The sequence below is a fragment of the Candidatus Nanopelagicales bacterium genome (assembly GCA_041393815.1).
In the GTDB taxonomy this organism is placed as follows: domain Bacteria; phylum Actinomycetota; class Actinomycetes; order S36-B12; family JAWKJK01; genus JAWKJK01.
This window is the reverse complement of sequence record JAWKJK010000003.1, coordinates 112211-168678: the sequence shown is the minus strand read 5'-3', so window position 1 is coordinate 168678 and position 56468 is coordinate 112211. Positions and strand designations below refer to the sequence as shown.

58 protein-coding genes and 1 tRNA gene (2 of these 59 running past the window's edge) are annotated in these 56468 nt (G+C 72.6%); 32 read left to right on the top strand and 27 right to left on the bottom strand.

What is annotated here, in order from left to right; translation table 11 throughout:
- The 4 genes from R2737_10435 to R2737_10420 form a co-directional block, all read right to left on the bottom strand.
- A protein-coding gene (locus R2737_10435) for an HNH endonuclease signature motif containing protein (protein ID MEZ5116673.1) crosses the window boundary here: on the bottom strand, positions 1–539 show its 5' portion. The gene continues 91 nt to the left of window position 1, outside the view; only the first 539 of its 630 coding nucleotides appear in the window; it begins with the start codon at positions 537–539; its stop codon lies off the left edge, out of view.
- Between the two features lie 1135 nt (positions 540–1674).
- Positions 1675–2487 (bottom strand): SCO1664 family protein, encoded by an 813-nt coding sequence (locus R2737_10430; GenBank protein ID MEZ5116672.1) that lies wholly within the window; start codon positions 2485–2487, stop codon positions 1675–1677.
- A 27-nt stretch (positions 2488–2514) separates the two neighbouring features.
- The gene (locus R2737_10425) at positions 2515–3075 is read right to left on the bottom strand and encodes a DUF3090 domain-containing protein (protein MEZ5116671.1); all 561 of its coding nucleotides are present in this window, start codon (positions 3073–3075) and stop codon (positions 2515–2517) included.
- A 19-nt stretch (positions 3076–3094) separates the two neighbouring features.
- Entirely contained in the window at positions 3095–3799 is a 705-nt protein-coding gene (locus R2737_10420) for an MSMEG_4193 family putative phosphomutase (protein ID MEZ5116670.1), read from the bottom strand.
- Positions 3800–3837: 38 nt separating this feature from the next.
- On the opposite strand from R2737_10420, the gene R2737_10415 reads away from it, so the two are divergent.
- On the top strand, positions 3838–4857 hold the full coding sequence (locus tag R2737_10415) for a magnesium and cobalt transport protein CorA (GenBank protein ID MEZ5116669.1): 1020 nt from the start codon (positions 3838–3840) through the stop codon (positions 4855–4857).
- A gap of 11 nt (positions 4858–4868) precedes the next feature.
- Here R2737_10415 and R2737_10410 read toward each other — a convergent pair whose 3' ends face one another.
- From R2737_10410 to R2737_10400, 3 genes are read right to left on the bottom strand one after another with little or no spacing between them, the layout of a single operon-like run.
- Positions 4869–5171, bottom strand: a complete 303-nt coding sequence (locus R2737_10410; GenBank protein ID MEZ5116668.1) for a thioredoxin family protein — start codon at positions 5169–5171, stop codon at positions 4869–4871.
- A gap of 58 nt (positions 5172–5229) precedes the next feature.
- Positions 5230–6105, bottom strand: coding sequence for an undecaprenyl-diphosphate phosphatase (locus tag R2737_10405; GenBank protein MEZ5116667.1), 876 nt, complete (start codon positions 6103–6105; stop codon positions 5230–5232).
- Positions 6102–7151, bottom strand: a complete 1050-nt coding sequence (locus tag R2737_10400) for an LLM class F420-dependent oxidoreductase (protein MEZ5116666.1) — start codon at positions 7149–7151, stop codon at positions 6102–6104. The genes R2737_10405 and R2737_10400 overlap by 4 nt, the downstream gene beginning before the upstream one ends.
- Positions 7152–7267: 116 nt before the next feature.
- Between R2737_10400 and R2737_10395 the strand changes: the two genes are divergently transcribed.
- The 3 genes from R2737_10395 (at position 7268) to R2737_10385 (ending at position 9628) form a co-directional block, all read left to right on the top strand.
- On the top strand, positions 7268–8254 hold the full coding sequence (locus R2737_10395) for an aldo/keto reductase (GenBank protein MEZ5116665.1): 987 nt from the start codon (positions 7268–7270) through the stop codon (positions 8252–8254).
- Between the two features lie 62 nt (positions 8255–8316).
- Positions 8317–9363: a hypothetical protein gene (locus tag R2737_10390; GenBank protein MEZ5116664.1), complete on the top strand. Its 1047-nt coding sequence runs from the start codon at positions 8317–8319 to the stop codon at positions 9361–9363.
- Between the two features lie 10 nt (positions 9364–9373).
- Positions 9374–9628: a DUF5703 family protein gene (locus R2737_10385; GenBank protein ID MEZ5116663.1), complete on the top strand. Its 255-nt coding sequence runs from the start codon at positions 9374–9376 to the stop codon at positions 9626–9628.
- Positions 9629–9967: 339 nt separating this feature from the next.
- Here the strand turns inward: R2737_10385 and R2737_10380 are convergent, their stop codons facing one another.
- A complete protein-coding gene (locus R2737_10380; protein ID MEZ5116662.1) occupies positions 9968–11308 on the bottom strand; it encodes a M20/M25/M40 family metallo-hydrolase in 1341 nt (446 codons plus the stop codon).
- A gap of 129 nt (positions 11309–11437) precedes the next feature.
- On the opposite strand from R2737_10380, the gene R2737_10375 reads away from it, so the two are divergent.
- Positions 11438–11524, top strand: a tRNA-Leu gene (locus R2737_10375).
- A gap of 58 nt (positions 11525–11582) precedes the next feature.
- Here R2737_10375 and R2737_10370 read toward each other — a convergent pair.
- Together R2737_10370 and R2737_10365 are read right to left on the bottom strand one after the other, a co-directional pair.
- Positions 11583–12776 carry a site-specific integrase gene (locus tag R2737_10370; protein ID MEZ5116661.1) on the bottom strand — a complete coding sequence of 398 codons (1194 nt, stop codon included), beginning with the start codon at positions 12774–12776 and terminating at the stop codon, positions 11583–11585.
- Complete coding sequence (locus R2737_10365; GenBank protein MEZ5116660.1) at positions 12773–13363, bottom strand: hypothetical protein; 591 nt, start codon at positions 13361–13363, stop codon at positions 12773–12775. Before R2737_10365 ends, R2737_10370 begins: the two co-directional genes overlap by 4 nt.
- Positions 13364–13444: 81 nt before the next feature.
- On the opposite strand from R2737_10365, the gene R2737_10360 reads away from it, so the two are divergent.
- The 9 genes from R2737_10360 (at position 13445) to R2737_10320 (ending at position 19498) form a co-directional block, all read left to right on the top strand.
- The gene (locus R2737_10360; protein MEZ5116659.1) at positions 13445–13681 is read left to right on the top strand and encodes a hypothetical protein; all 237 of its coding nucleotides are present in this window, start codon (positions 13445–13447) and stop codon (positions 13679–13681) included.
- A 76-nt stretch (positions 13682–13757) separates the two neighbouring features.
- Complete coding sequence (locus R2737_10355) at positions 13758–14237, top strand: hypothetical protein (protein ID MEZ5116658.1); 480 nt, start codon at positions 13758–13760, stop codon at positions 14235–14237.
- Positions 14234–15874, top strand: a complete 1641-nt coding sequence (locus R2737_10350; protein MEZ5116657.1) for a hypothetical protein — start codon at positions 14234–14236, stop codon at positions 15872–15874. The genes R2737_10355 and R2737_10350 overlap by 4 nt, the downstream gene beginning before the upstream one ends.
- Positions 15875–15978: 104 nt before the next feature.
- Positions 15979–16836 carry a toprim domain-containing protein gene (locus R2737_10345; protein MEZ5116656.1) on the top strand — a complete coding sequence of 286 codons (858 nt, stop codon included), beginning with the start codon at positions 15979–15981 and terminating at the stop codon, positions 16834–16836.
- Complete coding sequence (locus R2737_10340) at positions 16833–17591, top strand: hypothetical protein (protein MEZ5116655.1); 759 nt, start codon at positions 16833–16835, stop codon at positions 17589–17591. Before R2737_10345 ends, R2737_10340 begins: the two co-directional genes overlap by 4 nt.
- Before the next feature lie 296 nt (positions 17592–17887).
- Positions 17888–18118 carry a hypothetical protein gene (locus tag R2737_10335; GenBank protein ID MEZ5116654.1) on the top strand — a complete coding sequence of 77 codons (231 nt, stop codon included), beginning with the start codon at positions 17888–17890 and terminating at the stop codon, positions 18116–18118.
- A 105-nt stretch (positions 18119–18223) separates the two neighbouring features.
- Entirely contained in the window at positions 18224–18634 is a 411-nt protein-coding gene (locus R2737_10330; protein ID MEZ5116653.1) for a hypothetical protein, read from the top strand.
- Positions 18621–18863 (top strand): hypothetical protein, encoded by a 243-nt coding sequence (locus tag R2737_10325; protein ID MEZ5116652.1) that lies wholly within the window; start codon positions 18621–18623, stop codon positions 18861–18863. The genes R2737_10330 and R2737_10325 overlap by 14 nt, the downstream gene beginning before the upstream one ends.
- Positions 18860–19498 (top strand): hypothetical protein, encoded by a 639-nt coding sequence (locus R2737_10320; GenBank protein MEZ5116651.1) that lies wholly within the window; start codon positions 18860–18862, stop codon positions 19496–19498. Before R2737_10325 ends, R2737_10320 begins: the two co-directional genes overlap by 4 nt.
- Before the next feature lie 133 nt (positions 19499–19631).
- On the opposite strand, the gene R2737_10315 is transcribed toward R2737_10320, so the two are convergent.
- Positions 19632–19922, bottom strand: coding sequence for a hypothetical protein (locus tag R2737_10315; protein MEZ5116650.1), 291 nt, complete (start codon positions 19920–19922; stop codon positions 19632–19634).
- 378 nt (positions 19923–20300) lie between these two features.
- Positions 20301–21947 carry an ABC-F family ATP-binding cassette domain-containing protein gene (locus tag R2737_10310; protein MEZ5116649.1) on the bottom strand — a complete coding sequence of 549 codons (1647 nt, stop codon included), beginning with the start codon at positions 21945–21947 and terminating at the stop codon, positions 20301–20303.
- 125 nt (positions 21948–22072) lie between these two features.
- Here R2737_10310 and R2737_10305 point away from each other — a divergent pair, with 125 nt between their 5' ends.
- Both R2737_10305 and R2737_10300 read left to right on the top strand, forming a co-directional pair.
- A complete protein-coding gene (locus tag R2737_10305) occupies positions 22073–23575 on the top strand; it encodes an APC family permease (GenBank protein MEZ5116648.1) in 1503 nt (500 codons plus the stop codon).
- A complete protein-coding gene (locus R2737_10300) occupies positions 23572–23979 on the top strand; it encodes a universal stress protein (protein MEZ5116647.1) in 408 nt (135 codons plus the stop codon). Before R2737_10305 ends, R2737_10300 begins: the two co-directional genes overlap by 4 nt.
- Positions 23980–24008: 29 nt before the next feature.
- Here the strand turns inward: R2737_10300 and R2737_10295 are convergent, their stop codons facing one another.
- The 5 genes from R2737_10295 to R2737_10275 form a co-directional block, all read right to left on the bottom strand.
- A complete protein-coding gene (locus R2737_10295) occupies positions 24009–24386 on the bottom strand; it encodes a cupin domain-containing protein (protein ID MEZ5116646.1) in 378 nt (125 codons plus the stop codon).
- Positions 24387–24464: 78 nt separating this feature from the next.
- The gene (locus tag R2737_10290; protein ID MEZ5116645.1) at positions 24465–24776 is read right to left on the bottom strand and encodes a hypothetical protein; all 312 of its coding nucleotides are present in this window, start codon (positions 24774–24776) and stop codon (positions 24465–24467) included.
- Between the two features lie 71 nt (positions 24777–24847).
- Entirely contained in the window at positions 24848–25498 is a 651-nt protein-coding gene (locus R2737_10285) for a hypothetical protein (protein ID MEZ5116644.1), read from the bottom strand.
- A 25-nt stretch (positions 25499–25523) separates the two neighbouring features.
- Positions 25524–25700: a hypothetical protein gene (locus R2737_10280; protein ID MEZ5116643.1), complete on the bottom strand. Its 177-nt coding sequence runs from the start codon at positions 25698–25700 to the stop codon at positions 25524–25526.
- Positions 25697–26341, bottom strand: coding sequence for an alpha/beta hydrolase (locus tag R2737_10275; GenBank protein MEZ5116642.1), 645 nt, complete (start codon positions 26339–26341; stop codon positions 25697–25699). Before R2737_10275 ends, R2737_10280 begins: the two co-directional genes overlap by 4 nt.
- A 134-nt stretch (positions 26342–26475) precedes the next feature.
- On the opposite strand from R2737_10275, the gene R2737_10270 reads away from it, so the two are divergent.
- A complete protein-coding gene (locus R2737_10270; protein MEZ5116641.1) occupies positions 26476–26742 on the top strand; it encodes a hypothetical protein in 267 nt (88 codons plus the stop codon).
- Between the two features lie 46 nt (positions 26743–26788).
- Here R2737_10270 and R2737_10265 read toward each other — a convergent pair whose 3' ends face one another.
- Positions 26789–29986, bottom strand: a complete 3198-nt coding sequence (locus tag R2737_10265; GenBank protein MEZ5116640.1) for an EAL domain-containing protein — start codon at positions 29984–29986, stop codon at positions 26789–26791.
- A 6-nt stretch (positions 29987–29992) separates the two neighbouring features.
- Entirely contained in the window at positions 29993–31015 is a 1023-nt protein-coding gene (locus tag R2737_10260; GenBank protein MEZ5116639.1) for an amidohydrolase family protein, read from the bottom strand.
- Positions 31016–31141: 126 nt separating this feature from the next.
- On the opposite strand from R2737_10260, the gene R2737_10255 reads away from it, so the two are divergent.
- From R2737_10255 to R2737_10230, 6 genes are read left to right on the top strand one after another with little or no spacing between them, the layout of a single operon-like run.
- Positions 31142–32635, top strand: coding sequence for a pyridoxal-phosphate dependent enzyme (locus R2737_10255; GenBank protein ID MEZ5116638.1), 1494 nt, complete (start codon positions 31142–31144; stop codon positions 32633–32635).
- Entirely contained in the window at positions 32632–34029 is a 1398-nt protein-coding gene (locus R2737_10250; GenBank protein ID MEZ5116637.1) for a PLP-dependent lyase/thiolase, read from the top strand. Before R2737_10255 ends, R2737_10250 begins: the two co-directional genes overlap by 4 nt.
- Positions 34029–34982 carry an aspartate carbamoyltransferase gene (gene pyrB, locus R2737_10245; protein MEZ5116636.1) on the top strand — a complete coding sequence of 318 codons (954 nt, stop codon included), beginning with the start codon at positions 34029–34031 and terminating at the stop codon, positions 34980–34982. Before R2737_10250 ends, pyrB begins: the two co-directional genes overlap by 1 nt.
- Positions 34983–34991: 9 nt before the next feature.
- Complete coding sequence (locus R2737_10240; GenBank protein MEZ5116635.1) at positions 34992–35969, top strand: ornithine carbamoyltransferase; 978 nt, start codon at positions 34992–34994, stop codon at positions 35967–35969.
- 49 nt (positions 35970–36018) lie between these two features.
- Positions 36019–38619 (top strand): selenium-dependent xanthine dehydrogenase, encoded by a 2601-nt coding sequence (gene xdh, locus R2737_10235; protein MEZ5116634.1) that lies wholly within the window; start codon positions 36019–36021, stop codon positions 38617–38619.
- 27 nt (positions 38620–38646) lie between these two features.
- A complete protein-coding gene (locus R2737_10230) occupies positions 38647–39657 on the top strand; it encodes an LLM class flavin-dependent oxidoreductase (GenBank protein MEZ5116633.1) in 1011 nt (336 codons plus the stop codon).
- A gap of 140 nt (positions 39658–39797) precedes the next feature.
- On the opposite strand, the gene R2737_10225 is transcribed toward R2737_10230, so the two are convergent.
- The gene (locus R2737_10225) at positions 39798–41210 is read right to left on the bottom strand and encodes a DUF6777 domain-containing protein (protein ID MEZ5116632.1); all 1413 of its coding nucleotides are present in this window, start codon (positions 41208–41210) and stop codon (positions 39798–39800) included.
- Between the two features lie 87 nt (positions 41211–41297).
- Entirely contained in the window at positions 41298–42797 is a 1500-nt protein-coding gene (locus R2737_10220) for a hypothetical protein (protein MEZ5116631.1), read from the bottom strand.
- A gap of 300 nt (positions 42798–43097) precedes the next feature.
- Here R2737_10220 and R2737_10215 point away from each other — a divergent pair, with 300 nt between their 5' ends.
- From R2737_10215 to R2737_10205, 3 genes are all read left to right on the top strand, one after another.
- Positions 43098–44105 (top strand): hypothetical protein, encoded by a 1008-nt coding sequence (locus R2737_10215; GenBank protein MEZ5116630.1) that lies wholly within the window; start codon positions 43098–43100, stop codon positions 44103–44105.
- Positions 44106–44229: 124 nt separating this feature from the next.
- Positions 44230–45138 (top strand): hypothetical protein, encoded by a 909-nt coding sequence (locus R2737_10210; protein ID MEZ5116629.1) that lies wholly within the window; start codon positions 44230–44232, stop codon positions 45136–45138.
- Positions 45135–45320: an LPXTG cell wall anchor domain-containing protein gene (locus tag R2737_10205; GenBank protein MEZ5116628.1), complete on the top strand. Its 186-nt coding sequence runs from the start codon at positions 45135–45137 to the stop codon at positions 45318–45320. The genes R2737_10210 and R2737_10205 overlap by 4 nt, the downstream gene beginning before the upstream one ends.
- Positions 45321–45355: 35 nt before the next feature.
- Here R2737_10205 and R2737_10200 read toward each other — a convergent pair whose 3' ends face one another.
- Both R2737_10200 and R2737_10195 read right to left on the bottom strand, forming a co-directional pair.
- Positions 45356–47245 (bottom strand): DUF222 domain-containing protein, encoded by a 1890-nt coding sequence (locus R2737_10200; GenBank protein MEZ5116627.1) that lies wholly within the window; start codon positions 47243–47245, stop codon positions 45356–45358.
- 226 nt (positions 47246–47471) lie between these two features.
- A complete protein-coding gene (locus R2737_10195) occupies positions 47472–47732 on the bottom strand; it encodes a hypothetical protein (GenBank protein MEZ5116626.1) in 261 nt (86 codons plus the stop codon).
- A 93-nt stretch (positions 47733–47825) separates the two neighbouring features.
- Here R2737_10195 and R2737_10190 point away from each other — a divergent pair, with 93 nt between their 5' ends.
- A complete protein-coding gene (locus tag R2737_10190; protein MEZ5116625.1) occupies positions 47826–48461 on the top strand; it encodes a hypothetical protein in 636 nt (211 codons plus the stop codon).
- Positions 48462–48547: 86 nt separating this feature from the next.
- Positions 48548–48949: a hypothetical protein gene (locus tag R2737_10185; protein MEZ5116624.1), complete on the top strand. Its 402-nt coding sequence runs from the start codon at positions 48548–48550 to the stop codon at positions 48947–48949.
- Between the two features lie 78 nt (positions 48950–49027).
- Here the strand turns inward: R2737_10185 and R2737_10180 are convergent, their stop codons facing one another.
- The gene (locus tag R2737_10180) at positions 49028–49780 is read right to left on the bottom strand and encodes a hypothetical protein (GenBank protein ID MEZ5116623.1); all 753 of its coding nucleotides are present in this window, start codon (positions 49778–49780) and stop codon (positions 49028–49030) included.
- Positions 49781–49999: 219 nt separating this feature from the next.
- Here R2737_10180 and R2737_10175 point away from each other — a divergent pair, with 219 nt between their 5' ends.
- Both R2737_10175 and R2737_10170 read left to right on the top strand, forming a co-directional pair.
- Entirely contained in the window at positions 50000–50698 is a 699-nt protein-coding gene (locus tag R2737_10175; GenBank protein ID MEZ5116622.1) for a hypothetical protein, read from the top strand.
- Positions 50695–51420: a hypothetical protein gene (locus tag R2737_10170; GenBank protein ID MEZ5116621.1), complete on the top strand. Its 726-nt coding sequence runs from the start codon at positions 50695–50697 to the stop codon at positions 51418–51420. The genes R2737_10175 and R2737_10170 overlap by 4 nt, the downstream gene beginning before the upstream one ends.
- 16 nt (positions 51421–51436) lie before the next feature.
- Here the strand turns inward: R2737_10170 and R2737_10165 are convergent, their stop codons facing one another.
- Positions 51437–52969, bottom strand: coding sequence for a patatin-like phospholipase family protein (locus R2737_10165; protein ID MEZ5116620.1), 1533 nt, complete (start codon positions 52967–52969; stop codon positions 51437–51439).
- Positions 52970–53179: 210 nt separating this feature from the next.
- Here R2737_10165 and R2737_10160 point away from each other — a divergent pair, with 210 nt between their 5' ends.
- Positions 53180–55579: a peroxidase family protein gene (locus R2737_10160; GenBank protein ID MEZ5116619.1), complete on the top strand. Its 2400-nt coding sequence runs from the start codon at positions 53180–53182 to the stop codon at positions 55577–55579.
- A gap of 10 nt (positions 55580–55589) precedes the next feature.
- A complete protein-coding gene (locus tag R2737_10155; GenBank protein MEZ5116618.1) occupies positions 55590–56114 on the top strand; it encodes a hypothetical protein in 525 nt (174 codons plus the stop codon).
- Here R2737_10155 and R2737_10150 read toward each other — a convergent pair.
- Positions 56090–56323, bottom strand: coding sequence for a DUF2510 domain-containing protein (locus tag R2737_10150; GenBank protein MEZ5116617.1), 234 nt, complete (start codon positions 56321–56323; stop codon positions 56090–56092). The two genes, R2737_10155 and R2737_10150, sit on opposite strands and share 25 nt — an antisense overlap.
- A 31-nt stretch (positions 56324–56354) precedes the next feature.
- Positions 56355–56468, bottom strand: the end of a protein-coding gene (locus tag R2737_10145; protein ID MEZ5116616.1) for an endonuclease V. It continues 600 nt past the right edge of the window; 114 of the gene's 714 nt are visible here — the last part of the coding sequence; its start codon lies beyond the right edge, outside the window; it ends in the stop codon at positions 56355–56357.

The window sequence follows — 56468 nt, the reverse complement described above, 5'->3', positions numbered from 1 at the left end:
GGGGCGCGCGTGAGGCCGGGGGGTCCGGTGTCCCACAGCGGTTGGGGGGGTTGGAGGTAGGTGTGGCCGGTGGGGCTGGTCCAGCGGATCCGCCCGGTGCCGCCGGGGTCGGTGCCTGCCGTCCAGGTGCCGTGGGTCTTGATGCGGTGGTGCCGCCGGCAGGCGGGGTGCAGGTTGGCGGCGGTGGTGTTCGCGCCGTCGAAGTTCGCCACGTGGTCCAGGTCGGTGGCGGTGGAGGGGATGGTGCAGCCGGGGAAGGTGCACACGGTGTCCCGGGCGGTCACGAGCTCGCGGAGCCGGTCGCTGGGCCGGTAGCGGTTGTCGCCGGTGGCGATCAGGCGGCCGTGGTCGGTGAGGAACCGGCGCCAGTTGTCGGCGTCGCCGGCCAGCTGCCGGGCGATGGGGCGGGGACCCAGCCGTAGCCGGGCACCCAGCCGGGCTCGTCGGCCAGCCCGAACAGGGTCGGCGTGTCCACGACGACGACGGCCTGAGACCAGGACCGGCCCGCCCGCCGGCCGGCTCGGCACCGGGTTCGGCATCGGGCTCGGGGCCACCGTGCTCGCGAAGGGAGGCGGCCAGCAGCCTTGCGGACTCGATCACGGCGTCGGCGCGCAGCGCCTCCCGCGAGGTGTCCACGTGCTGCGGACACACCGGGTCATGCGCCTCCTGGCGGCCCTCGCCGGCGCCGCGGGTCTCCCCGGCGTCACGGGCCTCGGGCCGCCCGCCGCTGCGGGCTGCGCCGATCGTGGCGCGGGTGCCGCAGGTGCACCGGCCCAGGATCTGGTCGCGGTCGGCGGGGCTGGCCCCCTTCAGCAGGGTCTGGCGGTGCCGGGCCCAGGCGTCGAACTGGGCGAACGCCCACCGGATCATCGGATGCGGACCGTCGACGGTCAGCCGGGACCGGAAGTCCGCCTCCGCGCCGATGCGGCACGACCGCTCCCTGCGGCGGGACTCGATCCGCGCCGTGGCCGCGGCGGGGTCCCGGCGCAGCGCGGTGCGCCGGACCCGCTGCCGCAGCCGGCCCGGGGTCTCGCCGTCCAGCCGTGACGGCGTCCCGTCCGCGCCGGGCATCGACGCCGCGGCGACCTCGGCGATGACCGCGGCGGCCAGACGAGCCGGGAGGCCGGCGGTCTCGCACTGCACCACCCGCAGATGCGAGAACGACCACACCCCGGCGCCCAGCAGCGCAGCGACCGGGGCACCAGGCCCGGCCAGGAACCGCGCGGTCACCACCCGATCCGTCGCCGCGGACGTGGACAACCGGCAGGCCGCGGCGACCTCGGCGACCACCGACTCCTCGCACACCGCCTCCGGGCAGCGGGTCGACTCCGCGCTGGGCAGCTCCCGCGGTCCGACCACCGGAACCATCGCCGCGTACGACCGCGCGGTCGCCCACGCGGCGGCTGCCTGCCAGGCGGTCATGAACGACACCCGGTCGTGCTCGTCCAACACCGAGGGGTCGATCCGCTCCAGCAGCCCCACCGCCACCGCACCCGGACCCGCCGCGACCGCCTCGGCCAGCAGCGCGGCATCCGCCGCGCGCGACACCGACGGAGCGGGTACCACCGACTGTTCGAACATCAGTACGAGTCTAGACCCACAATGCCACCAGCGCAAGAGATCGACACGAGAAATCCACTGTCCCCCAACAAGAAGCGCGCTGCCGGATCCGCGCTAGAACGCTGGCCAGGGCAGGGACGGCCAACCCTCTCCGGGGTACGGGAACACCGCGCGGGCGTGCAGCCGGTGCGCCCGGTCGACCGTGGCGCGGACCTCGGCCCGGCTCAGCAGCCCGGCCAGCTCGGTACCCAGCGACCCGTCGAGCAGGTCCAGCAGCCGCTCCAGGTCGCCCTCGAGCTCGTCGCCGAGCGGCTCCCCCGCCCAGCCCCACAGCACGGTGCGCAGCTTCGGCTCGTCGTGGAACGTCACGCCGTGGTCGATCCCGTACGTCCGACCGTCGGTGCCCACCAGCACGTGCCCGCCCTTGCGGTCCGCGTTGTTGATGACGGCGTCGAGGACGGCGAGACGACGCAGATCGCCGTTGTCGGCGTGCACCAGGCTCACCGGGGCCCCGCCCGGGCCTTCCGCGTCGACCACGTCGCGCCAGCCGGGAGGTACGGCGGCACGCGGCACGACGTCCACCAGTGCGGACCGCTCGTCGACGTCCACCCAGGCCTGGCACATCCCCGGCCCGAAGCGGCCCTCCTCCCGCCACACCGTGACCGGGACCAGGTCCCAGCCGCTCGCGGCGGACACCTCGTACGCGGCGACCTCGCGCTCGCCCAGGGTGCCGGTCGGGAAGTCCCAGAGCGGGCGCTCGCCGCGCCGCGGCTTGTAGACGCACGACACCTCGACCCCGTCCAGCGACGCGACGCACTTCAGCGTCGCGTTGGACGCGTCGACCAGGCGCCCCTCGACCTCCAGGTCCCCGCGCCGCAGCACCGGGTCGAGGACCTCGGGTGACACCGGTGGCAGCGGCGGTGACATGGCGCCGGACCCGTCAGCGGCAGCGGCTCAGCGCCGGTAGCCGTTGGCCCGCGGGCAGATGTGGCCGCCGGGGTCCAGCGGCAGGTGGCAGAACGGGCACGGGGGGCGTCCGGCCGCCACGACCGCCAGAGAACGGGTGGCGAACGCCCGCGCCTGGGCGCCCGTGAGCCGCACCCGCAGGCAGTCCGGCCCCTCCGAGGAGTCGCTGCCGATCTCGGGGATCTCCGACTCGTCCTCGGTGACCGCGTGCGCCTCGATGATCAGCCGGTCGTCGTCGCTGTCCCAGCCGAGCGCCATCGCCCCGACCCGGAACTCCTCGGTCAGCGGCAGCTCCAGCGGGTCGTTGTCCTCGAGCTCGGAGGGGACGACGGCGGGGATGGCGACCGCACCGCCCGACAGCCGCAGCACCTCGTCCAGCAGCCCGTCCACCCGCTCGGCGAGCACCGACACCTGTCCCTTCTCCAGCGCCACGCTGGTCACCCGGCGGTCGGCGCGGGCCTGCAGGTAGAAGGTCCGCTCGCCGGGCTGACCGACCGTGCCGGCGACGAAGCGCTCGGGCGGGTCGTACGCGAAGACCTGGCGGGGCACGTCCCGACCCTATAAGCGGTCAGCCCGCCCCGCCGCCCACGACCGCGTCGGACGAGGCCGGCCGGGCCCGTCGCCCGCGGCGCTTGGGGGGCGGGGGTACCAGCGACGACACGTCTCCCCCGACGTCGTTGACCCGCACGACGAATGGCCGCAGCGGCGTGTAGCGGACCACGGACACCGAGCACGGGTCGACCTGCAGCCGCTGGAACTGGTCCAGGTGCAGCCCGAGGGCGTCGGCGAGGATCGCCTTGATGACATCGCCGTGGCTGACGGCCGCGTAGACCGCGTCCTCGCCGAGCCGCTGGTTCCAGTCCCGGACCGCGGCGACGGCTCGGGCGGCCATGGCCGCCATCGGCTCCCCGTCCTCCCCCGGGAAGACCGCGGCACTCGGGTGCGCCTGGACCGTCTTCCACAGCGGCTCCTTGGCCAGCGACTTCAGGTCCCGACCGGTCCAGTCCCCGTAGCGGCACTCGGCCAGCCGGTCGTCGACCTCCAGCGGCGGGGCCGGGTCGCGACCGGCCACGAGGGCCTCCGCCGTCTCCCGGGTGCGCTCCAGGGGGCTGGTGACCACCGCCGCGAGCGGGACGGGGGCCAGTCGCTCCCCCAGGCGGACCGCCTGCTGGCGCCCGGTGTCGTCGAGGTGGACACCGGGTGTCCAGCCGGCCAACACCCCGCCCGCGTTGGCGGCGGTACGGCCGTGCCGGACGAGGAGCAGCGTGGTCACGGGCGAAACCCTAGGCCGCAGGGCCCACAATGGCCCGCGTGATCCGCGGCATCGGCTACTACCGCGCCGGAGACGTCGTCACCGGGCACGAGCTGAGTGCCCTGGTGGGTGAGGGCATCCCGGCGAACGAGCTGCGGCTCCGGCTCGCCGAGGCGTACGAGAAGGCGCGCGTGGACGAGGAGGAGTCGTTCGTCTGGGTCGGGCTGCACGACCCGAGTCCGGCGGAACTGGCCGCGGTGGAGGACGTCTTCTCGTTGGACCACCTGCAGGTGGAGGACGCCGCGAACCCGCGGCAGCGCGCCAAGTTCGACCTCGAGGAGGACTTCGCGTTCGCCCTGCTCAAGGTGCTGGGGTACGTGGAGTCCACGTCGGACGTCGAGACCGGGCAGATCGCGGTCTTCACGGGGCGGCACTACGCGGTGACCGTGCGGCACGGCGTACGTGGGGAGCTGACCACGATCCGGTCCCGGCTGGAGGCGGCCCCGGACCTGCTGCGGCACGGGTCGGCCAGCGTCCTCTACGGCGTCATCGACGCGGTGGTGGACGGCTACCTCAACGTCGCCGACGAGATCCAGAACGACATCGAGCAGGTCGAGGAACTGGTGTTCTCCCCAGCCCGGACCGACGACACGCAGCGCATCTACGAGCTCAAGCGCGAGAACCTGGAGGTACGGCGAGCCGTACTGCCGCTGGTCCCGATCGCCCACCAGTGGGTCGCGGAGACGGTGACCCAGGTGCCGACCGACCTGCTGCCGTTCTTCCGCGACATCGGCGACCACGTACTGCGCACGAACGACCTGGTCGACTCCAGCGACAGCCTGCTGATGACCATGCTGATGGCAGCCACGGCGCGGCTGGACCTGCAGCAGAACGCGGACATGCGCAAGATCTCGGCCTGGGTGGCGATCGCCGCCGTCCCCACCGCGCTCGCCGCGATCTACGGGATGAACTTCGACACCATGCCCGAGCTGCACTGGGCGCTGGGGTACCCGATGGTGCTGGTGGTCATGGCCACCGCGTGCGTCCTGCTGTACCGCGCCTTCAACCACAACGGGTAGGGAGCAGGCGGTCAGTAGCTGAGGGCGCCGACGAGCTGCTGCACGGTGGGCGTGCCGGCCGGACCAGCCGGGGTCCGATACACCCGGCAGCACAGGGCGCCGCCGGCGCCGGCGCTGTCGAACGGGTCGCGGTCGTCGACCAGGATCGTCGGGGAGCCGTGGAAGCCGACGGCCTCCGCCTCCTCCTCCGTCTCGATCCTGCGGTAGGTCAGGGAGACGTCGGTGCGGCCGAGCAGCCGGAGCGCGTGGCGCAGGCGCTCGTCGGCCAGGGTCCAGTTGGGGCAGTCGTCGAAGTACAGCAGCTGTACGTCCACGGTCCCCCACCATCCCGCACCGGGCTGCCGGATGCGCGGTACACCCCCGGCGTGTCGCTCAGGTGGCCGACAGGGTGCCGGTGAGCAGCAGCACGATGACGAGCAGGCCGAGCACGATCCGATAGACCACGAACGGCAGGTAGGACCGGGTCGACAGCCAGTGCATCAGCCAGGCGATGACGGCGTAGCCGATGACGAAGGCGATCGCCGTGGCGAGGATCGTCGGACCCCAGGCGGCGTTGGACTGGTCACCGATCTTCAGGGCCTCGAAGAGCCCCGACGCCAGCACGGCGGGGATCGCCAGCAGGAACGCGTACCGGGCCGCGGTGGCCCGGGTGTAGCCCATGGCGAGACCGCCGGTGATGGTGGCGCCGGAACGGGAGACGCCGGGGATCAGCGCCAACGACTGGGCCAGCCCGAACAGCAGGCCGTCGCGGATGGTCAGGTCGTCGAACGTCTTCGTCCGGCTGCCGAGGGCATCCGCGACCCCGAGCAGCACGCCGAACAGGATGAGCATCGACGCGACGAGCCACAGGTTGCGCGCCACGGTCTCGATCTGGTCGGCGAACAGGAAGCCCAGGACACCGATCGGGATCGTGCCGAGGATGACGTACCAGCCCATCCGCGCGTCGACACCCGAGCGCAGCTCCGGGCGCACCAGGGATCGCGCCCAGGCCGAGATGATCCGCCCGATGTCCTTGCGGAAGAACAGGATCACCGCGGTCTCGGTGCCGATCTGTGTCACCGCAGTGAAGGCTGCGCCCGGGTCCCCCCAGCCGAACAGCTGCGAGGCGATGAGCAGGTGCGCGCTGGACGAGATCGGCAGGAACTCGGTGAGCCCCTGCAGGACGCCGAGGACGACGGCCTCGAACCAGGTGACCTGCTCCGTGGCGGTCGCCGCTGCGGCGACCAGGTCGAGGGTTACGGCGCTCACTCACCCACGCCCGAGCGGTCCAGCACCTCGGCCATCGTGCGCAGCGTGGCCAGCCGCTCGTCGATGCCGCCGGCGTACGTCGCCACCGTCAGCGTCGTCACGCCGGCCTCGGCGAACGCCGGCAGCCGGTCCTGGATGCGGTCCGCGGGACCGATCAGTGACGTGTTGTCGATGAACTCGAACGGCACCGCGGCGGCAGCACCGGCGTAGTCCTTGGACAGGTAGAGGTCCTGGACCTCCTTGGCGGCGTCGCCGTAGCCCATCCGGGTGGCCAGCTGGTTGTAGAAGTTCTTCTCCCGGCTGCCCATACCGCCGATGTAGAGGGCGCTGTAGGCCCGCACCGGCGCGGCGCACGCCTCCAGGTCGTCGCCGATCACGACGGGGACCGTCGGCACGACGTCGAAGCCGTCCATCGTCTTGCCGGCCTTGGCCCGCCCCGCGGCGATGTGCTCCATCGACTCCCCCGACTGCTCGGGCGAGTAGAAGATCGCCAGCCAGCCGTCGGCGATCTCCCCAGCGAGCTCGAGGTTCTTGGGGCCGACGGCCGCGAGGTAGACCGGGATCCGCTCGCGCACCGGGTGCACCGTCAGCGTCAGCGCCTTCCCCGGCCCGTCGGGCAGCGGGAGCGTGAAGAACTCGCCCTCGTACGTCAGCCGCTCCCGGCGCAGCGCCTTGGTGACGATGTCGACGTACTCGCGGGTGCGGGTCAGCGGCTTGTCGAAGCGGACCCCGTGCCAACCCTCGGACACCTGCGGGCCGGACACGCCCAACCCGAGCCGGAACCGGCCGCCCGACAGCGTGTCCAACGTCGCTGCCGTCATTGCGGTGTTGGCTGGCGTGCGGCCGGGGATCTGGAACACCGCGGAGCCGACGTCGATGCGCTCGGTCTGGGCGGCGACCCAGGAGAGCACGGTTGCGGCGTCGGAGCCGTACGCCTCGGCGGCCCACACGACGGAGTAGCCCAGCCGGTCGGCCTCGCGGGCCAGGACCAGGTTGTCGGCGTCGTTGCCCATGCCCCAGTAGCCGAGGTTGAGTCCGAGTCGCATGGCATTCCCTTCCGCGGGTGCGTTGGCGTACGGGGAGCCTAGTTGCGCGGATGGCGGCGCCCCGGGCGGGGGCGCGGCGCCCGGGCGGCCGGCGACCGCGCGGGTAGGTTTCCGCCATGCAGCAGCGACCGCTGGGCCGGACCGGTCTGTTCGTCGGCCGGCTGGCGCTGGGGACCATGACCTGGGGGCTCGACACCGACGAGCACGAGGCCCGCGACCAGCTGGTCACCTTCCTCGAGGCGGGCGGCACCCTGGTCGACACAGCGGACGTGTACGCCGAGGGCGAGGGTGAGCGGGTGCTGGGCCGGCTGCTGGCCGAGCGGGCCGCGGGCCGCGACGACATCGTGGTGGCGACGAAGGCGGTGACCAGGCGCGACGCGCCCCGGCGCTTCGACGCCTCCCGTCGGCACCTGCTGTCCGCCCTGGACGCGTCCCTGGCGCGGCTCGGGCTGGACCACGTGGACCTGTGGCAACTGCATGCGTGGGACCCGCTGACGCCGCTGGAGGAGACGCTGGCGGCCGTGGACGCGGCGGTGGCGAGCGGCCGCGTGCGCTACGCCGGTGTGTCGAACTACGCCGGGTGGCAGCTGGCCCGCGCCGGGACGCTGCAGTCGCTGTCGGGGCACGCGCCGCTGGTCTCCGCGCAGATGGAGTACTCGCTGCTCGAGCGCGGGATCGAGCGGGAGGTCGTCCCCGCCGCCGAGGCCCTCGGGATCGGACTGCTGCCGTGGTCCCCGCTCGGGCGGGGCGTACTGACCGGGAAGTACCGGTACGGCACGCCGCCGGACTCGCGGGCCACCAGCGTCCACTTCGGCGCGTTCGTGCAGGAGTACCTCGACGACACGCCCCGCCGCATCGTGGACGCGGTCTGCACCGCCGCCGACGGCCTCGACGCCGCCCCCGCGGAGGTGGCGCTGGCGTGGGTCCGCGACCGCCCGGGGGTGGTGGCCCCGATCGTCGGGGCCCGCACGGTGGCGCAGCTGCGGACCGCGCTGGAGTCGGAGCTGCTGGAGCTGCCGGAGGAGATCGTCGAGGCCCTGGACGAGGTGTCCCGCCCCGCGCTGGGCTACCCCGAGTTCGGCTGGAACCAGCGCGGTCGGTGACTTTCGGGCATGACGGCGTTCGGTGGCGAGGACCGGTGGCGGCGAGCGGTGAGGGCGCGCGGGTGAGCGGAGAGCGCTCTGCCGACCTGGTCGCGCGTGCGGCGGCCGACGGCCACACCTGGCTGCCGGGGGCGCTGGTCGCCTCGGTCGCCGGCGCCGACGACCTTGCGGACGCGATCGGGGCGGGCCTGCTGGTCCGGGTGGACGTTCCGGGGGATGCCGAGACCGCGGGGGTCGCGCTGCCCGGGGTCGCTGAGGACGAGGAGCTGCTCGGCGACGTGCTGGCGGCTCTCGCGGACGAGGGACGACTGGCCGTGGTGACCGGCCCCGCCGGCGCCGGGCGGGCCGAGGTGGTCGCGTCGCTGCGTACGAAGGCGGAGGCGGAGGGGTCCACGGCAGTCCTGCTGGACGACGCGGAGCGGCTGGGCATGCCCGACGTGTTGGCGGCCGCGGAGGACCTGGACGACGCGCTCCTCCTGCTGGCCGGGGACCCCGCCGCACTGGTGACGGGCGAGGGTCCGGGCGCGGTGCTGCGGGACGTGGTGGCGGCGGCCGTGTGCCCCGTCGTCGCGGCGCCGCCCGACCCGGGACGGCCCGGTCCGCTCCGGGACCTGGATGCGGCGCTGCGCCGCGGGGAGCTGGTGGCGCCGTCGGCCGACGACAGGTCGCTGGTGGTCGTGCCGGTCGCCGACGACGCGGAGGCCGTCCTGCGCGTCGGCCAGCTGGTCTCCTCGTCGATCCCACGGGCGTTCGGGGTGTCGGGGGCGGAGGTGGCCGTGCTGACCCCGCTGCGCCGGGGTGACGCGGGGGCCGAGGCCCTCTCGGCCGTGCTGACTCCTGCCGGTGGAGGGGCCGGGCCGGACGTACGGCTCGTGCACGAGGCCGTCGGGTCGTCCTGGCCGGCAGTGGTCCTCGTGCTGCCCGGCAGCGCGGCGGGCGTGCTGAGCCGGGCGCTGCTCGTCTCGGCGCTCTCCTGTGCGCGGCGGCACCTCAGCGTGGTGGACGGCACGGGTTCGGCGCTCGGGCGGGCGGTGGCCGAGGTCCCGGATCGGGTGCGGCGGACCCGGCTCGCCGGGCTGCTGGCTGCGGCCGGTCGGGGCGACGGGTGAGAATGGGCCGATGGGAGCAGCGGACGGGGTCACGCCGGGTCCGGCGTCCGCCCGCCACCGGCCCGGACCGTCGGGCGCGACGTCGTCGTACGAGTACCGCGAGTTGACCCTGCCGCGCGGGACCACCCGGGACGCGGCCCGCGCGGTGCTCACCGAGTTCGCCGAGTACGGGCGGTGGGAGCTGGCCCGGCTGCGGCTGTACCCCGACGGCCGGCGCCGCGTCTGGCTCCGGCGCCGCGTGATCCGCGTGACCCGCACCGCCTGACCCCGCTCCGCCCCGCTCGCCTTGCCTTGCCCCGCCTTGTCGGGCACACGATCCGCTTAGCGGATCGTGTGCCCAGGTCGGGCGGAGTGTCGCGGTCGCGATCCGTCACACGATCCACCCGTGGGTACGCGTGAGACGAGTGGGACGCGGCCCCGTACGACGTCGGGCCGTCCGGGCGGCCCCGGCACTCCGCCGGACCGGCAGCGCCACTCCCGCCACACGGGCACCAAGACCCGGATCGTGTTGCCCCTCCCGGGCCCGACACGCCGCGCGAGATGGGCACACGATCCGCTAAGCGGATCGTGTGCCCGAGTCAACGGGGCCGGGCGGGCTGCGCGGTCAGGAGGAGCGGAGGAAACGGTCCAGGACCCGGACGCCGAAGGTGAGCGCGTCCAGGGGGACCCGCTCGTCCACGCCGTGGAACATGGCGCCGAAGTCGAGGTCGGGCGGCAGCTTCAGCGGCGCGAATCCGTACGCCCGGATCCCCAGCAGGGAGAACGCCTTCGCGTCCGTGCCGCCGGACAGCGTGTACGGGACCGGACGGGCGCCGGGGTCCTCTGCCCGGAGTGCGGCGGCCATCGCGTCGATGGTCGGCCCGTCGAACGTCGTCTCCAGCGCGACGTCGTGGTTGACGAACTCCCGCACGACGTGGTCACCGAGCATCTCGTCGATGGTGGCGAAGAACTCGTGCTCGTACCCCGGCAGGAACCGGCCGTCGACCTGCGCCTCGGCCTCCCCCGGGATCACGTTGATCTTGTAGCCGGCGTCGAGCATCGTCGGGTTCGCCGTGTTGGTCAGCGTGGCCCCGATCAGCCGGGCCAACGGGCCGAGGCGGGACAGCGTGGACTCCATGTCCTTGGCGTCGAGCTCGAGGCCGAGCGCGTCGGACAGCTCGCTGAGCAGATCGCGCACCGCGGGGGTGACGTGCACGGGCCAGCGGTGGTGGCCGATCCGCGCCACGACCTCGGACAGCCGGGTGACCGCGTTCTCGTCGTTGAGCATCGACCCGTGCCCGGCCCGGCCGAGGGCACGCAGCCGCATCCAGGCGATGCCCTTCTCGGCGGTCTGGATCAGGTACAACCGCAGGTCGTCGCGGACGGTGAGCGAGAACCCCCCGACCTCTCCGACGGCCTCGGTGACGCCCTCGAACATGTCGCGTCGGTGGTCCACCAGCCAGTGCGAGCCGTGGTAGCCGCCGGCCTCCTCGTCGGGCAGGAAGAGGACCACGACGTCGCGCGGGGGCCGGTAGCCCGTACGCCCCCAGGAGCGAACGGTGGCCAGGATCATCGCGTCCATGTCCTTCATGTCCACGGCACCGCGACCCCAGAGCATGCCGTCCTCGACCTCCGCGGAGAACGGGTGGACCGTCCAGTCGTCGGGGCGCGCGGGGACCACGTCGAGATGCCCGTGCAGGAGCAGGGCACCCCGGTCGGGGTCGGTGCCCGGGATGCGCAGCACGACCCCCTGCCGCTTGCCGGCGGTGGTCTGGAAGCGCTCCGGCTCGTAGCCCACCTCGCGCAGCCGATGCTCGACGTACTCCGCCGCCGCGGCCTCTCCCACCGAGTCCGGCGTCCCGTCGTTGGTGGTGTCGATGCGGATGAGGTCTCGGCACAGGGAGACGACCTCGGCCTCCGCGTCCGGAAGCTCGGCCAGGCGGGGATCGGTTCCGATCTGGGTCACCGGACCATCCTGCCCGGGGTCGGCGGGGTACGGCAGCCCTCCGGCCGGGATCCCGGCGGTTCGCGGCGCACTCCCCGGTCTTGTTATCCTCTGCCGGTCGCGGCGCCCCCCAAGGCGCCGGGTCACCTCGTCCGGGTGGCGGAATTGGCAGACGCGCTAGCTTGAGGTGCTAGTGCCCTTAGGGGCATGGGGGTTCAAGTCCCCCCTCGGACACCAGAAAACGGCCCCTGACCTGCGAAAACGCAGACCGGGGGCCGCTTCATCTACCGTCCGTCTACCGCTTCCCCGCCGATGCCACCAGCGCCGCCACGGTGTCGGCCGCGTCCCCGTGCATCGTGGGCGCGACGTGGCTGTAGATGTTCAGCGTGATGCTCACGTTCGCGTGGCCGAGCCGCTCCTGCACCACCTTCGGATGCACCCCGGCCTGGAGCGCCAGCGTCGCCCAGGTGTGGCGCAGCCCGTGCAGCGGGATCGGCGGCAGGCCGAGCTTGTCGACGCTCTCCCGGAACGCGCGGCTGATGGTCTCCGGGTGGAGCCCGCGACCGTCGCCGTGGGTGAAGACGAGGCCCGACTCCGGCCAGCCGGGGCCGACCTTCAGACGGTCCCCGTCCTGGGCGACCCGGACCCGCTTGAGCATCGCCACGGTCGCGTCGTCGAGGACGACCACCCGGCGCGAGGAGGCGGTCTTCGTCGACCCGATGACGACCTCGCCCTTGATCTTCTGGACGGTCTGGATGAAGGACGCGCGGGTGCGCTTGTCGGTGCCGAGATGCAGGTCCGACCACCGCAGGCCGAGCGCCTCCCCGCGCCGGCAGCCGGTGGCTGCGAGGAAGGCCCACACCGGGCCGTAGACGTGCTCCTGCGTCGCCGCGAGGAAGGTGGCGAGGTCTCGTGCGCCCCACGCCTGAACGTCGCCGTGGGTGGCTCCTGACGGCTTCGGCGGGTCGGCGGCGTCGGCCGGGTTCCGCGGGATCAGCCCCTTGCGGACCGCGTCCTTCAGCGACCGCTTGACGATGGTGGCGACGTACCGGACGGTCCGCACCGACAGCCCCCCGGAGCCGTCGGTCCGTCCCTGCTCGAGCAGGTGGGCGTAGAGCCGATCGAGGTCGACCGCGGTGAGTCGGCGCAGCTCGACCGTCCCGAGCGCGGGCCGGACATGGAGTCGGATGTTCTTGTCGTACGACGCCCAGGTCGACGGCCGCAGTGACGGCTTCACCAGTGCGAGCCAGGTGTCCAGCCAGTCCCCCACGGTCTCGCGCGTCGGCTCGACGTAGGACCCGCTGGCGACGGAGGTGACCAGCGTGGCCGCGTGGTTCTCCGCGGCCCGCTTGGAGGTGAACCCGGACCCGGTGGCCGGGTCGGAGTGCCAGCGGCGCCGACGCTTCCCGTCGTGGGTCCGCTCCTCGATTACGACGAAGTAGCGATCCCGCCCCTTCGCGTCCTTCCGCGTGACGATGCTGCCTCTCATCGGACGTCCTTGAACATCTCGGGGAACACCTTCTCGGCCTTCCGCCGCCAGTTCTCGACCCGGTCGCTGGTCACCTCGGTGCCGGTCTGGCGCCGGTACCAGTGCTGCACCTCGCGTGTCCGGTTCGACGGTGGCGCCTGGGTCCACACCGTCGCCACGTCGCGCAGGAAGTCGTCGCTGAGTCGCTGACGGCCCCCGGCGCGTGGCCGCTGGACCTGCTCCGCGCTCGGCTCGGGGATGCGCTCAGTGAGCTTGTGGACGACGGTCGTGGTCCCGTCCTCGTTCTCCCGCAACTGCACCGGCGACGCCACGGTCTTCATCACCTGGGTGGCGATTCGGTTGAGCGGCTGGCGCATGTACTGCGCGACGCCGACCTCGGGGTCGTCGGCCGTGAGCGTCACCTTGACCGGGACGTAGCGACCTTCCCCGTTGATCCTGAACGTGACGGCCAGGCCGGTGCCCACCTCCTCGACGTCGACCTCCTCCGGGGCGGTGAAGACGTCTCCGGTGGGGGTACGGACCAGCACGATGCTGTCCCGATAGGCGGCGCGGATCCTCAGTCGGTTCTTCTGCTTCGTTGCGGCCATACCCGGAATCTACCAGGAAAGTCCCGTTCGTACCGCTGCGTCCGTTGTACGGGTAGTCCCGTAGTCGGCAGGCTCATCGGCATGACCACCACAGTCGCCCTCCCGGACCCCTGGGAGACCCCCACGGTCCCCGTCCCCGAAGGTGGCCGGCTCCTCGGCTACGGCCGTACCGCGGCGTACGAGGCCGCGGACCGAGGTGAGCTGCCGACCATCCAGACCGGGTCGAGGAAGCGCCGCGTCCCCGTCGCAGCGATCTACGAGCTGCTCGGCCTGCCACTCCCGCAGCGCCCCGACCACAACAACCCCGCCGAGCACTGACAGCGAGACGGCCCCGCGGGGACCTAGTCCGCGGGGCCGTCTCAACACCCAAACTCGTTGAAGGAGCGTCCCAATCATGGCACGCAAGTACGACATCGCGCGATCCCGGCTCGCGGTGATCGCTGCGTTCGACCGCGCCGGACCCGGCGCCCAGCTCACTCGACGCCAGATCGCCGTCGCCGCGGGTATCCCGTCGGACGCGAGCGCCCTGGCTGACCTACTCGCCGAGCTGCGCAACGTCAGCGACCCGCAGGGTCGCCGGCTCACCTACTGCCTGTCCGTCGACCCCGACTCCGCGTCAGGCCTCTACGCCTACACCGGCTGCCCGGTCCTGCTGCGGCACGCCTCCGTCCGGCAGATGGGTGCCACGCGCACCAGCGCGCGGAACATCGGCCTCACGTTGAAGCGGGTCGACCCGGCGCTCGTCGGCCTCGCCCATCGGGCCGGCGACGAGCTCGCCGCGATGATCGCGCTCGCCACCGAGTCTCCGGTGATCGGTCACCCCGGTTGCGACGACTGCCGCGAGCACACCTTCGGCAACGGAGACGCCGCGTGACCGCCGCCGACCGCCGCCCCCTGGAAGTCACCAGCGGCAAGACGTTCCATGACTGGCTGCTGCGCAACGTCGGCGGCCCGGAACTGCCCGGATTCTTCGTCCGCGGCGGGGAACTAGTTCGCGTACCGAAGGTCGGCGAGGACGGGTACATCGCCGCCCCGAGTGAGGGCGACGACGATGGACCCGCCCAGGTGCGCCCGGCCGACGCCCGCGTGCTGCGCGCGGTGATCGCGCACCGCTTCGACTGCTTCAAGGTGAAGGAGTCGAAGGGCGTCGTGGAGGAGATCGACGTCCTGCCGACGCTGGACCCAGTCGTCACGTTCACCGCCGGCGTCGGCGAGCCCGCGGTGCGCACGCCCCGGCTCGACGTCGTCGCGCACTCCCCGGTGCTGCGGCCGGACGGGACCGTGCTGGACCGCCCCGGCTACGACAAGCAGTCGAAGACCCTGTACCTGCCGCCCGACGACCTGCATCGGATCGAGCCGGTGCCCGCCAGGCCGACAGACGCCCAGGTCGCCGCCGCGATCGAGCTCCTGCTCGAGCCGTTCGCGGAGTTCCCCTGGGTGACCGAGTCCGACAAGGCCACCTACCTCGGCATGACGATGTTCACGCCGGTCCTGCGGCCCCTGGTGCCGCCGCCCTACCCGGCGCTGGCGCTCTCGGCGCACCAACAGGGATCGGGCAAGACCTTGCTCGCCGAGCTGCCCCGGATCCTGCACGGCGGCGTGCTCCGCTCGGAGTTGTCCGCGCACGACGAGGAGGTCCGCAAGTCCATCCACGCGGTCCTGCGCACCACCACCGGCCCGATCGTCACCTTCGACAACGTGACCGGAATCGTGCGGTCCGGCGCGTTCGCCATGCTCCTCACCGCGCGGGAGTGGTCCGACCGGACCCTCGGGGGAAACAGCCACGAGATCGCCGTCAACGACCGCGTCTGGGTGCTGACCGGCAACAACCTCGCCCTGGGCGGCGATATCCCCCGCCGGGTCGTCTGGGCCCGCATCGACCCCAACACGCCCAGGCCGTGGCTGCGCACCGGGTACAAGCACCCGAACCTGCCCGGCTACTTCACCGCGCACCGCGGAGAGATCCTGCGCGCCATCCTCATCGTCGCCCGCGCCTGGGTGCTCGCCGGTCGTCCCTCGGTTGACGACGGCCGGGCCGACAACTACGGCCACTTCATCGGCCAGGTTGGCGGCTTGCTGCGGTTCATGGGCCTCGAGGGCGTGTTCGCCGACCCCGCCGTGGCGGAGGAGGCGTCCCCAGTCGCCACGGAGGACGACGAGGCGTACGACTTCCTACACGCGCTGCAGGTCCGCTTCAGCGGCGACCCTTTCACCGCCGCCGACCTGGCCAAGCTGGTCACGACCACCTCGTCGAAGCTGAAGGTGAACGAGAAGGCCGAGGCCGGCAACAGCTACGCCACCTTCCACCCGGTCAAGGACGATGACGCCGAGATCGTGGAGAACCTGCCCGGCGAGCTGGCGCAGCGCATGGACCGCGGCGGGTTCACTAAGTCGCTTGGCTGGTGGCTGACCAATCGTGTCGGACGCTGGGTGGGCTCTAGCCCGGCCCTCGTCCTGCGCAAGTCCGGGGCCGGCCACCGCCGCCTGTACCACGTCGAGGTGCGGCCGTGAACGACTTCGCACCTCCTACAAGAAGTGCAGAAACGGGAGGAAGTGCAGCACTTTCTCGGGTTTCTGCACTTTCTCTCGGCGATCCGAAGTCTGACGCCGACGGCGTGTCGCCCACCGCCGCGTGGCTTCGCGCCGTCCTCGCCGCCTCAGGATCCGGCCACACCAACGGCAACCCGCCACTGTGGCAGTGCCCCGCCCATGACGATGTCCACCCGTCCCTGTCCGTCCTCGACCGGCCCCACGGCCGCGCCTCTGTGAAGTGCTTCACCCACTGCACCACTGACGAGGTCCTGGCCGCGCTCAAGGTCACCCGCCGCGTCCTGCACCACCCCCCACGCCTCGAGCCCACCGAGCACGCCCGGCGCTACATCACGGTGACCTACCCGCCGGTGGACCTCACCCGACCCGGCGCCGGCCGGGACGGCCGCACCTGGAAGTGGGAAGCGGCCCACCCCTACGGCGACCGCTGGCGCGTCGTCCGCTACCGGGCCACCGACGGCACCAAGGATCTGCGTTGGGAAACCAGAGACGACGCAGGCGCGTGGATCCCCGGCCTACGTGGTGCAGCCGTGCGCGACCTGCCGCTGTACCTCGAGCGCCAGGTCGCCATGGGGATCGCCGCCGGGGAGACGATCTACCTCGTCGAGTCCGAGAGCTCGGTCGACGCGCTCGCCGGTCGCGGCCTGTACGCGACCACCTGGGCCGGCGGGGCCAGCGCACCCAACCTGCGACGGCTCCGGCACCTGCTCACCGGAGCCCACGTCGTCCTCGTGCCCGACAACGACCCACCGGGACTCGCCTGCGCCCAGCGCATCCGCGACGAGCTGGCCGATCACGCCGCATCCCTCGAGGTGCTGACGCCACCCGAGGGCGACGACGCCCGCGACCTACTGCGCGACGACCCCGCCGCGTTCGGACTCACCACCCGCCGCACCACCACCACCAAGGAGAACCCCGCATGACTGACAAGTACGTCACACTGGCCGGCCTGGCCGGCGACCTCGCCGACCTCGGCTGGAAGCGTCCGAAGGTGCTCGACGCCGCGGCTGCGACCTGGGCCGCCGCACGCTCGACCACCCGCAACCGGCCAGCCCCGGCCGACGTCCCCCTCACCCCGGACAACGTGGTCGGCGTGATGACCGACTACGCGATCGACCTCGCCGCCGCCGAGCACCGGGCCGCCGCGCTCGCCCAGGTCGACGGCCGGCTCGCGCTCGACGTCCGCGTCGCCCTGCGGGCCGACGCCGCGAACATCCACAAGGCGATGGCGAAGCGCTACGACGCCCTCGCCGCCACGTTCGTCGAGGCCCTGCCGCTAGTCCCGCCCGGCATGGACCCGGTGTCGCTGGTCGACGCCGGCGGGGAGGTGGTGGACGCGGCGAACACGCTGCGCCGCACCGCCCTCGAGCTGGACCGGATCGTCGCGCTGCGCGCGTCGCTGGCCCGCGTCCTCGGAGACCCGGACGACAAGGCCCCGGAACCGCTCCGCTGGGTCGCCACCGACGACGACGTGGTCCGAGTCTGGCCGCGCCTCATCGAGTCGTGGTCGCACGCCGAGCGCTGGCGCAAGACGACCGAGTCCGGGTTCCGCCTGCGGTACGTCACCCCGGTCGACGCCGACGCCGCCGCGGACCTGCTGCGCGCCGCGTCCGACCGCTCCCGCGCCGACGCCGCCCGGCGCCAGGCCGAGCCGCCGTCTGTGGTGGTGTTCTCGTGAGCGCCGTCGAGTCGGCCCGGCAGCTCGCGCTCGCCGCTCGAGCACGCGCCGGAGGGCACACACCAGCATCGGCACCGGCCCCGCGCTGCCCCGAGTGTCCGCATTGCGCGGCGGTCGGGGCCGAGGAGCAGACCGATCCCGGCCAGCTCGCCCGCGACGCCCGCGACCGCGCCGGCGGCTGACCCTCCATGAACCCCCGGTCGAGCGGGCTGCGCCCGCGGCGCCTGTTCCGCGGGGCTGGCGTCGCCCGTGGCCGGCGCGCCCGCTCGGCCGGGCCTGATCCGCAGGAGGACAACGTGATCGTGATCCATCGGAAGCAGCTCGCGGCGAGGGACGACGAGACCTTGTCCGAGGCCGTCGCCCGGGTCCGGCTCGAGCTGCACCAGCGGGGCGTGACCGACGCCGTCCTCGCCACCATCGTGTCGGTGCTCCGCGCCCACCCCGGTGCCGTCGCCGTCCGAGTCGAGGGCCAGGTTGTCACCCCGATGAGCATCGGCGAAGTCCTTGCAGCGCAGGGGAAAGCGTGACCCCCCCAGGGGGAACACTCTGCCGCGCTTCGTCCCGCCCCTGGTCGGCATAGCGCTCGCCGCTGACCGGAATGCCCACGCGAACCAACCCCGAGAGGACCAGGAATGACCAGAACTGCGAAACCCGCACCACCGAAGGGCCTGCGCGCCGCCGGAAAGGCGTTGTGGCAGAGCATCATCGGCGAGGTCGACGCCGCCGGCTTGGAGCTGGACGCCCGTGAGCTGGCGATCCTCGCCACGGCCGCGCGCCAGGCCGACGACGTGGCCGCGCTCGAGGAGGTCCTCGCCCGCGACGGCCTGATCGTGCTCGGCGCCGCCGGCCAGCCCCGGCTCAACGCCGCCGCGACCGAGGCTCGTCAGGGTCGGCTCGCCCTCGGCAAACTCCTGGGCGAGATCGCGCTGCCGGATGAGGACGGCATCCCGAGGACCGCGTCCCAGGCTCGCGCGGCGAACGCCGCGAACCAGCGGTGGCAGCGGTTCGCGGGTCGCAGAGGTGTCGCCGGTGGCTCGGTCTAAGCGGGTCGCCGTCGCCGCCGGGGTCCGCGGCCACCTCGCGCGGTGGCTTCAAGAACTCAGCGACGTCTACGGCGCAGTCCCGGGCTGCCCCTTCCCCCAGCAGCTCGCCGACCTGCGGGCCGGGCGCCCCGTGACGGTCTGGGGGTACGAGCTTCCCGAGTCCCTGCGGCTGCCGCCGATGGGCCGGTTCACCGTCCACGCGGACGGCTCGATCGTGGAGGTGCCGTGACGGCGCCGCTGGACGACCTGCTCTCCGCGCTGGCCCGAGCTCGGTCCGAGCGGCACCTTCGCGCCCCAGCGCCGAGCACCGGGGCCGCTCGGTTGAAGCACACCTCCCGGCCGCCGCTACCGCTGGAGCTCCTCGACGCCCTCGCCGAGGCCGACCGGCTGCTGCGCAGCTGGGCCGAGCTGGTGATCGTCAAGCGTCGCCTGCGAGGGCCGTCGGACCTGTCCGCGACGTCTCTGGCGGCATGGCTGCGGCAGCACGCCGACTGGATCGAGTCCGAAGGGCTCGGCGACGACTTCGACTCCGAGGTCGACTCCATCGCCACCCGGCTCAACGGCGTCCTCGAGGGCGAGTTCGGCCGGCGCCGGCCGCTGGGGCGGTGCGTGGTCGACGGCTGCGACGGCTGGCTGCGGATCAGCAAGAAGCACGGCCTCGAGGTCTTCTGCGAGCGCTGCGGCGACACGTGGGACGCCGGGTCGCTTCCCCGGCTCGGCCGCATCCTGGCCCATCGCGACGGCGACGGTCCCCCGCCGTCCGCGGTCCACTACAACCGGCTGGCGCGCAGGATCGTGGGGCCGGCGCCTCACCGAGGGACGATGAAGGAACGGAACGCCGACCTGACTCGCGGTCAGGCCTGAGTCAGCCTGTCGCCGGGGCGCGGTGACGAACGTCGAGCGGGACCGGGTCCGACGGGGGCGGTGCCGGGTGCGGACACCGAGGTCATGTCCGGCGACGGCCGGGGCCGAACCGGGCGGTTCGGCTACTGCCCGGTCATACCGACGTCAGGTGCGCCCGCAGCGGCAGCACCAGGGTCGTGGGGTGAGCCTCGACCGCGTCGGCCCCGGCCAGCAGCGCGGCCGCCAGCGCTCGGGCGTCCTGGACGTCGACCAGCAGCGGCAGCGCGCCGCCAGCCCGCACCGACACCTGCGCGCCCCAGCCGTCCTCGCGCTCGGTGTCGTCCAGTGTCACCGCGACCGCGACCCGGCCGCGAGCCGCCGTCGTCACGGCCCGGTGCTGGTCGTGGTCGCCGGCCTCGGTGCACCACGCGGGGCAGCTCGTCATGGCGGCACCCTGCCACGGCCAGGGTCGTGGGCGGAAGGTCGGATGCCGGGGGTCCACCCCCGCTCCGCCTGGTCGCCTCCCGACGGCGCTCTGGCCGAGCGTGCGGCCGGGGGTCCGAGGCCGGTTGCAGGTCGGCTCCCATCTACCGCCCATCTACCGCCCATCTACCGGAACCCCCGTGACGGGTCGGAACGATCCGGAATGTCCGGGCCGTGGAGTCGCTCTGCTGCAACGCCTTCCGGGATGGGACGGTCGGGACCGGAACCAGTCGGTACGGCTCTGACGGGAGTTCAAGTCCCCCCTCGGACACCACCCCAATGGGAACTGCTGGCGACGGCGGTGGGCCCATCGACGCGATCCCGGATGCGCACGGTCCGCTCAGTCGGCGAAGACCTCCGTGACCGTTCCCTCGTCGACCTCCCACCGGCGGGTCAGCCGCACGTCCTCCAGCATCCGGCGATCGTGGGTCACCAGCAGCAGCGTTCCGTCGAACGTGTCCAGGGCCTGCTCGAGCTGCTCGATCGCGGGCAGGTCCAGATGGTTCGTCGGCTCGTCCAGGACCAGCAGGTTGACGCCGCGGGCCTGCAGAAGCGCCAGCCCGGCCCGGGTCCGCTCCCCCGGTGACAGCGACGCGGCGGGACGGCCGACCTGGTGCGCGCCCAGGCCGAACTTCGCCAGCAGGGTCCGGACGTCCGCGGTCGGCCAGTCGGGCACCTGGCGGGCGAAGGCCGAGGTCAGCGGCTCGTCCCCCTCGAAGCGGGACCGCGCCTGGTCCACCTCGCCGACCACGACCCCCGGGCCGAGCGATACGTGACCGCCGTCCGGCGGGACCCGTCCGAGCAGGAGGGCGAGCAGCGTCGACTTGCCGGACCCGTTCGGCCCGGTGATCGCGACCCGGTCCCGTCGATCCAGCTGCAGGTCGAGAGGTCCCAGGGTGAACCCGTCGCGGCGGGCCACCGCTCCCCGCGCGACCGCGACCACGTCGCCGGAGCGCGCGGCCTCCGCCACCGCGAACTGCAACTGCCACTCCTTGCGCGGCTCCTCGACCACCTCCAGGCGGGCCAGCAACTGGTCGGTCTGACGCGCCTTCGCCGCCTGGTTCTCGGACGCCTCCGCCCGGAACTTCCGCCCGATCTTGTCGCGGTCCGTCGCCTTGCGGCGGGCGTTCCTCACCCCCTTCGCCATCCACGCGCGCTGCCGACGGGCGCGCTCCTGCAGCGCGTCGCGCCGGGACGCGTACTCCTCGAAGGCCTCGCGGGCATGTCGCCGTTGGGTCGTCCTGGCGTCCAGGTAGGCGTCGTACCCGCCGCCGTAGTGGACGACCCGGCCCAGGCTCCGGTCGATCTCCAGCACGGACGTCACGGTGCGGGACAGGAACTCACGGTCGTGCGACTCGAGCAGAACCGGCGCCTGCAGACCGAGCACGAAGTCCTCCAGCAGGTCCAGTCCGTCGATGTCGAGGTCGTTGGTCGGCTCGTCGAGCAGGTACGCATCGAACCGAGACAGCAGCAGGGACGACAGCCCGGCACGCGCGGCCTGCCCGCCGGACAGCGCCGTCATCGGCGCCTCCCGCGCGCCTGCCAGCCCGACCTGGGGCAGCAGCGCCTCGATGCGCTGGTCCAGGTCCGCACCGCCGAGGGACAGCCACCGCTCCCAGGCATTCGCGTAGGCATCCTCTGCGCCCGGGCCGCCGGCCGCCAGGGAGGCGGCCGCGCGCTCCAACCCCGCGGCGGCCGGAGCAACCCCGGTCCGTCGGGCCAGGAACGCCTCCAGCGTCTCCCCCGGCGCCCTCTCGGTCTCCTGCGCGAGGTAGCCCACGACCGCGTCGGGCGGGGTGACCGTCACGGTGCCCGCATCGGGGGGGAGGTCACCCGCCACGATCCGCATCAGGGTCGACTTGCCGACACCGTTCGGCCCCACCAGGCCGACGACGCTGCCGTGGGCCAGGAGCAGATCCACCCCGGAGAAGAGTTCCCGTTCGCCGACGACCGCCGCGACCGAATCGACCCGGATCCCCGCGCTCATGCGGCCCAGTCTGCGGCGCCAATCGGGTCTCTGACGAACCCACGCCGCACGCCCGGACCCCGGGTGGCGGGCGTCACCCTCGTCGTACGGCGGCGCGCGGGACCCCGAGGCGGTTCACTACGCACATGTCAGCAGAGCCAGCGGCCCCCGCGGGCGTCGAGCAACCGACACTCCAGGCGAACGCGATCACCTTCGTGGACGCTCTTGCGATCGGCCTCAACGCCACATCCCCTGCCTACTCCATCGCCGCGATCCTGGGCCCGCTGGCCCTGCTCGTCGGCGTGCATATGCCGGGGGTCCTGATCGTGTCCTTCGTGCCGATGCTGCTCATCGCGTCGGCGTTCTACTACCTCAACCGGGTCGACCAGGACTGCGGCACGACGTTCTCCTGGGTCACCCGGGCCATGGGCCCGTGGTGGGGCTGGATCGGCGGCTGGGCCATCACCATGACCGGCGTCCTCGTCATCGGGTCGCTGGCCGACGTTGCCGTCCGCTTCACCCTGCTCATGGTGGGCCTGGACGAGCTCGCGGAGAACAACGCCGTCGTGATCGTGCTGGCTGTCGCGCTCATCCTGCTCATGACCTGGTTGTGCGTCGTCGGCACTGAAGCGTCCTCCCGCGTCCAGAACGTACTGGTCCTCCTGCAGGTGGCCGCGCTGCTCGTCTTCGCCGGCGTCGCGCTGTTCCGTTCCCTCAACGGCACGGCGCTGCCCGACGCCCCCACGCCCGAGCTGTCCTGGCTCAACCCGTTCGCCCAGGGCGGCGGCGCGCTCACGGCGGGTCTGCTGCTCGGCGTGTTCGCCTACTGGGGCTGGGAATCCGCGGTGAACCTCACCGAGGAGACCAGCGACTCCGCCAGCGCACCGGGCAAGGCGGGCATCTGGTCGACCGTCATCCTCGTCATCACGTACGTCGGCACGGCCATCGCGGTGGTCGCGTTCGTGGGACCGACGTTCCTGGCGGACAGCGCCGACGAAGCGGAGTTCATCGTGCCCAGCCTGGCCACCGAGGTCCTCGGCGGCTGGGACTGGATCGTTCTCCTGGCGGTGGCCACGTCGGCCGTCGCGTCCACGCAGACGACGATCATCCCGGCGTCCCGCACCGCCCTGTCCATGGCCCGCAGGCAAGCCATCCCGGGCTACTTCGGACACATCTCCCGCCGTCACCGCACCCCCGACGTGTCGACCTGGTGGGTCGCAGTGATCGCGATCGTCTGGTACGTCGGGCTCGCGCTGCTGAGTGAGAACGCGCTGTTCGACTCCCTGTCGGCGTTGTCACTGCTCATCGCGTTCTACTACGCGCTGACGGGGATCGCCTGCGCTGTGTACTACCGGCGGCACCTGCTGGACAGTGCCCGGAACCTGCTGCTCATCGGCCTCGGTCCCGTCGTGGGTGCCCTGCTTCTCGGCTGGCTGCTGGTGGCCTCCGTGCGCGACCTTGCCGACCCGGCGAACTCCTTCACCGGCGAGGCCTGGTTCGGCCTCGGACCGCCGCTGGTCATCGGGATCGCCATGTTCGGCGCGGGTGTCGTGTTCATGGTCGGCTCGCGCGTCCACGGCTCGGTGTTCTGGTCGGAGCGGCCCGGGGTCGTCGACGACAGCCTCCTGAGCGAGGAGGCGCGGCCATGAGCATCGTGCTGGGCTTCGACGGTCGCGACTCCTCCCGCAGGGCGCTACCCGTCGCGATCGACCTGGCCCGCGACCTGGGTCTGGAGCTCGTTCTCGTGTGCGGTGTGCGGCCGCCCGGCTCAGTGGGCGAGGAGTTCCAGGAGGTCGAAGCCGCGATCGCTGAGATGGACGCACCGGCACTGGCCGAGGGGGTCGAATCCGCTCGCGCCGCGGGGGTGACGGCCTGCGGAGTCCTGCTGGACGCATTGCCCGCCGATGCCCTGCTCGACGTGGCTGTCGAGCGCAACGCGCGGCTGATCGTGGTCGGGTACGGGGAGGCCGGGCGAATCCGCGCCGCGCTCAGCGGCGCAGTAGCACTGCGCCTCCTGGAGCGGACCGACGTACCCCTGCTGGTCGTGCCCTGACGAGCCGAGCGACTGCGGCAGCGGACCGGTCAGGGTGTCTCAGGGCCGTCGACCGGGAACACCAGCTGGCCCTCGCCCACCCGCGAGATCACGACCTCGCCGGCCTCGGTCGCCGCGTTGCCCTCGCGGTGCACGGTGTTCTTGGGGACCTCGAAGTACTCGCCCGCGGTCACCTCGACCTTGTCCCTGCCGCCCGGACCGAACTCCAGCGTGACGGTCCCCTTGAGGACGTAGCCCATCGTCACGTTGTCGCCGTGGTGGTGCCAGCCGGACATGGTCTCCGGATCCGCCTGGACGTGCCCGAACCAGTGGCCGTCGCCCTCGAAGGCCGTCCGACGGGTCAGTCCCGGAGTCCCCTGCGCCTCGGTCAGCTCGGCGTCGGTCAGTTTGCGTACGGGGTCACCCATGGCGGGCCTCCTCTGGCGAGTGCCGCCCATTCATCCCGTCGGGCCGCCCCGCGTCAAGGGAGACGGGCGATGGCGGGCTCAGACGCTGCCCGCCTGCTCCACCACCAGGATCCGGGCGGCTCCGCGGGGATGGGCCACGTGCTCGTCCCCCACCTCGGCGATGCACACCAGGCCCGGGCGCAGCTCGTGCACGGTGATGGCGTCTCCGAGGCGCACGTGCATGTCGACGACCCCGTCCAGCACGACGAACGCCTCGGTGCCGTCATTGACGTGCCAGACGTACGGCTCGTCCGTCCAGTGCAGTCGCACGGTGGCGTCGGGGATACGGGCCAGATCCCGTGCACCCCACGGGCGATCGGCGGTGAACTCAGCTGCGTCGATGATCTGCACCCGCCCCATCCTGGCAGGACCACGACCTTGTTCACGTCCAGCCGGACCACCGGGGCGGGGCGTGGTGGAATTCAGGTGGCGTCCGGCGACGGCAGCGATCTCTCGAGCCAGACCGGAGCGTCCGGGTCGCCGTCGTAGGCCGGCGCCACGACGTACCCGTGCCGAAGCGGCCGAAGTACGTGCGGGTCCAACAGCACCGAGTCGTCCAGCACCACGATGCGACCCCCGTCCCCCAGAGCCAGTCCGCCCACGGCGTCCAGCAGGATCGAGCCGGCCTCGGGGGTCGCGCCCTCCCCGGCCAGGAACGGCCCGGCCGACCAGGCGACCGACCCGGGGTCGCGATGCACGGCCGCGGCGACTGCCACCCTCCCGCCCTCGTGGACGACGAGGACCCGCGTGCCGGGTGCCAGCTGCCACGGTCGGTGCCAAGCGCGGTGCCGCGCCGCGGTCACGTCCAGCAGCGCGACCACCTCCGGATGCTCGGCGGAGCGGATCCGGCTCTCCCGAACGTCGACCGAGATCTCCACGCGGCCCACCCAGCACGGCGCGGCGGCGATGTCGTACGCGGGTGACGCTCCCGCGACCACATCGGGCAGGGGACCTGCCGGCCGCCCGACGAGCCACGGTCGTAGCGACCAGCGGCCCGAGGTGATCCCGCTGACCGCGCCGACCACCTCGACCAGCCGCGCGGCGAGACCGGCGAGGGGGGCGGCGAGGGACATGCCCGTCACGGTGGCCGAGCGCCTCCTACCCCCGCAGGAAGTCGACCAGTGAGGCGACGAGGTCCTTCGGCGCGCGGGCGACCGCGTCGTGCCCCAGCTTCGGGATGACCTCCACACTGGCCGCGGGCATGACGGCGGCCAGCGCGCGGGCGGACGGCAGGTAGTAGTCCGGGCTGCGGGCACCGACGTAGAAGCGCGTCACCGCGCCGACCGACGCCCACTGCTCGGCGGGTCCGTCGCCGGCCATCGCGAGGCGGGATTCGCGGGCACCGTCCCGATCAGCCGGACCATGGTGCGCCCGGGCGGGGTCACCCGGATGGCCCGGACCGCCGCGCGAGCCACCGGGTCCGGCAGGTCCGGTCCGGGGTTGCGCAGACCCCGTGCGGCGACCACCAGGGCGCCCACGGCATCACCGGCGTCGACCAGGCGCTCGAACTCGTCCAGGTAGTCGTGCGGGAAGCTGCCGTCGACGCTGACGGTCGGGTCGAACAGGGCGACCCGCTCCACCCCCGGGACGTCCCGCGCCGCGGCCAGGGCGAAGTAGCCGCCGACGCTGTGGCCGACCAGTCGTGCTGACCCGGTCTGCTCCATCACCGACCCGATGTCGCCGACCTCGGTGGCCAGTCCGTAGTCGGCAGGTCGGGCCGCGCTCGCGCCCCGGCCGCGCCGATTGACCCGGTGCACGATGAAGTACGGCGCCAGCCGGTCCGCCAGGCGCCCGTAGGTGTGTGCGTCGGTTCCCCCGCCCGGTACCACCACGACACCCGGCCCCGACCCCGACGAGACGACCTCGATCGGTCCCCCGTCGACATCGCTGGTCATCTGGTGCACGGCCGGGTCCATGAGCGGCAGCCTGGGTCCGGGGGCCGGACCGACAGGACAGCGAACGTACGGCCCGCCCGGGCCGGTCCGTCGGGGACGATGGGGCCTCGCGGCAGTGGCTGCCCGGTCGCGTAAGGCCGAACGGAGAACGCACGGTGGACATGATCGTGACGTACGTGGACCCGGTGCTGCGCTTCTCGCTGGAGGCCGACCGCCATAGCGGACGGACGTTCGTCGGGATCGAGGTCCGCAACACGACCGTCGAGTACACCGAGTGGTACGAGGTCGACCGGGTGACGTTCGCCCGGTTCGAGGCCGACCCCACCCGGGCCCACGACATGGTGCGCCGGGCCCAACGGCGCGAGCTGGACCACCTCCTCCTGCTGCCGCCGGGCGACGACCGGGGACTCGCCGACGCATGATTGCGATGGCCGTGACCCGCTCGCACCGGCCGCTCGGTTGGGGGGATCAGGGATCCGCTGGCGCGCCAGCCCCCGGGGCGGACTGCTCCGGCGACGGCGCTGGTCGACCGAACAGCCAGCCTTGTGCCTTCCGCCAACCCTGACCCAGCAGGATGTTCGCCTGCTGGCGCGTCTCCACCCCCTCGGCCACCGTGTCGATGTCCAGGCTCGCCGAGAGCGCGGCCAGTGCCCCGGCGAGCTGGCGGCTGCGGTGTCCGGTGGGGGCGTCCAGGGTGAAGGACCGGTCCAGCTTGAGGCCGCCGATCGGCAGGTCGCGGAGGTGGCTGACGGAGGAGTAGCCGGTGCCGAAGTCGTCCACGTACCAACGGATCCCGGCGTCGGCCAGGGCATGGATGGACTCGGTGACGGCGGCGTTCATGGTGAGCAGGGTGGTCTCGGTGACCTCCAGGTGCAGCCGGGCCGGGTCGGCACCCCGGTCGGCGAGCCGCTCCAGCACCTGCTTGTCGAACCCGGGCTGGGCCAGGGTCGCGGCCGACACGTTCACCGACACCGACAGCGGGACGGGCAGGTCGGCCAGGGTCACGGCAGCCTGGTCCAGGATCGCCAGGTCCAGGTCCCGGACCAGGCCGGTAGCCTCGGCGACGTCCATGAAGTCCCGCGGCAGCAGAACCGTGTCGTCGGATCGCGTCCACCGTGCCAGGGCCTCGTAGCCCGACACCTCTCGGGTGAGCAGGTCCACGATGGGCTGGAACCAGGGGACGAACTCGTGTCCCCGAAGCCCCTCGCGGATCCCGGACTCCACGGCCAGCCGCTCCCGGGCCGCCACGGCCAGGTCCGGGTCCGCGTACACGGTCTGGTCGCGGCCGGACGCCTTCGCCTTCCGCAGCGCCAGCGTGGCGTCACGCAGCAGCCGTTCGGCGTCGTCGGTCGATGACGCGAGGGCGATGCCCACGCTGACGGTGGGATCCACGACCTGGCCGCCTACAGCGACCGGGCCGCGTACTCCGCGATGCAGCGCCTCCGCCACGGCGGCCGCCTGCAGCGAGGTGGCCGGTTCCGGGATCAGGACGAAGAACTCGTTGCCCGACCCGCGACCGACCCGGTCCGGGTCGCCGACCGCGACGACCATCCGGGTCACGACCGCCGCGATCACCAGGTCGCCGGCCGAGTGGCCCAGTCCGCTGACCACGTCGCCGAGGGCGTCGATCGCAACCGACAGCACCGCGAGGGACGACCTCGGTCGCGCGCGAAGCGCCTCCAGCTGCTCGCGGAGCCTGACGACGACCACCTCTCGGCCGGCGAGGCCGGTGAGGGGGTCGTGGCCGAGGACGTGCTCGAGCTCGGTCCGGGTGGCAACCTCGTCCTGCACGTCCCGGAGGGCCACCACGCGGCCGCGCCCGGCGTCAGCCGGCACCGACCGGGACACGACCGACATCCACCGCCACCCGCCGTCCCCGGTGGCGATCCGGTACTGCCCCGCCGTGGACTGGCCGGCGACCCGCCGCTCCGCGTCGAGGCCAGCACGCACCCGGTCGTCGGGATGGACCAGGTCGTCGCCCCGGCCGATCAGGTCGTCCGGCTCCCAGCCCAGGACGCGCCGGACCGACTCCGAGACCCAGGAGATGAGGCCGTCACCGCCCCGCAACCACACGACGTCGGATGCGTTCTCGGCGAGCAGCCGGTACCGCGCCTCGGACTCGGCGATCCTCCGTTCGGCGGCGACCCGGTCGGTGACGTCGCGGAAAGTAAGGCTGATCGCGTCGCCGACCTTGACCCCGCGCATGTCGAACAACCGGACCTCGCCACCGGCAGCCTCGTCCGCGTACGGGAAGGCGTCGAGCACGAGTGGCTCGCCGGTCTCGACGACGCGCGCGTACATGTCCACCATGCCGGCCGCCTCCTGTCCCGGAGTGGCCGCCAGCAGCCGCTTCCCCACCAGCGTGTCGCCCAGCGCCCGCGTGTGCGCATCGGCGGCCCGGTTCGCGTCGACGTGCAGGAAGTCGACGATCTGGCCGTCCTCGTCGCGGATCGCCTCCAGCAGCACGTGGGGGTCGAGCATGGCGTCCATCGCGGCACGCAGCCTCGTCCGGCCGGCCGCCGCCGCCACCTCCGCCTCGATCTGCGAGGTCACGTCCCGGAACCCACTGACGTGCTGGACCATGCGGCCCTCGGCGTCGTCGACACCACGGGTCATCCGGCTGATCCAGCGGTAGGAGCCGTCCTTGCAGCGCAGTCGGTAGCGAGTCTCGAAGGCCTCGCCGGACTCGAACCTCGGGCGGTCGGCAGCGGCGCGGGCGACGTCGTCGGGATGCAGGAGGTCCCAGGCCGGACGACCGATGAGCTCCTCGGGGGTCCACCCGAGCACCCGGGTGACGGAGTCGGAGATCCACTCGACCACCCCGTCGGCGTCGGAGAGGCCGACGAAGTCGGAGGAGTTCTCCACCAGCAGTCGGTTGCGCGCCTCCGAGTCGGCCAGCGCGCTGACGGCCTCCTCGCGGACGAACTCGGCGAGCGTCTCGTCGGTGACGTCGAGGACCGTCCCGAGCATGCGCACCGCGGTGCCGTCGGGCAGCCTCGTGACGGCACCCCGCTCACGCATGTAGCGGATGGACCCGTCGGGGCGCACGACCCGGTGCCGCACGTCGTAGTCCTCGACGCCCTCGACCGCGGCTGCCACGCGCCGTTCGAGCTCGGCCCGGTCGTCGGGGTGGACGCGCTCCAGGAAGCCCTGGTACGTGGCGGGGAACTCCTGCGGCTCGAGCCCGAAGATCCGGTAGACCTCGTCCGACCACCACAGGTGGCCGGTGTCGATGTGCCAGTCCCAGGCACCCATCCGGCCGATCCGCTCGGCGGCGCGGAGGATGTCGCGCTCGCGCCAGGTGACCTCGCCGTCGGGATCCGCGTCCTGCGTGGGCTGCAGCTGCGTCACCCAGCCCACCAGGTCGTCGTCGACGACCATCGGGGTCCGCGACACCGAGCACCACCGCGGCTGCCCCTGCGCGTCGACCAGGCGCACCTGGGCCCGCGTGGCTCGCCGGCCCTCGGTGTCGTCGAGGAGCACCCGCGACAGCCGGTCCCGGTCGTGCTCGGCCAGCACCAGCAGCCACCCGTCCCCGGTGGACGGGGCCCGTGCGCCGAGGAGCACCCGCCAGGCGGCACTGGTGGCCAGGACCTCGCCCGTGGGCGCAGACACCTGCAGGGCGACGTCCACGCCCTGCAGCAGCGCGCTCGCGAGCCGGTCCACGTGGCCCTACAGCCGCGCGTGCAGGCGTGCGGCCTGCTCCCGCGCCTTGGCCCGCACCTCGTCGACGTCCACCCGGGTGGGGCGGCCGTCGGCCAGCACCACCTCACCGTCCACGGTGACCGACCGGGGCATGATCCCGGGGGTGAAGGCGATGTGCCAGGGGTCCATCGGGTCGTAGGACCACACCACTTCGTCGTCGCGGGCCTCGGGGACGAGGTCCCAGCCGTTGGCCAGCCACGACCAGGCGGTGTCGGGGCCGCAGGTGACGTCGACCGATCGCTGCAGCACGTACGCGAGCCGGAACGCCTCCAGGACGTTGCCGCCGATGCCGTCGGTGCCGAGGACCACCGGGTTGGCGAACCGGGCCGGGTCGGCGTAGCCGACGGCGTTGTTCAGGTTCGACATCGGGTTGTGCACGATCGTGCCCCGCAGCGAGTGCTGCGTCGGCAGGTGGACGCAGTGCGCCATCAGCCAGTCGTCGCGGGTGAGTCCGTCCAGTCTCCCGGGGGCTGCAGCATCCCCGACGCCCTCGCACACGTGCACGTGCACGCCGACGCCGAGATCCGCGGCCAGCCCCGCGGCGGCCTCCAGCGACTCGTCGGTGCAGGTGAACGCCGCGTGGATGCCGACCAGGCCCCGGCCGCCGGCGCGCAGGAAGCGCTCGTTCTCCGCCAGCCCGCGCCGGGCGCCCTCCGGGCCGTGCCGGTCGGTGATCCCGTACGCGAGCACGCTGCGCACACCCACCTCGGCACAGGCCTCGGCGATCACGTCCAGGCTTCCCTCGATGGCGTTCGGCGACTCGTGGTGGTCGACGATCGCGGTGGTGCCGTTCTCCAGGGCCTCGACGGCACCCAGCATGGCCGACCACCGGATCATCTCCAGGTCCAGCGCCGTGTCCAGCCGCCACCAGATCTGCTCGAGGATCTGCTGGAAGTCCGTGGGGACCACCGGCGGCGCGGGCATGCCCCGGGCCAGGGCGGAGTACAGGTGGTGGTGCGCGCACACGAGGCCGGGCGTGGTGGCGGTCACATCCCCCATCGTGCCCCTCCGGTGGTCCCGACGCCGGGTGACCACCGACCCTTCCCGCGGGGACCGCGGTCCCTGAATGCTGGCGGCGACCTGAACCCCGACGCCTGATCCAGGCAGGAGCCCGGCATGACGGCAGTGCTGCCCGACCAGCCCACCGACCGCACCGCGTACGAGCGCACCGTCCGCCGCTTCCACGACACCGGGACCGTCCTGCCGACGTTCGCCCAGTTGGCGGACCCCTCGACGCTGCCTGCAGCGGCCGTCGCCGGGCTCACCGGGGTGGACCCCGACGCCGCGGACCCGCGCAACCTGTTCCGGGTGCACTGGCACAACGGCGCCGACCGGCGGGGCACCGTCCCCGTGCCGCAGCACGTGGTCCTGACCCGCGAGCTCACCGGCGTGGACGCGCCGATCGTTGTGGCGCTCGGGGATCGCTTCCCGATGATCGGCGCGCACAAGGTGCTCGCCGCGTACGCCTGCCTGGTGCCTCGGCTGGTCACCGGCGAGTTCGACCCGACCACCCAGCGCGCGGTCTGGCCGTCGACGGGCAACTACTGCCGCGGCGGCGTCGCCATCTCCCGGATCCTGGGCTGCCGCGGCGTAGCGGTGCTGCCGGAGGGGATGAGCAAGGAGCGCTTCTCCTGGCTGGAGAGGTGGGTCGCGGACCCCGCCGACATCATCCGGACCCCGGGCACGGAGTCCAACGTCAAGGAGATCTACGACGCCTGCGCCGAGCTCGAACGCGACCCCGACAACGTCATCCTCAACCAGTTCTCCGAGTATGGGAACCACCTGGTGCACTGGGCGGTCACCGGACCGGCGCTGGAGCGGGTGGTGGAGTCGCTGGCTGCGGAGCACCCCGGCCTGCGGCCCGCGGCGTTCGTGTCCGCGACCGGCTCTGCGGGCACGATCGGCGCCGGTGACTGGCTCAAGGACCGCCACGGCACCCGCATCGTCGCAGTGGAGGCCTTGGAGTGCCCGACGATGCTGCGCAACGGGTTCGGGGAGCACAACATCCAGGGGATCGGCGACAAGCACATCCCGCTGATCCACAACGTGATGAACACCGACCTGGTGGTCGCCGTCTCCGACCGCGCGACGGACCGGCTGCTGGTGCTACTCAACAGTGATGCCGGTCGTGCGTACCTCGCCGGCCGAGGCGTGCCGTCGGAGGTCATCGAGGCCCTGCCCTCGTTCGGCATCTCCTCCATCTGCAACGTGGTGGCGGCGATCAAGACGGCCAAGCAGCTCGACCTCGGGCCCGACGACGCGGTCGTGACCGTGGCCACGGACGGGGCCGCGCTGTACGAGACCGAGGTGGACAAGGTCCTCGCGCGGGACTTCCCGCACGGCTTCGGGCCGGTGGAGGCGGCAGAGGTGTTCGGTCGCTACGTGCTGGGCGCCGGCACGGACGACCTGCTGCAGCTCACGGCCGACGAGCAGGGACGGGTGTTCAACCTCGGCTACTTCACCTGGGTCGAGCAGCAGGGGGTCCCGTTCGCCGACTTCGTCGCCCGCCGCGAGCAGGCGTTCTGGCGCGGCCTGCGCGCCAGCGTCCCGGCCTGGGACGAGGCCATTGTGGAGATGAACGCGCGCGCCGGGGTCGAGGAGCGTGCGTGAGCGGAGGGCCTGAGACGGGCAGGGGGCTGGCGACCGCGCTGGAATGCTCGGCGTGCGGGTTCCGGCTGCCCGACGACGCCCCGCTTGCGCTGTCGTGCCCGGCCGCCCGTCCCGGCGATGACGTCGACCACCTGCTGCTCCGGGTGATGGGTCCCCAGGCCGCGTCGGTCACAGAGGGGGAGGCGGACGACGACCCGAACCCGTTCGTGCGGTGGCGGTCCCGGTTCCACGCCTACTACCGCGCACGGGCGGCCGGATGGAGTGACGAGCGGTACGTGGACCTGGTGCGGCGGCTGGACGCGGCCGTCGCCGCGGTGGACGGCGGCGGCTTCCGGGTGACCCCGTTCGCACGCAGCGACGCGCTGTCCGACGCCCTCGGGTTCTCCCCCACCGCCGGGGTGTGGGTCAAGGACGAGACCGGGAACGTGTCGGGGTCGCACAAGGCCCGGCACCTGTTCGGGACCCTGCTGGAGCTCGAGGTCGAGGCCGCCCTCGGCGCCGAGGACGCCGACAGGGCGCCGCAACTCGCGATCGCCTCGTGCGGCAACGCGGCGCTGGCCGCCGCCGTGGTCGCACGTGCCGCGAAGCGCCCCCTGCGGGTGTTCATCCCCCCGGACGCGGACCCGGTGGTCGTCGCGCGGCTGGACGCCCTCGGGGCGCAGTGCCGGGTCTGCCCGCGGGAGCCGGGGGTCCCGGGTGACCCCACCTACCTCGCCCTGCTGGACGCGGTGGCCGAGGGCGCGGTGCCCTTCACCTGCCAGGGCAACCTCAACGGGCTGGCAATCGAGGGGGGCGAGACGCTCGGCTGGGAACTGGCCGGGGCTGTCAGCGGACCCGGGGGGCCCGAGCGCCTCGACCACGTCGTCGTGCAGGTCGGCGGCGGCGCGCTGCTGTCGTCCGTCGCCCGAGGCCTGCGCACGGACCTGGCCGACCCGCCCGCGATCCACGCCGTGCAGCCCGCGTCGGTGCACCCGCTGGCCCGGGCCTTCGAACGGGTGCGAGCCCGCGTGGCGCTCGGCGAGCCACCGGACGAGGTCCTGCGGGACGCGGCGACGCACCGGTCGTCCTTCATGTGGCCCTGGGAGCGCGAGCCGCACAGCGTGGCCCACGGGATCCTCGACGACGAGACCTACGACTGGCGTGCCTGCGTCGAGGCGATGCTGGCCACGGGCGGCGGGCCGCTGGTCGTCTCGGAGCAGCTACTGGGCCGTGCCCACGATCTCGCCCACGCCACCACCGGCATCGACGCCGACCACACCGGGACGGCGGGCCTGGCCGGCCTGCTGGACCTCCTCGACTTCCGCGCGGTCCGTCCGGACGACACTGTCGCGGTGCTGTTCACCGGCGCCACCCGGCGCCCGCAACCCACACATCTGACGAGCGGAGCACACTGATGCGCAGCTTCCTGGGCCGGGACATCCTGTCCCTGAAGGACTTCAGCCGGGACGAGTTCACCCGCGTCTTCCAGGTCGCGGACGACCTGGCCCCGATCGCCCGGGACCGGCGCAACACCGACCTGCTGAAGGACAAGACGCTGCTGACCGCGTTCTACCAGCCGAGCACCCGCACCCGGCTGTCCACCGAGGCCGCCATGCACCGGCTCGGCGGCGCCGTCCTCGGCTTCGCCGACTCCAAGATGACGCGGGCCGGCGACTTCTACCAGGAGTCCATCAAGGACACGTTCCACATGCTGGAGTACTACGGCGACGTCATCGCCATCCGGCACTTCCAGCAGGGCGCGCCGCACGAGGCGGCCCGCTGGTCGTCCGTACCGATCATCAACTGCGGCGACGGCTGGGGCGAGCACCCCACGCAGGTGCTCACCGACCTCTACACGATCCGGAACGAGATGGGCTCGCTCGACGGGCTCACCTTCGTCCTCGTCGGCGACATGCGCATGCGCACGATGCACTCGATCCTCTACGCGCTGTCCCAGTACGACACCGAGGCGATCGTGGTCGGGCCGCCCGAGATGTCGCTGCTCCCCGAGTTCAAGGCCGAGCTGGACGAGCTGAACGTGGCGTACCGGGAGGCCGACGACGTCCGCGACGTCATCGCCGAGGCCGACGTCATCTACATGGAGCCGGTCGTGCAGGCCGACTACACCGCGTCCCGCGTGGAGCGCGAGGGTGACACCGGCCTGACCCCGGCACAGTACGTGGTGACCCGTGACCTGCTGCGCCAGAAGGCGAAGCGGTCGTCGATCATCCTGCACTCGCTGCCCCGCATGGACGAGCTCCCCTCCGACGTGGACGCGACCCGGCACCAGCGATACTGGGTGGAGGCCTTCAACGGCGTCGTCATGCGGATGTCGCTGCTGTCGCTCGTGCTCGGCGCGGTCGAGTAGGGCTCGGCGATGCAGACCGACCTGCGCGGACGCGACCTGATCTCGCTGCAGGAGTGGACCAAGGAGGAGGTCGACTCCGTCCTGGAGGTGGCCGCCCAGCTCAAGCGGGAGCGTGCCCTCGGCATCCCGCACCCGCTGCTGCGCGACAAGGTGCTCGCGATGCTGTTCTTCTTCTCCTCGACCAGGACCCGGGCGTCCTTCGAGGCCGGAATGGCCCAGCTGGGCGGGCACGCGCAGTTCATCGAGAGCCGGACCACCCAGATCTCCCACGGTGACACGGCGAAGGAGATCGGCGAGATCCTCGGCCGCTACAACGACGGCCTCGCCATCCGCAACGTCGACTGGGGCCTGGGCAACACCTACATCCGCGAGGTCGCCGAGGCCAGCCGGGTCCCGGTGCTGAACATGCAGTGCGACCTGTACCACCCGCACCAGTCGCTGGCGGACCTGCTGACGATCCACGAGAAGAAGGGGAACCCGCGCGGTCGCACCATCGCCATCAGCTGGGCGTACGCAGCCAGCTACCAGAAGCCGATCAGCGTCCCGGTCGACCTGTCCCTGCTGACCACGCGGTACGGCATGAACGTCCGCCTGGTGCACCCGCCGGAGTTCCGGCTGCCGCAGGACATCGTCGACCAGGCCGCGGAGAACGCCCGCAGGTCCGGCGGGTCGTTCGAGCTGATGGACGACTTCGACGCGGGGATGCGCGACGCCGACGTGGTCTACGCCAAGAGCTGGGGCGCGCTGCTCACGACGACGGACGAGGCGGAGGGTGCGGCGATCGCGCAGCGCTACACCGACTGGATCGCGGACGAGCGCCGGATCGACCTGGCTGCCGAGGACGCGATCTACATGCACCCGCTGCCCGCCGACCGCGGCATCGAGGTCGCGGATGCGGTCATCGACGGCCCGCACTCGGTCGTCTACGACGAGGCGGAGAACCGGCTGCACGCACAGAAGGCGGTGATGGCCCTCACGATGCGCTGACCGGGCCTAGGGTCGGTGACGTGGGGCACCGCTGCGGAAGGGGGACCCCATGGAGTTCGTGCTGAACGGGACACCGGTGACGGTGGACGTGCCGGACGCCGCGTCGCTGCTCACCGTCCTGCGCGAGGGCTGCGGAGTGACGTCGGCCAAGGACGGCTGCGCACCTGAGGGCTCGTGCGGTGCGTGCACGGTCCTGGTCGAGGGCAAGGCGGTGGTGTCGTGCGCCCAGCCGGCGGCCCGGTTCGCGGGGCGCGAGGTCACCACCCAGGAGGGGCTCGGCGAGGACGTCCGGGAGCTGTGGGCCCGGTGCTTCCAGGCCGCCGGCGCGTCCCAGTGCGGGTTCTGCTCCCCCGGCATCCTGATGAAGTCCGAGGCGCTGCTGGCCAAGAACCCCGATCCCACCCGGGACCAGGTGGCCGCCGGACTGTCGGGCAACCTGTGCCGCTGCACCGGGTACGTCAAGGTCGTCGACGCGGTGCTGCTGGCCGCACGGGCCAGGCACGGAGAGCCGCTGGCCGAGGTGGACCGCAGCGGCCGGGTCGGCAGCCGGACCGGCCGCTACCAGGGACGTGAGCTCGCCCTGGGCGACAAGCCCTACGTCAACGACATGACGATGCCCGGGATGCTGCACGGGGCAGTGCGGTTCTCCGACCACCCCCGCGCCCGGGTGCTGAGCATCGACACCGCCCGGGCCGCACAGCATCCCGGTGTCGTCGCGGTTCTGACCGCGGCGGACGTACCCGGTGACCGGCAGCAGGGCGAGATCATCCCGGACTGGACCCAGCTGGTGGCGGTCGGCGAGACGACGCGCTACGTCGGCGACGTGCTCGCGGTCGTGGCCGCCGAGACACGTCAGGCCGCGCGGGAGGCCGCCGCGCTGGTCGACGTGGAGTACGAGGTGCTCGAGCCGGTCGTCACCACGGACCAGGCGCTCGCCGCGGGGGCACCGAAGCTGCACGACGGCTCCCCCGGCAACGTGCTGTCCGTGTCCGAGGTGCACCGCGGCGACGTCGACGCTGCGTTGGCGCGGGCGGCGCACGTTGTCAGCGACACGTACACCACGCAGCGGATCGAGCACGCCTTCCTCGAGCCGGAGTCGTCGCTGGCGTACCCGACGGACGACGGCGGCATCCACTTCTACACGCAGGGACAAGGGATCTGGAGCGACCGCAAGCAGGTCGCGGGGCTGCTGGGCCTGCCGCACGAGTTGGTGCGTGCGACGCTGGTCAGCAACGGCGGGGCCTTCGGCGCGAAGGAGGACCTCAACGTCCAGGGCCACGCGGCGCTGCTGGCCCAGCGCACCGGCCGGCCGGTCCGCCTCACCCTCAGTCGCGAGGAGAGCCTGCGATTCCACGTGAAGCGGCACCCGCTGACGATGGAGTACACCGTCGGCTGCGACGCCGAGGGCCACCTGCTGGCTCTGCGGGCGCGGATCGTCGGGGACACCGGTGCGTACGCCAGCGTCGGCATGGCCGTGCTCGAGCGGGCCGCCGGGCACGCCTGCGGCGTCTACAAGTTCGACGCGGTCGACATCGTCGCGCGGGCCGTCTACACCAACAACGTGCCCTGCGGTGCGATGCGCGGGTTCGGCGTGAACCAGACGGCCTTCGCGCTCGAGGGCATCGTCGACCGGCTCGCCGAGAAGGTCGGGCTGGACCGCTGGACGATGCGCTGGATCAACGCCGTCGACGTCGGCGACACGTTCGGCACCGGGCAGGTCCTCGGCCCGGGGGTCGGCATCAAGCAGACGTTGCTGGCCGTGAAGGACGCCTTCCTCGGGGCCCGCTACGCCGGGATCGGCTGCGCGGTGAAGAACACCGGCATCGGCAACGGCCTGGTGGACGCTGCCCGGGCGGTGCTGCGGCCGGAGGCCGACGGGTCGGTGACGCTGTTCCACTGCTGGACCGAGATGGGCCAGGGCGTGCACACGGTGCTGGCTCAGATGGTCTGCGAGGAGCTCCGGCTCACCGCCGACCGGGTGCAGGTGGTCGTGGACACCGAGCGGGACCTCGGGACCGGCCAGACGACGGCCTCGCGAGGGACGGTCCTGGGCGGCGGCGCCGTGCTGGATGCCGCGGCCAAGGTCCGGGCCGCCCTGGCGGGGGGCGGCACCCTGGCCGACCTGGCGGGGCGGGAGTTCCCCGGGGAGATGGTGGTCGACTGGACCACCCCCAACACCCGGCCTCCGGAGGAGCGGGTCACCCACTTCGCGTACGGCTGGGCCACCCAGGTCGTCATCCTGGACGATGACGGCCGGATCGCGAAGGTGGTCGCCGCACACGACGTCGGCCGGGTCATCAACCCGCTGCTGCTCGAGGGCCAGATCGAAGGCGCGGTGCACATGGGGCTGGGGTTCGCGCTGTCCGAGGAGTACGTGGTCGAGGACGCCGTCCCGGTGACCACCACGCTCAAGTCCCTCCACCTGGTGCCCCCGACCGGGATGCCGGAGGTGGAGTGCGTCTTCGTCGAGGTCCCGCAGCCGGAGGGCCCGTACGGCGCGAAGGGGGTCGGCGAGATCGGGCTGGTGCCGACCGCCGCAGCCGTCGCCGGCGCCCTGCAGTCGTACGACGGCCGGTGGCGCACGTCGCTGCCGATGCGGGACTCCCCCGCGGCCCTGGCGGCCGTACCGAAACTGGCACGCGCACGATGACAGCCCATCCCGAAGGGGGCGTGTGACATGGCGGTGACGAGCGAAGGCCGGATGGCCCTGTACCTGCAGGACAAGCACCCGATCCGCGACGGCATGCGGTACGTCCAGATGGCCGAGGAGCGCGGCTTCGAGGCGGTGTGGCAGGCCGAGAGCCGACTCGTCCGCGAGGCGACCGTGCCGATGGCCGCGTACGCCGCGGTCACGTCGCAGATCAAGGTCGGGTCGGGCGTCATCCCGATCTGGACCCGCAACGTCGGCCTGCTGGCGGCGACGTTCTCCACCCTGGACGACCTCGCGCCGGGCCGGGTGATGATGGGGTTGGGCGCCTGGTGGGAGCCGCTGGCGACCAAGGTGGGCGTGCACCGGCACAAGGCGCTGCGGGCGATGCGCGAGACGGTGGAGTCGGCGCGGCGGCTGCTGGCCATGGAGCGCGTGATGTTCGAGGGCGAGTTCGTGCACCTCGACGACGTCGAGATCGACATCGTGCACGGGGACCGCTCGCCCAAGGACGTGCCGATCTACGTCGGCGCGACCGGGATGCAGATGATGGAGCTCGCCGGGGAGATCGGCGACGGCGTGCTGCTGAACTACATGGTGTCGCCGGACTACAACGCCGAGGCGATGGCGGCGCTGGCCCGGGGCGCGGCGAAGGCGGGGCGCTCGGTCGAGGACATCGACCGGCCGCAACTGGTGGTGTGCTCGGTGGACCGGGACCGCGAGCTGGCCCTGGACCGGTCCCGCGAGCTGCTGACGCAGTACCTCGGCCAGCAGCCGCACATCATGAAGGCCAGCGGTGTCGACCCGGCCCTGATCGAGGAGATCGGCAAGATCCTCACCTGGCCGGCGGGCCCGGAGGAGATCCAGCAGGCGATGCGGCTGGTGCCCGACGACGCGGTGCAGCGGATCTCCGCCTCCGGAACGCCGGAGGAGTGCCGGGCGAAGGTGGCCGAGTACGTGGCCGCCGGCGCCACCTGCCCGATCCTCTATCCGCTGGGCGACGACGTGGAGCTGATGCTGGACACCTTCGCGGTCGCCTGAGCCGCGGGCCGCACGACGCCTCCCGGTCGCCCCGAGGCCCTTTCTGCTTGTGGTGCCGGTTGCGCGCGCTGTAGCTCGCGCAACCGGCACCACAACGGGCAGCGGGTTCCCGGGCCGTGGCCCGGGAACCCGGCCGTCCGCTACTGCCCCATGACCGCGGTCCAGATGCCGAACACCTCGACGATGCCGCGTCCGCCGGTGTCGGGTGCGACCGACCAGGTGGAGGGGTCGGAGTCGACCACGGTGTACGTGCCCGGAGGCAGCGACACGTCCGGGGTGGCGGTCCAGTACGCGTTGGGCACCCCACCCTGTCCCTCGGAGCCGGAGGCCGGCCACGGCCCGTACGTCGTGCCGTTGGCGTCCTTGAGCGCGATCGTCCCCGGCCCAGCGCCGCCGTTGAGGTAGTGGTAGGTGACGATCTTGGTGACGTAGAGGCCTTGCTCGATCGTGAACCTCGATGCCTTGGACGGTCCGTTGGAGACACCGAGGATCGACGACACCGCGTAGATGCTCTCCTCCGGCCCGGTGGGACGGCCGGTCGCCTCCGGCGACGGCGGCGCGGACGTCGTGCTGGACGGGCCCGGGCTGGACGGCACCGTGTCGCCGTCCGGCGGGGTCATGGTGTCCTCGATCCCGTCGGTGCCTGGTGGCCGGGTGAACGAGGAGCCGGTGTCGACGTCGACGACGGTGAAGCCGGGCACGATGGTGTCGTTGTCACGGACCACGGTGATGGAGGCCGGGTTCCACCCGGGCCAGATCTTCCCCGAGTAGATCGGCGTCGCGACCTCCTCCGGCGGCGGGGTGAGCGGGTTCCCGCAGTAGCAGCGGACGACCGGACGGCCCCGGTCGTTGACGAGGACCGCGGTCCCCGCCTGCAGCACCGACAGGAAGGGCGTCGCCACGCCCCCGGCGAAGCCGTGGTTGGTGACGAGCGTGTCGCTGCGCAGGAGCATCGGCGTCAGGGAGTCGACGAACGGCTCGATGTCCGCGACCCCGATGCCGAGGGTTGCCGCCCATGCCGATGCCTTGGCCGGGTCGGAGGCCAGGAAGTCGACCAGTTGCTGGGAGTCGCAGGACGAGATGGACATGGTGCCGCCGTAGAGCCCGACCTCGCCGCCGAGGACGACGGTGGGGCTCTCGACGACGACCGGGGTCACCGACTGGTCCTCGCCCACCGGCGGAGTGAACGGGTTGTCCCCGGTGTTGATCGGCACGGTCACGATGGCCGTTCCCGCCGACGCCGACGCGGCCCCGATCGGCGGTCCGGTCGTCGAGGACGAGGCCGCCGGGGCCCCCGACCCGTCCCGGCCGGCGAGCACGAACCCGACCGCGACCGCGCCCCCGACCAGCGCCAGCACCCCGAGGACGACGGCGACGATGCGCCAGGTGTCGCGGCGCTGCGGTCCGGGGGGCGGCCCCTGGCCGTAGCCCTGCGGTGGGGATCCCGGAGGCGGGCCGGGCGGGGGTCCGGGCGGTGGTCCGGGCGGGGGGCCCGGAGGCGGGCCGGGCGGGGGTCCGGGCGGTGGTCCGGGCGGTGGTCCGGCGTGGCTCATGACGCGACCTCCTTGGCCGCGGGGCCGGGTCGGGGTGGCCGACCCGGGGGTGGCCGGGTCGGGGTGGCCGACCCGGTGTTGCCAGGCCTAGTTGTTGGTCCGCGCGCCGCCGGTGGGGACGGTGCGGGCTGGCCGCTCGGTCTGCGTGCCCGGCACGGTGAGGTCCGCGTCGAACCCGACGCCGCCGTACTCCCGGACGGCCTGGTAGTAGATGTTCGCTCCCACGTGGTTCTGCAGCGACCGCCACGCCGTGATGGTGCTGGTGGTGGCCGCGACCGCGGCGAAGTACGTCCCCGCCTTGCCGATCGACCAGCCGTTCTGGCAGACGGACAGGTACTTCCTCTCCGCCGGCAGGGTCAGGTAGCGGCGGCACTGCGTACGGATGTCGGTCTGGAACTTCTTGTCGATCCGGGCCCGGTCCCAGGTGCGGAAGTCGACCAGTTTGCGGGCGAACGGGTCATAGATCGTGACGCCGGCGTAGGCGGCGTCGTGGACGTCGCACGCGGTCTTCACGAGCACCTCGTGCTTGCCCCCGTACACCCGGGTGTTGCCCATGAAGTTCTGCAGCCACAACGCGGCCTTCCCCAGCCAGCCCTCGGCGACCCCGTCGCTGCCGCAGCCGTTGGACCAGCGGCTCGCGGGGACCTTGATGGACAGCCAGGTGCAGGACGACTTGGGCGCCCCCTGGCTGCGGTTGCCCGCCTGGTCCTCCGCCCACGCGCAGAAGAAGTAGGGCCCATTGCCCTTCGGCATCGACTTCATCGTGTACGAGTACCGCCCGTTGCCGTAGAAGCCCGGGGTGTCGGCGCCACCGACCCGGGTACCGCCGGAGTACAGGGCACCGTGGACCTTGATCTTTCCCGAGTCGTCGTTGGCGTACACGGGGATGGTCACCGGGTACTTCGTGATGAACCCCGTCACCGTCGGGACCCGGACCGTCGGCTTGGTGATGTCCGTCGAGGACGACCCCGCGACGAGCGCGAGCTGCAGGGACACCGACGGCCCTCCGCACACGCCCCAGTCGTTGCAGTTGCGGCTGGAGACCGAGGCGCTGCCGTACCCGCTGATCACGCCCTCCTTGGGCGCGAAGACCGTCTTTGGCAGGGTCATCGTGATCGTCCAGGTGTGGGAGAAGGTGCCGCCACCGACCCGGTCGCCCCAGGACTCGGACTTGCTCGGGACGCCGGGGACCGACAGCCCCACGCTCTGACTGAGGTTGGTGACGTAGCCCTCGCCGATGGTGAACGAGGTGCTCCCGGTGAGCGACACGGTGCCGCCGGGACGGATGACGCCGCTGCAGTCCGGCGCCTCCGCGACGACCTCCGGCGGACAGGCCTCCGCGCCGGTCACGGTCCAGGTGATCTCGTGGCCGTCGGACTCGATGCTGCCGGACAGCGGCCGCCCCTCCCGTGGCACGGCCCGAGGGACCTCACCGGCGGGGAGCAGCAGATTGTCGTCCGCCGCGGACGTCGGGGCCGCGGACGCCGGGGCCGCACCCGAAGCCGGGGCGGCCCCGGCCGGTGGAGCGACGGCGAGCCCGACGGATGCCGCTGTGGCCAGGGCCAGGACTCCCCGTACCCACCTCATGGGTCACCTCCGCGCTCCCGCGAGGACGGCTCGACGGTCTGATCCGTGGGACCGGCGCCGTCCCCTCCACTGAAGGACCTGGGCGCGGGTGCCGGCAGGGCACAAGGTCGGCGGTCGGTCACCCGTTCGGTCGATCTCGCGGGGGTGCACACCCCCTGGGATCCAGGCGACCGACGACTCGCTTGTGGTGCCGGTTGCGTGAGCCACAGCTCACGCAACCGGCACCACAGCGCACTGTGGGCCGATCCGGGTCCGGGCGTACCCGGGGCGGCCGGAGCCGTCGGGGTGTGACACTGGGCCATGACCGCCTACGCCGTGAGCCTGCAGGGGAACTCGCTCCTGCTCGGCCCCGCCCGGATCACCTTCATGCGCACCCTGCGCATCCCCGAGACCGGGCTGCACGGCCTGCCGCCGGGGCTCGGCGCGTTCCCGCTCCGCCGGGTGGCCGACTACCCCGACACCGCTCCATCGGACTGGCTGGCACGGGGCGGGGTGATGCTCCCGATCTACCAGCGCGAGGCGATGTGGCTGGCGTTCGGCTTCGACGAGCCAGTGGCACTGCAGGTCGCCATCGGCAAGGTGTGCGCGGTGTCCGGCGAGAGCTGGACCGAGACGCTGCACCGGGATCCGCAGAACTACCTGGTCCTGCCCGGCCAGCCGTGGCTGGACGGCATCAACGCCGGCGACGGGTTCATTCGGCAGTTCGTGGCCGTACCGCTGGGCCTGGGAGCCACGGTGGAGGGCCAGGTCACCGGGCGAGAGGAGCACGGCGGCATCCAACTGCGCGCCGTCGGTCTGGGTTCCGAGGCGCTGGCGCGCTGGCGCGAGGAGGAGGCGCGCCGGGCGAAGGAGGCCGCCGAGCTCGCGTCCGCGCAGCCGGCCGCGATGTCCGTGGGCTCGGTGCCGATGCCGATGGCTGCGGCCGCCCCCGACATGGGTCTCGGTGCCGGGGGGCGGATGCGCCAGGAGGTGTACGAGGACCGGCGACCGCTGTCCGACTACGACCCGGCGCGGTCCTGGCGGGTGTTCGTGCACCTGTGCTCGGTGCCGGCATGGACGGCGATCACCGGGGAGCTGCCTCCCCCGACACCTGCGGATCGGGACGCGTACACCCGGGCGGGACTGCCCTGGTTCGACTACTTCGACGCGGACGAGAAGGACCTTCCCGCGCCGGAGACGCTCGCCCGAGTACGACCCGTGGGCGAACTGCTCGGCGGTGAGGACGGCGGGTTCGTGCCGGTGCCCGACGGCCAGGTCGTCCGGTACGGGGACCCCCGCACCGACGGGGTCGCCGACGGCGACTGGTAGCCCGACGGCGACCGGGGAGGCCGCCCGACAGTTCGGCGGGCGCAATGGTCGCCCCGCCCACGTTTCCCGTAGCCGTTCCGCGACCCGCGTCAGACCGCTCCGGGCCCGACGGAAGGTCTTGCCCATGACCGTGCTCGCCGCTGACGCCCTGCCCGTCGCCCTGCTGGACGGAGACCGCTTCGGAGACGACACGCTTCGCCGGTTGGCCGTCGGCTGCACGGCGGTGACCGCGTTCTCCTCCCACGGCAGCGGGTCGGCGGGGCTCGTCGAGCGGTGGCGCTCCCTCGCCCCCGACGTGCCGATCGAGGACGGCGGTCAGGTCGCCGACGCGCGCGAGGCCATCATTGGCGCCGCCCAGCGGCAGATCCTGGTGGTCGCGACGCGGGAGCCGAAGAACGCGGAGCGGTTCGTGGCCAAGGCCGCCCAGGGCGCGGCCGCCGCCACCGAGTACGAGGTGCCCGGCGTGGCGGTGCACGTGCTGCGCCAGGCGCAGCCCTACCGAGTGCCGCCGCGCGTCGATGGCGGGACCAGCACGCAGGGCCCGACCGATACGCCGCGGCCCGGCCAGACGGTCACCGGAACGCCTGGGGAGACGATCAGCGGGTACGGCGCGGTCACCGGGACGGTGGCTCCTGGCCCCGAGGGCCACTCCATGGTGCCGACCCCGGACCAGGTGCCCACCCCGCAGGCCACCCCGATCCAGGTCCCGCACCAGGTCCCACGCCCACCCCGATGGCAACTCCGGGCCAGGTCCCCCAGCAGCTGGTCACACCAGGCGGGGGCGTCCCGACCACCGACGCGACGCCGCCACGGACGCAGGGGACGACCACGCCGACTGAGACCACGACGACGACCGGAACGACCGCCCCTGGAGGCGGGACCACCACGCCCGGCGGGACCACCACGTCCGGCGGGACGACCACGCCCGGAGGTGGCTCCTCGACCCCGGGCGGCGGACACACGACCACCGCCCATCGGACCGGAGGCCCCGCGGGAGGCCGGACCGGCGTACCCACGACGACGCCAACGATGACGACGCCGACCGCGACGACGACCTCGACTCCCGGGGGTCAGCTCCCGCACACCGGAGCCGGCGGCACCGGAATCCTGGCCGGAGCCGTCGCCGCGATGCTGGCCGCGGGCACCGGGCTGACGGTGCTAGCACGCAAGCGAGACGAGGACGAGGACGAGTCCCAGGATGTCGCGCCCGCCTGACCGATCCGACGGCCCCGCGTCAGCGGTGCGGCCGGTCAGGCCACCAGTAGCGAAGCCGTCCAGCGTTCGACCGGGCTGATACCGGGGACCGGGACGGCATGGGCGGGACCGGACAGGTCGATCTCATCGCCCACGTGCGGACGTGCCTTCACGTCGACGTCCGCGTGGCTCTCGGGCCTCGCATCGCGCTCGGTGTCGGGTTCGACCGGAATGATGGACGTCGGCGGGGGTCCTGTGTCCCAGATGGGGTCCGGCGGGGTGGGGTAGGTGTGTCCGGTGGGGCTGGTCCATCTGATCTGCCCGCTGCCCGGGTCGGGGGTTGCGTCCCAGCCGGTGTGGGTCTTGATCCGGTGATGTCGCCGGCAGGCCGGATGCAGGTTGCCCGCCGTGGTGTTGGCGCCGTCGAAGGTGGCCGCGTGGTCGAGGTCGGTGTGGACCGAGGGGATGGTGCAGCCGGGGAAGGTGCAGGTGGTGTCCCGCGCCGTGACCAGCTCACGTAGCCGGTCGGACGGCCGGTAGCGGGTGGCGCCGGTGGCGAGCAGGCGGCCGTGGTCGGTGAGGAACGCCCGCCAGGTGTCCGCGGTGGCGGCGAGTTCACGGGCCAGGGGTGCGGGGATCCAGCCGTGGCCGGGGACCCAGCCGGGGTTGTCCGCCAGGCCGAGCAGGGTGGGGGCGTCGACGATGACGACCGCGGACGACCACGACCGTCCCCGCCCCGCACCCGCGCCAGTTCCGGCACCCGGACCCGCAGCCGGGACCGGGCCGGTGTCCGTGCCTTCCTCGCTGCTGGGTCCTGCGTCGGCGGTCTCCTCGGCGTCGGCGCCCAGGTGTCGTGCGAGCAGGCGGGCGGCTTCGATGACGGCGTCGGCGCGCAGGGCTTCCAGGGTGGTGTCGGGGTGGTGCGGGCAGCCGAGCTGGTGCGTTCGGTCCAGCGTCCGGTCGGGCTGAGGGTTGTCGGTGGCCCCGGCCCCGGTGTTCGACCCGGCGGGCTGGCGGTGGCCGCGCAGGGCGGCGAGGGTGCCGACCAGCCCGGCCGATCCGACTGAGCCGGCAGACCCGGTCCCGCCCGTGCGGGTACCGGTGTCGCGGGGGCAGATGCAGGGTCCGAGCAGGGTCGTCAGGTCCGCGGTCGGGTCCTTCAGGGTGGCTTGCCGGTTGCGGGCCCAGGTGTCGAACTGGCGCCACGCCCACGACGCCATCGGCTGGGAGGCTTCCAGGGTGATCCTGGCGCGGAAGTCCGGCAGCGGGCTGATCCGCAGCGAGCGTTCCCGACGCCTCTTCTTCGCCCGTTCCGCGGCGGCGGCGGCGTCGATGCGCAGGATGGTGCGGCGGATGCGGTGCCGCAGCCGGCCCGGGGTCTCCTCCGCGTGCCGCGACGGCTGCCCGTCGACGTCGGGGAGGGTGTCGGTGACGACGGTCTGCACGACCTTCTCGATCAGGTCCGGGGACAGCTCGGCGGTCTCGGACACCACCGCGCGCAGCTGCCCGTACCCCCACGCCCCCGTCTCCAGCATCCCGGCGACCGGGGCACCGGGACCGGCCAGGAAGCGGGCGGTGGCGATCCGGTCCGACGCCGCGACGGTGGACAGCCGGCAGGCGGCGGCGACCTCGGCGTGCCGGGCCTCCTCCACACACTCGAACGGACCGACGTCCACCAGGCCCGCCTCGTCCGGGTCGGGATCCCGTGCCGGCTCCGGCCCGACCACCGGGAGGATCGCGGCGAACGACCGCGCGGTCACCCACGCCGCCTGCGCCTGCCACGCGGTCAGGAACGCCACCCGGTCATGCCCGCACAGCGCCTCGGGGTCGACCTGCTCCAGCAGACCGATCGCCACCGGCCCCGGGCCCACCGTCACCGCCTGCGCGAGCAGGGCGGCGTCCCACGCGCGGGAGGTCCGCGGAGCGGGAACCACGGGATCGAACATGTGTACGAGTCTAGCGCACGGGTCCGACACCGCGCAAGACCCCGTGCACACGAAATCCGTTACGCCGCAGGCGAAATACGCCACGTCCAGTCGTCAGGAACATGCCGCGACCATGTCCTGCGCGGCGACATGAACCGGGCCACTCGCGACCCTCACCAGCAACTCCGGCCCAGGTGCGGCCAGCCCGCGATGCCCGGCGGATCGCTGACTGCGCCGCGCCTCCGCCCTACTCGTCGGACTGCGACGAGGAGTCCGAGTCCGAGCCCCCCGGCTCGACCGCGCGCTCCTCGGGACGCAGCAGGTGCCGCATCCGCCGGGCGAACTCCTCTGAGGCGTCGTGCTCGGCGACCTCCCGGTTGCTGTGGGCCGCCAACTCTCCCGTGATGGGGACGCCATTGAGCTCGGCCCACGCGACGTACATGCCGTGATCGGGCTTGGGCTTGCCCGGCAGGTGCTTGCCGGACTCGATGGTGATGCGCACCTTCATGGAGCGTCACCGTAGTGAGGCGCGAGCCGGCGGTCCATCGGACCCGGCGTGGCACCGCGATCCGGCGGCCTCCGCCCTCTACCGTCCAGGTCGATGCGCGGAGTCGTCCTCCCCCCGGGCCAGCGACTGGTCGGGGTCTTCGTCGCCGCCATCATCGCCGTCCAGCTGACCCTCCCGGACTCGGTGTCGCTCGGCCCGCTGTGGCTGGTTCCGCTGCTGGAAGGCCTCGCGGTCGTGAGCCTGGTCATCCCCACCCTGCGCGACCGGTCGGAGGCCCAGGTTCACGCCGCGGCCGTGGCGGTCGGGATCGTCTTGGTGCTGGCGACGGTCGCCAACGCCGTTCTGCTGCTGCGCACCCTGTTCGAGCCGACCCGCGAGACCGGCGGACAGCTGCTGGCGGCGGGGCTGCAGGTACTGGTGATCAACGTGCTCAGCTTCGCCTGCATCTACTGGCGCATCGACTCCGGCGGCCCTCAGGCCCGCGCAGCAGGTCGGGGCCAGGACCCCGACTTCCTGTTCCCGCAGCAGTCCTCCGCCACCACCTCGTGGCGCCCCCAACCGATCGACTACCTGTTCACCGCGTTCACCAACATCGTGGCGTTCAGCCCGACCGACACGATGCCGCTGCGCCAGCGGACCAAGCTGCTGTTCATGCTGCAGGCGTCGGTGTCCATGGTCACGATCGTGGTGACGCTGAGCCGGGCCATCAACATGATGCCGAGCGGCTGACCCGCACCGGCACGCCAGCCTTCGCCGACACGTCGCCGCTGCTAGGTTCCGCGCAGCCCCACCTCGGGGCGCGAGAGGAGCCCGGCATGGCCACCAAGCGACCGTTCGGCGTCACCCTGCTGATGGTGCTGATCTTCCTGATGGGGATCCTCGCCGTCATCGGCGGCATCCTGGTCCTGTTCACCCGCAACGACCAGGCCTACGTCGACGCCGGCATCTCCAGCGGCCAGGTGGTCATCTACGCGGTGGTCTCCATCGTCATCGGCGTCATCTACCTCGCGGTCGCAGGCGGTCTGGGCCGAGGCAGTTCCCTGGCGCGCTTCCTCGTCGCCCTTGTCACCGTGCTCAACCTGATCGCGAACGTCTGGGTCGCGATCGTGTTCGCCGGCACCGCACGCTGGCAGGCCATGTTCGGTGCGGCGATCGCCGTGCTCATCCTGGTGCTGCTCTACAACCGCTCCTCGAACGAGTTCTTCCGCAGCAACTGAGCCAGCCGAGACTGCCCCTGCGCCCGCGGCCACGCCGTCGGGTGCAGGGGCAGTTCCGTGTGCCGGGGCCTCCGCGGATCAGCGCGTCGCCACCACGGTGAACTGGGTGCTGTAGACCGTGTCGCCCTCATCGAGGTAGCGCAGGGCGTACGTCACCTTCCAGAGGGACCGGCCCGCGGGAACGTTCTGGGTCACGCGGTAGCCGACGATGTTCAGCGGTCCCGGGGTGTCGACGCCCACCGCGCTCCACTGCCGGTTCTCGTACTTCAGCAGAGTCACCGGCCCGCAGGCCCGTGGCGAGTAGCCGCGGATCGAGAACGTCGCTCCGGACGTCACCGAGCGCGGGATCGAGGTGAACTGCGGTGGCGGGGAGTCGTCGGCGCACGTCACCGACGGAGGCTGGGGCGCGGGGGTCGGGGACTTTTTCACGACGACCGATTTCGCGTTGCTGAAGACCAGCAGCGGGCCGTCCTTGTAGAACACCCGGATCTGTTGCGGACCGACGAATCCCAGGTTCATCCACAGCGAGTACGTGTTCGACGCAGACGGCTGCACCGGCTGGACCCCCGCCATGGTGGTCCAGACACCGCCGGGTAGCAGCCGCTGCACGCCGACCTTGCCGCACACCTGCGGCGACGTCCCGGCGATCGTGAGGTTCTGCCACTGGACCACCGTGCTCGGCGTCACCGAGGCCAGCGTTGGCGCGGGCGCGGTCCCGGGGCAGAGGTCCGCCGCCTGCGCAGGCAGCGCGACCAGCCCCGCGACGACGGGGCCCGAGAGCAGCAGGACGGCGGCCGTCGCGACCCGCCCGACCCGTGACCGATGACCCATGGCCGACTCCTTCCCGCCCGGTGCCGGACCTCAGGACGAGGGCCGGCCGGAACCCGCTCCTGCGGGACCCTGCAGGAAGCCAAGCACCGTTGCCTCCGTGTTGCCCGGCGACGTGGATCCGCGTCGCCCGGATCCATGTCGTCGGGAATCCCCGTACGAGGGTCAGGGGCACCGCTACTCTCCGGCTGACCTGCCGACGTACGCGGGGAAAGGGGCACGGTGTCGGACGCAGCCCACGAGCCAGCAGCGGCGCCCGCGGCACCGGAGTCGGACTCGCGCGCCGACATCGTCATCGCGGTCCTGCTGGCCCTGGTCGCCGTCACCACGGCCCTGACCGCGTGGCGGTCCAGCGTCGTGGACTCCTACGCCGCGGAAGCCACCCGGTCCGGGCTGCTGCAGACCGTGCAGCGCCAGACCACCCACAACGTGATCGTGTCCGAGGCCTACGAACAGGCCCGGTACGCGGCCAGCGCCGAGATCGAGACCGCAGCGGCGGACGCGATGGAGGGGACCGGACGGTCGTCGCTGGTCGCCGAAGCCCGCAACCTGCGGACCTACCTGATTCCCAACCTCGCGGGCTTCGGCGGGCCGTTCCCCTCCGGCGACTTCCTCACCGACCGAGGCACCTTCGACGTCCCGGCCGCCATCGCCGCGGAGGAGGCCGCGAACGCGGACTACCAGTCCTACGACCCGGAGGCCCAGTTCGCCCTCGCCGACGACTACGCCTCGGAGAAGGGCTGGCTCACGGTCCTGGCGATCGTCCTGGCGATGGCGCTGTTCTGGCTCGGTCTGGCCGAGATCACCCGGGGCCGCTGGCGCTGGATGAACCTGGCCGTCGGCGTGACACTGTGGGCCGCTGCCATCGGCGGCTTCGTGGCCATCGAGCTCATCACGATCAGCGAACGGGGCTCGCTGTGAGCACCGGGCCGGACTACCCGGCCCCGCCGCCCGCAACACCTCCGCGCGCACCGCTCGGCGAGCGGGACTGGGTCCGGCGCACGGTGATCGTGCTGACGCTGGTCAACACGATCCTGGCCGCGGTGGTCGCGGGCCTGGAGGTCGATGCCAGCACCCGTGCCGACGAGGCGAACCGCACCTCCCAGGCGCTCGCCATCCAGGGCACCGCGCTGCTGCTGGCCAACGGCGAGGCCGCGGGGTACGAGTCGAGCGTCGTGGCGGACGTCCTGCGGCACCAGCAGGAGTCCCTGGTCCAGGGCTACTCCGCCCTCGAGGTGACCCAGGAGGGGGACACCGCCGCAGCCCGGGAGCTCCAGGCCCAGGAGCAGGTCTCCGCGGCGCGGGCCACCCGCGCCTCCGAGCTGTCCGAGGTCTTCACCGATCCCCGGTACGCCCCGCCAGCCGACGCGGAGGTGCCCCTGCCCGACCTGGAGGCCTGGCTGTCCGACCTGAACGACGGCCCCAACGCGCTCGTCGTCCAGCAGAACGCGGCCGCGGACGAGTACTCGGAATGGGACTCACGGTCGTCGACGTACGTGGCGATCCTCAGCATCCTCGCGGTGGCGTTCTTCCTGCTGGGCCTGGCCCAGGTCCGGGCTCGGATGCGCGTCCTGCTGGCCGCCACCGCGTCGGCGTTGATGGCGGCCTGTGCACTCTGGACCGTCCTGGTGGCAGTGGGCTGACACCACCGCCACCCGACTACGGGTGCAGGGAGTCGTACTCCAGCAGGAACGCCTTGGTCGCCCGGCGAGCGGACTCCAGCAGGAACTCCATGTCCCGGGGCTCGAGGTTGAACGTCTGCGTGCCCACGTAGTCGGTGGCGATCGGGATCGTGCGCGCGCGGTCGTCGGGGGTGTGGTTCGCCCGGGTGAGGTCCCGGCTCATCGCGTCGAGCAGGTTGCCGGCGAACTCCAGCAGCGTCTTCGGCGGCCGCTCCGGGAAGCCGACCAGCTGGGTGGTCACGTCCACGCCGACGGACTCGATGAAGTTGACCAGCTCGCCGAAGTCGATGGCGTCGCTGCCGTCCTCGTTGATGGCGGCGAAGATCTCCGGCACCGAGGTGGTCCCGAAGATGTCCAGCAGCTCCACCGACGAGATGCCGCCGTGCTCGATCGCCGCGGTCAGCTCGTCCAGCGAGATCGTGCCGTCCTGGTTGACGTCGTAGTCGTCGAGGACGCCGAGCAACCGCTGCAGCGGCTGGTGGATGCGCGACGTGCGCGCCCGCTTGCCCTCCGACGCCTCGGTCTCGTGGACGGCCGGCGTGTCCGGCCGCGGCGGCGGGTCGCCGCCCGGGCGCACCCAGGCCCGGGTGATGTCGGCCTCGTCCGCGGAGAACAGCGTGAAGCCGAGGGTCTTGGGGTTCGCGGGTGAGAACCGCACCGACCGCGGGTAGCTCTCGTGCGCGAGCTCCAGCGGCTGCAGCCGACGCAGGAAGGCGTCGGCACGGTCCATCGACAGCCACCACCCGTCGAAGGCGTGGGTGGGGTTGTTGCACAGCAGGCCGCCGTCGACGTACACCTCGGCGCTGGCGGTGTCGTCGAGCCCGAAGTGCTGCAGGAACACGGGCTGCAGCAGCACCGGCAGCGACATGGACATCCGGACGGCCACCCGCACCGGCATGTTCGGGGTCGTCTTCGGGTGGCAGTACTCGGTCATCATCCGGGTCACGTTCGTGACCGGCACGCACAGCTCGCGTCCGCACCGCTCCAGCAGCTGCGCGAACGTCACGTCGGCGCTGCCGGTGTGCTCCTCCAGGACGGCCCCCAGGAAGGCGTACGTCCGCTGCCCGGGGTGCATCCCCCGGGTGACGGCGGTGCGCAGGACCGAGCCGACCTTGCCGCCGGACCCGTCCATGACCAGACCGGGCAGGTCGGTCGGCACCCGCTCGAGCATGTAGTCGCTAGGTGCCCCCACCGCCGCGAACATCGCCAGGATGCTGCCGACGCTGGTCCCCGCGACCCGACGGACGTGCTGGGGGTAGATGCCCTCCCGCTCCAACACCTGCACAGCGCCGATGTACGCGTAACCCTTGGCTCCCCCGCCCTCGAACGCGAGGTTCTCCCACGGGTACCTCGGATGGGGCTCGTCCACCGGCCTGATGGGGGCGCGCGTCACCCGCTCCTCCGGCGGCAGCGCGGCCGGCGGCGGGTCGGCGAACAGCAGCGTCGTCCGACGCACCTGGTCGGGCGACAGGCTCCGGGTGACCCCCTGGATGGAGCGAGGCAACGGCACGACGCAGCCCTCCTCAACACCGGCGCGGGATCGGCCCGACCGAGACGACTGATCGTAGGAGCATCAGAGTCGGGTCGGGGCCAACCGGTACGAACCGGTGCGGTGCCCGGCGCGGGGCGGACCCGCCACGGCCCGACGGAATCCCACGGGGGTATCGACCGGGTGGGTGTCTGCGACTAGCGTCGCCCCATCGCACGAGGGAGCGACGACATGACCGTGACCAACCCTGCCTCCGCTCGCCCCGACGAGGGCCTGACCGAGCGGGCGGACCGGCTGTTCCGCGCGGGTGACTACCCCGCTGCGGCCGACGCCTACCAGCAGGCGCTCGACGCCGCGACGGCGGACGGCGAGCGGGAAGCCCTGCAGCACAAGCGGGATCGGGCCCGGGCCAACGCGGCCACCGGCATCGGCACCAGCGACCAGCAGGAGCACGTCTACGACCGGCTGTACCGCGACCAGTACCTCCGGTCCGCCCCCCACCCGGGCACGCCGCAGTCCACGCCCCCTGACACCACCCATCGGCGATCCGCGCTCGGTGCCGCCGCCAACCGCGCCAAGGTGGGGTTCGGCCGGGCCGCCGGCGCCGCGGGCTCGTTCGGCCTCCACTCGCTGACCCGCGTCGTGGGCTCCCGCGGGGTCACCGGCGAGGTGTGGACCGACTGGTACTCCACCGGCCAGTCGCTGCCGAAGGCCCTGGGGAAGGTCCTGCAGGTCCTGAAGCTGGCGTACATGCGGGAGTCGCTGTTCGCCAACAACCTGGTGCGCACCTACCCCGCCGACGCCAAGACAGGGTTCGTCGACCCGCCGGAGGAGGCACCGCCGACGATCGAGCGGTGGCGGACCGCCGACGGCAGCTGGAACGACACCCGGCTGGACCCGGACGGCCGGCCGGACCCGATGGTCGGCGCCGCCTACACCCGCTTCTTCCGCAACGTCGGGGACGACCAGGGCCTGGCCGCCGTGCACCCGCGCCAGGACCCGGGCACCGACCCGGTCAACGTCCGCGAGGTCAGCCGCCGGGTGTTCGCGCCCCAGGGTGAGCGCGCCCTGGTCCCGTTCCTCAACCTCTGGGCCGCGGTGTGGATCCAGTTCCAGAACCACGACTGGGTCAGCCACGGGACTCCGGAGACCGACCGGCGGGCCCGGGTCCCGCTCGCCGAGGACGACCCGCTGCGCACCTACGGGATCGACCACCTGGACGTCCCCGCCACGCCGGCCGACCTGACCCGCCAGCCCGGCGAGGCGGACAACCCGCCCTCGTTCATCAACGAGGTCACCCACTGGTGGGACGGCTCCCAGATCTACGGCAGCGACCCCGAGACCCAGCGGGCGATCCGCGCCTTCGAGGGCGGTCGGCTGCGCGTCACCGAGGGCGACCTCCTCCCCGTCGACGAGACCACGGGGACCGAGCTGACCGGGTTCAGCCGGAACTGGTGGCTGGCCCTCGGCGCGATCCACACCCTGTTCGTCCGCGAGCACAACGCGATCGCCGACCACCTCGCGGAGGCCTATCCCGACTGGGACGACGAGGCCCTGTTCCAGACCGCCCGGCTGATCAACACCGCGGTCATGGCCAAGATCCACACCGTCGAGTGGACGCCGGCCGTCCTGCCGAACGAGATGCTCACCGACGGGATGAAGGCCAACTGGTACGGCCTGATCACCGCCGCTCGCGGCGGCAAGCGGATGGAGGCACTGGAGGACATCCCGATCAGCAACCGGGAGCTCGGCGGGATCCTCGGCAACCCGCAGGGCACCTTCGCCAAGTACGCCCTCAGCGAGGAGTTCACCGCCGTCTACCGGCTGCACTCGCTGCTTCCCGACTCGGTGCGGATCTTCCACCACGGCGAGACCCAGCCGCGGGCGGACGTCCCGCTGCTGGAGACCCGGCACCACGCCTCCCACCAGCTCATCCAGGAGCACGGTGTGGACAACATCGCCCTGTCGATGGGCATCCAGAACTGCAACGCCCTGGTGGCCAACAACTTCCCTCGGGCTCTGCTGGACATGTCGCTGCACGCGGAGCCCGTCGTCGACCTCGGCGCGATCGACCTGTTCCGCGACCGCGAGCGCGGGGTCCCGCCCTACAACCAGCTGCGCAAGGAGCTGGGGCTGAAGCGGGTGCCGAGCTTCGACGACCTGACCGAGGACGCCGAGGTCGCCGCCACCCTGCGCGACCTCTACGGCCAGGACGAGGCCGGCAACGACAACATCGACGACATGGACCTGCTCGTCGGGACGCTGTGCGAGGGGCACCGGCCGACCGGATTCGGGTTCGGCGAGACGCTGTTCCAGATCTTCATCCTCAACGCAAGCTGGCGGCTGCTCGGCGACCGCTTCTACACCGACGACTACCGCGAGGAGGTCTACACCCGCGAGGGCCTGGCCTGGGTGGACGCCGCGGACATGAAGTCGGTGCTGCTGCGGCACTTCCCGAGCCTGGCCGACACCGGCCTGGCCAACGTCACCAACGCGTTCGAGCCCTGGGACGCCGGGCCGCTGGACCCGTCCCGGCACCCGCTGCGCGAGTGGGACCGCAACCTGCGCGGCGACCCGTGGCGCGGCGACGCCCCCACGGTCCTGCGGACGGGCAGCCCGGCCGGCGGATAGCGGCCCCGGCATGCAAGAGACGTTCTACGCCACGTTCGCCGGGCTGGCGTTCGCCCTGCTCGGCCTGTGGTGGGTGGTGGTGGAGTTCCGGCACCAGGAGTGGGTGGCCGACCGCGCCCGGCGCCGCACCGCCTACTTCGTCTCGCTGTCCTTCGCGCTGCCCGGGATCATGAGCCTGGTCTCGCTGATCGCCACCGACTCGACGTTCCTGTGGCGGGTGTCGTTCTTCTCCGCCGGCGCTTTCGGGCTGCTGTACGGGATCAGCATGGTGCCCAGCGTGGGCCCGTCCCGGTCCGGCTGGTTCTCCGCGTCGAGGTGGCTCGCGGTGGCGCTGTACGCGGTGGTCTGCCTGGTGGCCCTGTTCCCCGCCACCGTGACCGAGCTGCTCCCCCTGTCCGCGATCGAGACCGAGGCGGTCACGCTGTCGCTGCTGCTGTTCCTCGGCATCAACACCGCCTGGTTCTTCTTCACCGCGCCGGCTCCGTTCGCCGACCGGGCGGCGGTGGCCGATCAGGAGGGCGGACCGGCCCGGTAGTCGTCGGTCCACTCCAGGCCGTCCCACCAGCGCAGCCTCGGCGTCCCCTCCGGGTCTGGGTACCACCCCGGCAGTGCGCGCGGCGCTTCGAGCACCTGCGGGTCGGGACCGGTGGCACGCCCGAGCGCCCCCCTCGCTCCCCGGACCACGACCAGCAGGCCGGCGACGACGACGGCGACGACGGCGAGCAGCAGCAGCGTGCGCAGCACCGGTCGACCTCCCTTGCGGACCCGGCCCAGACTACGTCCGGCTGAGCTCCGCGGACCGGTGCTCGCGCGCCACGCGTCGGGCCTGTCGCAACGGCTCGGGTGTGCGGGCCGGTCCCCCGCACCGGAGCACCACCTCAGTGGCCAC

Bases quoted from the DNA above. Each gene is read 5' to 3' on its own strand.
- R2737_10400 (MEZ5116666.1), bottom strand. From the start codon at position 7,151: ATGCGACTCGGACTCAACCTCGGCTACTGGGGCATGGGCAACGACGCC.
- R2737_10220 (MEZ5116631.1), bottom strand. From the start codon at position 42,797: ATGAGGTGGGTACGGGGAGTCCTGGCCCTGGCCACAGCGGCATCCGTC.
- R2737_10275 (MEZ5116642.1), bottom strand. From the start codon at position 26,341: ATGGACCCGGCCGTGCACCAGATGACCAGCGATGTCGACGGGGGACCG.
- R2737_10385 (MEZ5116663.1), top strand. From the start codon at position 9,374: ATGGGAGCAGCGGACGGGGTCACGCCGGGTCCGGCGTCCGCCCGCCAC.
- R2737_10185 (MEZ5116624.1), top strand. From the start codon at position 48,548: ATGGCCACCAAGCGACCGTTCGGCGTCACCCTGCTGATGGTGCTGATC.
- R2737_10340 (MEZ5116655.1), top strand. From the start codon at position 16,833: ATGACTGACAAGTACGTCACACTGGCCGGCCTGGCCGGCGACCTCGCC.
- R2737_10225 (MEZ5116632.1), bottom strand. From the start codon at position 41,210: ATGAGCCACGCCGGACCACCGCCCGGACCACCGCCCGGACCCCCGCCC.
- R2737_10240 (MEZ5116635.1), top strand. From the start codon at position 34,992: ATGCAGACCGACCTGCGCGGACGCGACCTGATCTCGCTGCAGGAGTGG.
- R2737_10210 (MEZ5116629.1), top strand. From the start codon at position 44,230: ATGACCGTGCTCGCCGCTGACGCCCTGCCCGTCGCCCTGCTGGACGGA.
- R2737_10315 (MEZ5116650.1), bottom strand. From the start codon at position 19,922: ATGACGAGCTGCCCCGCGTGGTGCACCGAGGCCGGCGACCACGACCAG.
- R2737_10215 (MEZ5116630.1), top strand. From the start codon at position 43,098: ATGACCGCCTACGCCGTGAGCCTGCAGGGGAACTCGCTCCTGCTCGGC.
- pyrB (MEZ5116636.1), top strand. From the start codon at position 34,029: ATGCGCAGCTTCCTGGGCCGGGACATCCTGTCCCTGAAGGACTTCAGC.
- R2737_10155 (MEZ5116618.1), top strand. From the start codon at position 55,590: ATGCAAGAGACGTTCTACGCCACGTTCGCCGGGCTGGCGTTCGCCCTG.
- R2737_10360 (MEZ5116659.1), top strand. From the start codon at position 13,445: ATGACCACCACAGTCGCCCTCCCGGACCCCTGGGAGACCCCCACGGTC.
- R2737_10300 (MEZ5116647.1), top strand. From the start codon at position 23,572: ATGAGCATCGTGCTGGGCTTCGACGGTCGCGACTCCTCCCGCAGGGCG.
- R2737_10190 (MEZ5116625.1), top strand. From the start codon at position 47,826: ATGCGCGGAGTCGTCCTCCCCCCGGGCCAGCGACTGGTCGGGGTCTTC.
- R2737_10370 (MEZ5116661.1), bottom strand. From the start codon at position 12,776: ATGAGAGGCAGCATCGTCACGCGGAAGGACGCGAAGGGGCGGGATCGC.
- R2737_10180 (MEZ5116623.1), bottom strand. From the start codon at position 49,780: ATGGGTCATCGGTCACGGGTCGGGCGGGTCGCGACGGCCGCCGTCCTG.
- R2737_10395 (MEZ5116665.1), top strand. From the start codon at position 7,268: ATGCAGCAGCGACCGCTGGGCCGGACCGGTCTGTTCGTCGGCCGGCTG.
- R2737_10285 (MEZ5116644.1), bottom strand. From the start codon at position 25,498: ATGTCCCTCGCCGCCCCCCTCGCCGGTCTCGCCGCGCGGCTGGTCGAG.
- R2737_10205 (MEZ5116628.1), top strand. From the start codon at position 45,135: ATGACGACGCCGACCGCGACGACGACCTCGACTCCCGGGGGTCAGCTC.
- R2737_10330 (MEZ5116653.1), top strand. From the start codon at position 18,224: ATGACCAGAACTGCGAAACCCGCACCACCGAAGGGCCTGCGCGCCGCC.
- R2737_10295 (MEZ5116646.1), bottom strand. From the start codon at position 24,386: ATGGGTGACCCCGTACGCAAACTGACCGACGCCGAGCTGACCGAGGCG.
- R2737_10200 (MEZ5116627.1), bottom strand. From the start codon at position 47,245: ATGTTCGATCCCGTGGTTCCCGCTCCGCGGACCTCCCGCGCGTGGGAC.
- R2737_10195 (MEZ5116626.1), bottom strand. From the start codon at position 47,732: ATGAAGGTGCGCATCACCATCGAGTCCGGCAAGCACCTGCCGGGCAAG.
- xdh (MEZ5116634.1), top strand. From the start codon at position 36,019: ATGGAGTTCGTGCTGAACGGGACACCGGTGACGGTGGACGTGCCGGAC.
- R2737_10365 (MEZ5116660.1), bottom strand. From the start codon at position 13,363: ATGGCCGCAACGAAGCAGAAGAACCGACTGAGGATCCGCGCCGCCTAT.
- R2737_10310 (MEZ5116649.1), bottom strand. From the start codon at position 21,947: ATGAGCGCGGGGATCCGGGTCGATTCGGTCGCGGCGGTCGTCGGCGAA.
- R2737_10305 (MEZ5116648.1), top strand. From the start codon at position 22,073: ATGTCAGCAGAGCCAGCGGCCCCCGCGGGCGTCGAGCAACCGACACTC.
- R2737_10355 (MEZ5116658.1), top strand. From the start codon at position 13,758: ATGGCACGCAAGTACGACATCGCGCGATCCCGGCTCGCGGTGATCGCT.
- R2737_10230 (MEZ5116633.1), top strand. From the start codon at position 38,647: ATGGCGGTGACGAGCGAAGGCCGGATGGCCCTGTACCTGCAGGACAAG.
- R2737_10255 (MEZ5116638.1), top strand. From the start codon at position 31,142: ATGACGGCAGTGCTGCCCGACCAGCCCACCGACCGCACCGCGTACGAG.
- R2737_10430 (MEZ5116672.1), bottom strand. From the start codon at position 2,487: ATGTCACCGCCGCTGCCACCGGTGTCACCCGAGGTCCTCGACCCGGTG.
- R2737_10160 (MEZ5116619.1), top strand. From the start codon at position 53,180: ATGACCGTGACCAACCCTGCCTCCGCTCGCCCCGACGAGGGCCTGACC.